The organism is Corallococcus sicarius, assembly GCF_003611735.1.
In the GTDB taxonomy this organism is placed as follows: domain Bacteria; phylum Myxococcota; class Myxococcia; order Myxococcales; family Myxococcaceae; genus Corallococcus; species Corallococcus sicarius.
Map to the genome: position 1 here is coordinate 1 of NZ_RAWG01000049.1, position 43,026 is coordinate 43,026.

The following is a 43,026-nucleotide window of genomic DNA, read 5'->3' on the forward strand; positions in this document are numbered from 1 at the left end:
ACCCAGACCGACAGCTAAGGCCCCCAAATCTAGTCTAAGTGAACACTAGAAAGGATGTGGCAGGTCATTGACAACCAGGAGGTTGGCTTAGAAGCAGCCATCCTTTAAAGAAAGCGTAATAGCTCACTGGTCAAGACAGGCCGCGCCGAAAATGTAACGGGGCTCAAGACTAGTGCCGAAGCTTCGGGTCATGTACGTCAAGCGTACGTGGCGGTAGGGGAGCGTCCCAGTTGCAGCGAAGGTAGACTGAAAAGGCTGCTGGAGCGACTGGGAGTGCTGATGCCGAAATGAGTAGCGATAAAGGGGGTGAGAAACCCCCTCGCCGTAAACCCAAGGTTTCCTGGGTCAAGTTAATCTTCCCAGGGTTAGCCGGGTCCTAAGCCGAGGCCGAAAGGCGTAGGTGATGGCAAGCAGGTTAATATTCCTGCGCCATCTTGCAGGCGTTGAACTGAGGGAGGACGGAGAAAGCTAGGCGAGCTGACCGGTGGTTGTGTCAGTCTAAAGACGTAGGGGTGTCGCGTACGATTAAAGGCGCGGCAGCTATCCCCGAGATCCCATGGCGCCCCGCAAGGGGTAAGTCGCTGATGCTCTGCTTCCAAGAAAAGTCCCGCAGGGAGTCTGCAGGGTGTCCGTACCGCAAACCGACACAGGTGGGTGAGGAGAAAATCCTAAGGCGCTTGAGAGAACTCTCCTCCAAGGAACTAGGCAAATTTCCACCGTAACTTCGGAAGAAGGTGGGCCTCTGGTAGGTGTAGGCGTACAGCCGAAGCCGAGAGAGGTTGCAGAGAAATGGCGGTAGCGACTGTTTACCAAAAACACAGGACTCTGCGAAGGCGACAAGCCGACGTATAGGGTCTGACTCCTGCCCGGTGCTGGAAGGTTAAGGGGATTCGTCAGCCGCAAGGCGAAGCGATGATCCGAAGCCCCAGTAAACGGCGGCCGTAACTATAACGGTCCTAAGGTAGCGAAATTCCTTGTCGGGTAAGTTCCGACCTGCACGAATGGAGTAACGACTTCCGCACTGTCTCGGAGAGGGACTCAGCGAAATTGAAATAGCTGTGCCGATGCAGTTTACCCGCAGCAAGACGGAAAGACCCCGTGAACCTTTACTACAACTTGACAGTGACACTAGGGATTGGCTGTGTAGGATAGGTGGGAGCCTTTGAAGCCGGGCCGCTAGGTTCGGTGGAGGCAACGGTGAAATACCACCCTGCTGATTTCTGGTGTCTAACCATGTCTCGTCAGCCGGGACTGGGACACTGTCTGGTGGGTAGTTTGACTGGGGCGGTCGCCTCCCAAAAAGTAACGGAGGCGCGCGATGGTTCCCTCAGCCCGATTGGAAACCGGGCGTCGAGTGCAATGGCATAAGGGAGCTTGACTGCGAGACCGACAGGTCGAGCAGGTGCGAAAGCAGGTCATAGTGATCCGGTGGTCCTGAATGGAAGGGCCATCGCTCAACGGATAAAAGGTACTCCGGGGATAACAGGCTTATCTCCCCCAAGAGTTCACATCGACGGGGAGGTTTGGCACCTCGATGTCGGCTCATCGCATCCTGGGGCTGGAGCAGGTCCCAAGGGTTTGGCTGTTCGCCAATTAAAGCGGTACGCGAGCTGGGTTCAAAACGTCGTGAGACAGTTTGGTCCCTATCTGCTGTGGGCGTAGGATACTTGAGAGGCTCTGACCTTAGTACGAGAGGACCGGGTTGGAGGCACCGCTGGTGTACCAGTTGTCTCGCCAGAGGCATCGCTGGGTAGCCATGTGCCGATTGGATAACCGCTGAAAGCATCTAAGCGGGAAACCGACCTCAAGACCAGGTATCCCGGGCGCAAGCCCCTGAAGACTCGTGGAAGACTACCACGTTGATAGGCTGGGTGTGTAAGCGCGGTAACGCGTTAAGCTAACCAGTACTAATAAGTCGAGCGGCTTACTTTCCCCCTTCTCTTGCATGCCCCCTAACCGGGGAGTAAGGGACTCGGGGCCAAGGCCGAGGCCACGACGCGAAGCATCGCGTCTGCCCGGAAGACAGCTGTTTCACTCTTCTTCAATGAAGAGGCTTCACTCAAGCAGAAGCTTGCAACTTACCCTTCGTATGCACCGTCAATCGCTTTTCCGGTGGCAATGTCGGAGGGGTCACACCCGTTCCCATCCCGAACACGGAAGTTAAGCCCTCCAGAGCCGATGGTACTCCGCGGGAAACCGCGTGGGAGAGTAGGTCGCTGCCGGATTCTTTTTGAGCAAAGCCCCTGGTGCCGCAAGGCGCCAGGGGTTTTTGCCTTTTGCGGGCTCAATGTCTTGCCTGGCTTTCGGTCCCAGGGAAGGCGTTCTTCCTCACGGATTGATCCGGCGTGGTGCGAACTTACGCGGCATGCCTTTGAGGCTGGCCTGGCCCTGTCTGCTTTGCTTGAGTGGCGCTCCTTCCCCCTCTTGCTGGACAGGAGCCTTTCGCATGCATCTGCTTCGAATCTACGCCGCTGGTCTGCTCGCGCTGGGTTTCCTGCTCGCGCCTGCCCGTTCTGATGCCGCAGCTGGCGTTCGCCTTGGCGTGGGTGCGGACTACTGGGTGGACACCAGCGCCGCGTTCAACTTCACGCTGGGCGTTGAAGGCCACGTCGCGGGGCCCATCTTCGTGGGCGCTCGCTTCGGCGCGGTGCTGGTGACGGACGGCAATGTGATTGGCGTTCCGTTGGACATCTCCCTGCGCGCGAACATCGGCCGGACCGTCTACATCGAGGGCCTGGCGGGTCCGTGGATCTTCTTCAAGGGAGACGCCTTCAAGGCCCACGCGGCTTTCGGCTTCGGGCTCCAGGGCAAGGCCGCGAGCATCGGTGTCGAGGTGGGCTACCTCGACCCGAACCCCATCATCGGACTGCGGCTCGGCTACAAGTTCTGAGGGCCAGGTCTCAGTAGTGCGGCGGGCGCTCCTGCTGGCGGGCGTCCACCAGCCCCGGCTCGGCCTCGAGCTTGAGCTTGAGCCGGTCCAGCTCCGAGCGGAGCGTGTCGATGACACGCCCCTGCTGGTAGAGCACCTCGCTCAGCTCCTGCAGCAGCTCCTGCTGCTGCGTGTAGCGGATTTCCAGCTCGACCAGGCGCTTGTCTTCCATTGCCGTCTTCTCCGCAGGGGAACCTGCCCCATGAATACCCTCGAATACCTGCAGCGCGCCCGTGAGTTGCTCGGGCGGGGGCAGCCTGAGCTCGCGGAGTCCGCGCTGAGTGACGCCATTGATGCCGCCGTGGCGGCGGAGGACCTGGTCCTCCTCACCCAGGCCCGGTTCGCCCTGGGAGAGCTGCTCTTCCAGCAGGGCCGCGATGAAGAGGCAATCCCCTTCCTCCAGGCCGTGGTCCGGACTGAACGGGCGGATGGCTCCGTGGATGCGCCGGTCATCGCGGCCGCGCGGATGCTGCGACAAATCCGAGGGCAGGAGCCGCGCTGACCGTCAGGGCAGCCGGCACAATTCGCGGATGGCATCCATCCGCTGTGGGAAGCGCCGCTCCAGGTCCGTGCGCGTCTGGCGGGCTCCTTCAATCTTCCCAGCCCTCACCTGGAGCGTGCACAGCGTCGCCAGGGGGCGCGTGTCGGAGACATCCAGGCGGTCTGCTCGGCGCAGGGCCTCCTCGGCGGCGTCCGCGTTCCCCAACTGGAACCAGGCGAGCCCGAGCTGGAGGTGGCCCTCCGTCAGCTTCGGGTCCGCTTGCACCGCCTGCTGCAGGAGCTTCACGGCTTCGCGGCTCCGGCCTTCCCGGGTCAGCACCTGACTGCGCTCCACCAGGAGCCTGGCCTGGGGCAGCCTGCCCTCCAGCGCATCGAAGACCTTCAGCGCTTCGTCGGGCTTGCCCAGCCGGCTGAGCATCCGGCCGTAGCGCACTCCGACCCTGGCATCGCCTGGGACCCGCTCGTGGGCGCGGGCCAGGGCCTGGGTGGCGCCTTCGAGGTCGCCCTTCTCCTCGCTCAGGTCCGCTCGGAGCAGCTCCGCCCGGGCGTCATGGGGGGCCAGCCTGGCGGCCTTGCTCAAGGACTGCTCCACGCAGCGGCCCATGTGCTCCAGGTCGCAGATGCGCGCGAGCAGGAGCTGGGTTTCCACCGAGGTGGGGTCCCTCCGCTCCGCCTCCAGGGCCAGGTCGTGGGCCTCGGCTGGTGCTCCTTCGCGCAGGAGTTCGGCCGCCGTGCGCAGGTCCTGCGCCGTGGCCTTGTCGTTGGTCTTCAGGGGCACCAGGAAGCGCAGGCGGCTTGGGGTGTCTTCCGTGGCCTGGGCGATGGCCAGCTCCTGCTCCGGCATGTTCCGGGGGAGGAAGAGGGGGATGACGTGGATGGCGAGCGCGATCGCGGACACCCAGAGCACGCCTCGCATGCCCTGGCTCCAACGCCGTTCGCGACGCTCCCCTGGAACGGTTGACGGCTCGCTCATGGCGGGTCCCTAGACGGCTCGCAGGTGGGGGCGCAGGCCCGAAGGCAGCTCCAGCCCGCAACTCCAGCAGAGCTCGAAGTTGGCTGGAATCTCCTCACTGCACCGGGGGCACGTCACCGAACGGTTCGCGGCCTCCTGGTTGGCCTGCAGCTCGGAGAGGACCTGTCGGCCGGTCTCCATCTCCTGGGGCCACAGCCAGAGCTCCACCCAGGCCTCGGTGCTGGGGATCTCCCCGCTCAGCGGTACCAGCGACTCGCCACGGATGTCGACCGAGAGACCGGCCGACTCCAGGGCTCCCGCCAGCATCCGCGCCTCTCCGACCGTGCGGTGCACGGAGAACTGCACGCGCTTCATGCTACGTGTCTGTCAGAAGCGGGCCGCCGGGGCAACCGCCCGCGGTCGCTCCCCTGCTGTCCCCGCTTATCGCTCCCGCTCCGGCTTGTTTCGCGGCAAGCACCGGCCGTCCCCTTCGGGGGCCCCGTGTGGGCCGCTGTCATTCGCTGTCGCTATTCATCATGGCGCAGCTGGTGTGGCAGGACGGCATGGGCGTGGCGGGGTGCGCGGGCGTGGAGCTCCGCGGTCAGCAGTGCGTCCAGCTCCGCGAGCAGGCGATCATACCCGCCCCCGGCGCCCTTCGCCGGCAGCCAGTCGGTGGCGAGCCGCACGCGCGGGGTCTCCTCGTCCTCGAAGGCGAGGGTCACCGCCAGCCCCTCGGGGCCTCCGGCCTGGGGCACCAGCGCCGCGGGCTCCGGCTCTCGCTGCACCCTCTCCAGCAGCGGGGTCAGCCGGTGGATCTCCTCCGGGGTCAGGTCCCGCTCCACCACGGCTTCGCCCTGCTCGAGGACGCGCAGGTGCTTCAAGCCCTCCACCCGCAGCGCCTGCGCGCCGGTGTTGGTCCGACCACTGCGCTCGTAGGTCACCGTCTTCACGCGCGTACCTCCCTCGGTTCAGGAGTAGGCATCCGCCTTCTCGTTCGCATCCAGGAAGGCAGATACCGGCCGCTCCTGCCGCTTGAACGTGGCTCCGAGCGACCGATGTCCGACAGTGCAGGGCGCCCCCCGGGTCCCTGCGTTTCCAGAGCGGGCCTCCCTACCCTGCTCCCTGTCCTGGCGCGCATGCCTGGACACACGGAGGCCTTCGAAACGATGAGCAAGAACAAGAACCCCACCCCCAATGACCAGCGCTCCAACACCAAGAACCCCGAGCGCCCGGAGCACAAGGCCGCCCAGGACAACCGCGCCAACCAGATGAACCCGCAGCGGCCCAACACTCCGACCCCCGCGACGCCGACCGGTGGCGGCATGCCGGGCGGCACCGACCCGATGAAGCGCTGAGGCACCCTCCGCGCAGCGTCCGTCGCTCGTGGTGAGGAGAGAGGCCGGCTTCCTGTCCGCCGGCCTCTCTTGCTTCCTGGCGACTAGCGAACGCGCGGCGAGCACTCGCCTTCGCCGCGGTAGTGGCCCACGGTGCGCACGAGCGCCGTCACGAAGTCGCGCAGGGTGCGCACGCTGCCCGCGCCCCCCGTGCCGTACTGGTTCGCGGGCAGCGACGTCAGGTCCACGGTACCCAACTCATCGAGGGTGACCTCGCCGTCCGGGCCCACCACTCCGATGCTGTCCGCGGCGGCGATGGCGTCGAAGCGCATCTTCGCTTCGGGCGACTGGAGGTCGTCGAAGAACAGGTGGTCGCCGTGAAGGGTGAGCTGCACCGTCTCCGTGCCGCCCTTGGGGACCGTCACGCCGGTGCCGATGTCCTCGTTCTGGCAGCGCTCGTAGAGCGTGTTGGTGGGGAAGCCCCAGCGGAAGCGCTTCGACACGGTGCCCTTCGTCGCGGTGCCTTCGACGTACACGGACCAGCCCTGGGTGTTCATCCGCGTCACGTCCTCCGCGTCCGCGTTGCCGGCGGTGGCGTCCGGGGCGGGGGCGATGGCGTAGCTCACCTCGTCCCATTCCTCGGAGGCCAGGTCGGTGAAGGCCGCGACGTTCACCGGCCCCGGGCGGTGTACGTCGTAGACCTTCGCGGGCGCCTGTTCGGCGGCGATTTCGCCCTCGCGGTTGGCGACCTTCAGCTCCCCCAGCTTCACGAGGAACTTGTCGTAACGCACGCTCCAGCCGTCCTCGAACGCGGAGGCGGGGATCTGCTTCTCGATGAAGTCCTCGCCGTACGCCGTGAACGTCACGTTGCCCTGGCCCGACGAGCAGGCCATGAGCCCCAGGCACGACACTCCCATCAACCACTGCTTCTTCATTGCGCTGCTCCTTCCACCCACGTCACGACGTAGGCGCTGGTGTCTTCCACGCCGCGCACCAGGGCGTTCTGCGCCTGGCTGTCAGCGGGGAAGGTGGAAATGCCAGCCGCGTCCGGTTGCGACGCGGTGGCGAAGTCGATGCGGCCCACCCACTTCCCCAGGTCCACCGCGATGCTCACGGAGCCGGGCTCCTGCTTCAGCTCCCGCTCGAAGCGCACGCCTTCAATGGCTGCCTTGGGCAGGTCCACCGCCGCGTCGAAGCGCACCGTCGCCCCCGTCGCGTGCGTGGCCGTTCCCCGCACGTGCACCTGATGGCCGCCCAGCAGGTTCTGGGTGTCGGTGGCCGCCGTGGGCGTCGCGAGCGTCAACTCCAACGACCCGTAGGAGCCCGTCACCGCGTTGGCGCTGCCCAGGTCGCTGCCCGCGAGCAGATCCACCGTCTGGACGTTCAGCACCTCTCCCAGCGCGTCTCCAGGGACGTAGTGGCCGGGGTGCGCGTGGGCGGTGCCTCCGATGAGCGAATACCAGTCGAAGCGGGGGGCTCGGGAGAGCAGCACGCGGCCCTCGAAGAAACGCACCGCGCCCACCGAGAGCTGGACTGCTTCCGGGGTGACGGTCCAGCCGTGCTCGTTGGGGCCGGTGGGCAAGGTGGCGCTCATCGCGACGCCGAACGTGCGCCGCTCCGCCTCGGTCTTGGCGCCGTCGCCGCAGCCCAGGCTCATCAGGGTCGCGGCCGCCGCGAGCGTGCGCAGCAGGGCAGGGGAGTGGGACATCACAGGTGGACCTCCAGGGTGAGCGCGGCCGTCCGAGGCGACCCCGCGGTGAAATGTCGGGCCGGCACGAGGCTCGGCGGGGTGGATGGGTCGAAGCGCGAGCTGTAGACGAACTCACCGTCGCGCCAGCGCGTGTTCAGCAGGTTCATCACGTCGAGCCGCAGCGCGAACGCGCCCCTGCGCAGCGCCACCTGGGCGTCCGCGAGGAACACCGTGTGGCTGAACTCGTCGTAGGGCAGCGGCCGGGGACCGATGAGGGTGAGGCCCGTGCCCAATGACAGCACGGCGCCCAGGCCCGACAGCGGGCGCTCCCAGCCAAGGTCCGCTCGTGCGACCAGCGGCGCGAAGTAGGGCAGCAGCGCGTCTGTCTTCGTCACCGTCGCGTGGGCCACCGTGGCGCTCAGCGCGGCGGTGAGGCCCGGGAGGGGGCGCGTCTGCAGCGCCGCGGAGACGCCAGTGCGCAGCGTCTCTCCCGTGAACACCGTGGTGCCCACGGTGTGGTCGAAGAAGAAGTCGTCCGCCACCTGCGAACCGAAGAGGCTGGCTTGAAAGGACAGACGCTCGCCCTCTCTGCGGGTGCCCAGCTCCGCGCCGTGCACGTTGACGAAGGGGGCTCGCTCTGCCTCCGAGAGGCTTCGGGCCTGGGGGGAGCGGAAGCCGTCGCCGTAGCTGGCGAAGAGGGCCCAGGTGTCCGTGAGCGCATATTCCACGCCGGCCTTCGCGCCCCAGTGCACCCCGAAGGCGCTGCGCGAGTAGCCCTGCCCGTCGTAGAAGCGCGGGTCGCGGAAGGCGAGCGCGTCGAAGACCTCCACGCCCAGCGCGTCGGCGCGGCCTCCCAGACGGAAGGCCCAGCGGCCCAGGGGGAGACGGGCCTCGGCGTAACCCCAGACATCCGTCTGGGTGATGTTCGCGTCCACTTCGTCCGCGAAGAAGGTGCCGTCCGTCTCCCGGTAACGGCGTTGCGTCTGCTGGATTCCGTCGCGCCTTGCTCCGAGCCCCAGCTCCAGCGAGACGGGGTGGCCCCAGAGGGAGACCTGCCGGCGGTGCTCGGCGCGCAGGCCCAGCGTGGAGCCTCCGTTCGTCTGTTCGAGCCCGTCACCCCGGTCGTCCACCCGGTAGCCGGTGAAGTTGTTGCGCAGCCGCAGGTCCGAGAGGATTCCGAAGGCCTCCAGCCGCGTGCGCGCCGTGCCCTCTCGCGGCAGCTCCACGCCGAGCAGGAGCTGGTGCCGGGACACCGTGCCGCCCTGACGCGGGAAGGAGCCGGAGTAGAACGTGCGCCGGCCTGCTTCCAGGTCGTCCTCGCGCACGACACCGGGCGAGTCGAAGCGCGTGACGTAGCTGCCCGCGAGCACTCGCGCGCTCAGGCCATTGCCGAGGTGGACGTTCGCCTGGGCGAGGAGGGACGCGCGGCCGTGGCCCCGCTGCGGGCCGAAGCCGTTGGACTCGCCGAACTCCGCCGCGGCGAAGGTGCCGGGGTCCTCACCCGGACGCACCGTCACGACGAGCCGGCGCTGGCCGAACTGGCCCAGGGTTCCCGCGAACTCCACGCCCGGGTCCCTCGCGCCCAGCTCCATCCGCACGGTTCCCGCGACCGCGAAGTCTCCCTGGAACGCGCGATAGGAGCCCTCCGTCACCTCCAGCGAGTGGACGAGCTCCGGGATGACGAAGTTCGTGTCCGCATAGCCGAGCGCGTGGATGTGGCTCACCTCGTTGACGGGCAGGCCTCCGACGTTCAGCTCCACGTCCTGGCCGTGCAGCGCATCGAAGCCTCGGAGGAAGAGCTGCTGTGCCTTGCCTTCGCCGCTGTGCTGCGAGGCCACGAGGCCCGGCACCACGCGGAGCACGTCCACCGCGTTCCTGCGCGGTGCCGTGTCGAGGATGTCCCGGCCGATGGTCACCTCCGAGGCGCTTTGCGCAGGACGCGTCCCTCGCACCACCGTGGCCCGCTGCTTCGGGCCTTCTTCCGGGAGCGGGGCTTCCGCCGCGGGCGGCTCGGAGGGGGCGGGTGCTGCCTGCTCCGTGGGCGGTGCTTCCGGGGCCGGCTGCGCTTCGGTTGGCAGCTGTGACGACGTCACCTCCGTCACCGCGGGGGGCGGCACGGGGCTCGGCATGGCTTGAAGGCACGTCGACAGCGTGGCGAGCGCGAAGGGCAACATGAGCACGGGAGACATCGGCACGAGGAAATGGCGACACGTCCCTGGCGCGCGTCTCGGCGCACACCTGGGACCTGGGAAGAAGACTGCCGGGACGACATGCGCTCACGGCCCACGCCTGGCCCGGATGGCCAGACGGGTCTCATGCTCGCGATGGGTCCTTCCGGAAGTGCGGAGGGGCCTGGTTTTTCTATGGGCCCTGCGGCATCGCCGGGGACCGCCACCGCTGACCCGGCCGCCACTGCGGCGCTCGCGCTGGCGCCACCGACCACGACACCCACCGCGACGCGGGTGGCAGGAACACCGTCCAGCTCGCCGCCATGGCCAGCAGGTGCTCCACGGAGCCCGTCAGGTGCTGGTGGCCGTGCCCGTGCTGGCCTTCGTCGTCAGCCCCGTCCGGAGACCCGGGGGCTTCACCTGGGGCGGATGGCTCGTGCTCCGCGCTCGGCTCCGAGCTCGCCTCCGAGCTGCCGGGGCGGTGGACGTGGCCTTTCGCCCCAGGCACGTGGGCGTGCCCCTCCAGCCCGCCGCCGTGGCCCACCACCGCATGCAACACGGGGGCGACCGCGAGCCCGTACACCAGGACCATCAGTCCCAGGCAGGCCAGGTCGCGTCGGTCTCGGGAGTCCCACACGGTCGTTTGTTCGCGAAAGGCGTCCAGGACTGCGAGGGAAAGACGGAGCCCGCCTGCCTAGCCGTCGGCCTCTGGACACGCAAGCGCCCCCTCCCGAGCGCTGTTCGACACTCCCCAGGCCTCCGTGCCCCCTTGCCCGTGGACCGCTTGACGCATTGCATTGGAATCCGCTGCGGCGGAAGACTTCCCGTCATACACTCTGGGGGTGCGTTCCGAATCCGCCGTGCTCCGTTCGCTTCCGTCCTCCACGGGTGAGACGCCCGCGCCACCGCCTTCGCGGGCCGAGCGCCTGCGCGCGCTGGGGACCGAGCCCTTCGACCTGCTCGTCATTGGCGGCGGGGTCACCGGCGCGGGCGCGGCCCGGGACGCGGCGCTGCGCGGGTTGAAGGTGGCGCTGGTGGAGCGCGAGGACTTCGCCAGCGGGACGTCCAGCCGCTCCTCCCGGCTCATCCACGGCGGGCTGCGCTACCTGGAGCACGGCCACCTGGGGCTCGTCTTCGAGTCGAGCATCGAGCGGCGGCGCCTGCTGCACCTGGCGCCCCACCTGGTGCGCCCGCTGGCCTTCGTGTGGCCCGTGTACGAAGGCGCCCGGGTGCCTCGCTGGAAGCTCAACGCGGGCCTCATGCTGTACGACGCCCTGTCGCTGTTCCGCAACGTGAAGGCCTATCAGCGGCTGTCGCTGAAGCAGCTGCTGGAGGCCGAGCCGGGCATCCGCTCCGAGGGGCTGAAGGGCGGCGCGCGCTACTACGACGCGGCCACCGACGATGCGCGCCTGACGCTGGCCAACGCGCTGAGCGCGAGCGAGGCGGGCGCGGTGGTGCTCAACCACGCGTCGGTGAAGCAGCTGGTGTTCGCGGACGGCAAGGCCACGGGTGCGCGCGTGGTGGATCACCTGACGGGCGAGGAGCTCACCGTGCAGGCTCGCGCCGTGGTCAACGCCACCGGGCCGTGGAGCGATGAGATCCGCCAGCTCGATTCGGGGACGACCCGCAGCGGGCCCACGGTGCGCGGCAGCAAGGGCGTGCACATCGCCGTGCCCCGCTCGCGTCTGGGCATCCAGGACGCGCTCACGCTGCTGTCCCCCGTGGATGGCCGCGTGATGTTCATCCTGCCCGCGGACGCGTTCACCATCATCGGCACCACCGAGACGGCCACCCGCGCCCACCCGGCCGAGGTGCGCGCGAGCGAGGCGGACGTGGCCTACCTGCTCACGTCCGCCAACGCGTTCTTCCCCGACGCGCACCTCACCCGCGATGACCTGGTGAGCGCCTGGGCCGGCATCCGGCCGCTCGCCGCCAGCGGCTACCACGGCAACACCGACGCGGGCAGCGCCAGCCGCGAGCACGCCATCGACGTGAGCCCTTCCGGCGTGCTGGCCATCAGCGGCGGCAAGCTCACCACCTTCCGCGTCATGGCCCGCGACGTGGTCAACGCCGTGGAGCGCCACCTCGCGCTGCCCCACCGCAAGTCCACCACCGACGTGCGTCCCCTGCCCGGCGGCGACATTGCCCGGATGGACGCGGAGCTCGCGGCGGCCCGCCAGGAGGTGGGCGACGCCGCCACGGGCGACCACCTGGTGCGGGCGTACGGCAGCCGCTGGCGCGCGGTGTGGGCGCTCACGCGCGAGACGCCGGCGCTGGCCGAGCCGCTCGTGGACGGGCTGCCCTACCGCTGCGCCGAGGCCGCGTGGGGCGTGTCCCACGAGATGGTCCAGACCCTGGCCGACCTGCTCATCCGCCGGCTCAAGGTCGCGTTCGAGACGCGCGACCAGGGCCGCGCCGCCGCCGCGCGGGCCGCGGTCGTGATGGCGCCGCTCCTGGGCTGGGACGCGGCGGAGACCGCGCGTCAGCTGGCGACCTACGACGTGGACGCCCAGCGCATCTTCGGCGTGGACCCCGCGGACGCCTGACACCCCGACGCGCCAGGTCGTGCGCCGGGATGTTGGATGGGAGCGGTTTCGCGCGCGGCAGCGTTGGTGGTTGCACTTTGACTGGTACCCGGCGCGCGTCGGGCGCACGACAGCCGCCCGAGCAGCCGGACTGCGTCCATGCTTAAATTGATTCCGGGAACGGGAGGCAGGGCTTGCCCGTTCCTCCCGGCCGCCAATTTCGAGGGCGTCGGGTCGCGGCGCGGTACCTCATGCTGGCCGGGCACGAAGGAGATGCACCCCATGAAGCGTTGGCTTTGGCTTGGGCTGTCCGGTCTGGTGGCTTGCGGTGGCGAGAAACCCGACCCCATCGACGTCCTGCCGCAGGCATGTCCCGGCACCACGGGCTCCAGGCTCCCCGGGCAGAGGTCTTCCGGCCTCGCGGCGGCGGAGGCCCCGGACGGGGTGCTCATCACCTTCAAGCCGAAGGTGTCCGCCAGCGCGGTGGCCGCCACGGCGGACTTCGCGGCGGTCGTGGAGCGCGAGGGCGGCACGGTGAAGCGGCGCTTCCCGAGCCTGAACATGGTGTCCGCGCGGCTGTCGCCCGAGGCCCTGGCGGCGCTCCAGAAGAACCCCGACGTGCTCTCCGTGGAGCCCAACCGCCGCGTCTACGCGATGGGGCTGCCGACGCGGCCGCCGCTGGTGTCGTGGCAGGGCGTGCTCAGCACGCAGGGCTCCGTGGGCGAGTACACGGAAGGCCTGAAGATGGTGCAGGCCCCGCAGGTGTGGGACGCGAACAACGATGGTGTCTTCGACACCGGCGCACCCACGGGCGCGGGCGTGAAGGTGTGCGTCATCGACAGCGGCTGGGACAGCAAGCACCCGGAGCTGAAGGAGGCGTTCGTGAAGGGCAAGGACTTCGTCGACGATGACTCCGACGCGTCCGACGTGAGCGAGGAGCTGGGCATCGTGACGGTGGGCGGCGGCCACGGCACCCACGTGGCGGCGACCATCCTGGCGCAGTTCGGCACGGGTTCGGGCGCACGCGTGTCGCCCGGAGAAGAGCCGAACGGCGTGGTGGGCGTGGCGCCCGGTGCGTCACTGCTCGTCGCGCGCGTGCTGGACGTGAAGGGCGGCGGCAGCACCGACGACGTCATCGCGGCGGTGGAGTGGTGCCGCGGGGAAGGGGCGCGGATCGCCTCGCTGTCGCTGGGCGCTCCGGAGCCCTCCGAGAAGGAGCGGGTCGCGTTCGAGCGGGTGTGGGACAGCGGCAACGGCATGCTGTCCGTGGCCGCCAGCGGCAACGACGGCAAGGAGCGCATCTCCTTTCCGGCCGCGTACAACACGTACGTGATGGCGGTGGGCGCGGTGGACCTGGCGGGCGACTACGCGAGCTTCTCGCAGTACGGCCCGGAGCTGTCCGTCGTGGCCCCGGGCGTGAACGTGCTGAGCGCCACGGTGCTGGGCGCCGCGGCGCTGTCCGATGTGCAGGCGGGCTCGAAGCCGTTCGTGTCCTCGCCGCTCTCGTACACCGCGGAGGGCTCCTACACGGGCCGGCTGGTGGACTGCGGCCTGGGCACGGACCGGGGGGCCTGCGGTGCGGCCGCCACGTGCGACGGCTTCGTCGCGTACGTGGACCGGGGTGACATCTTCTTCGAGGAGAAGGCGCACAACGTCATCGAAGCCGGCGCGCGCGCGATCATCATCGGCAACAACGTGGCGGATGACGGCGAGGGCACCTTCACGCTGGGCTCCGCCAACACGCACTGGGTGCCCACGGTGTCCGTGTCGATGGCGTCCGGAGTGGACCTGAAGGCGATGGTGGGCCAGGACGTCACGGTGAGCACCCGGGGGCTGGACTACCAGCGCGAGTCGGGGACCTCCATGTCGACCCCGCACGTGTCCGGTGTGGCGGCGCTGGTGATGAGCGCTCGGCCGGACCTCTCCGCCAGGCACGTCCGCGAGGTGCTGGAGAAGACGGCGCTGGACGACAAGACGACGCCGGGGTTCGACGTGAAGTACGGCCATGGGCTCGTGCAGGCGGCCAAGGCCGTGGAGCTGGCGCGCTCGCTGCCCATGGGGGGGGGACCGCTTCCGCTGCCGTGACGGCGGACGGCTTCGCGTGAAGGTCTTCGCCCCCGGGCCCCTCAGTGGGACCGGGGGCGTTCCATTTTCCGGGGGTGAGGCCGTTCCTCCCGGGGCTCCAGGCCGTGGTGGCAGGGGTTGCGTGCGTGCGAGCGCAGGGCCGCCCGGCCGGTGGTTCCCGGTGTCGGAGCGCGCACCTTCCCGGATGGGAGGAGCGCCACGCATGAAGCGAGACACCTTGAGGGGCTTGGGGATCGCGGGCGTGGCCTGCCTGCTGGTAGGCGCGGGCCCGGGGCCTGTGCTGGCACAGGCTGACGATGCGTCGTCCGGGGAGTCAGCGGGGACGGCGGCCGGTACGCCTCCTGCCACCTCGCAGCCGGCGACGAACGCGGGGACGGGGGGCTCGGGGACGGCGGCCCAGCAGGCGCCCTCCAGTGCGAGCCCAGCGGGCACGGATCAAGCCGCCGGGGGCTCGGGCAACGCGGGCTCGGCCCCGACTCCGACTCCGACACAGGGCACCGCTGGTTCGGGCAGCGCCGACGCCAACATGAATCCCGGTGGCACCAGTAACACGGGTGCGGATGACAACCCGGGTGCCGGTGGCGCGGGCAACACCGGCGGCACCGGTACCACGGGTGCGGATGACAACCCGGGTGCCGGTGGTGCGGGCACCACGGGCACGGGTGACACGGGTGCGGATGACAACCCGGGTACCGGTGGTGCGGGCACCACGGGCACGGGTGACATGGGTGCGAGTCCGGGCACCGGCAACACCGGCACGGGCGATATGAGTGCGAGCCCGGGCACGGGTGGCACGGAGAACACCGGCACCGGTGGCACTGGCAACACGGGCACGGGTGGCACGGGGGCCGGTGCGAGTCCCGGCATGGGTGGCACGGGCACGGGCACGAGTGCGCCCTCGGACACCGTGGGCACCGGCAATACCGCCGGCACCGGTGGCACAGGCAACACGGGCACGGGTGGCACGGGCACGAGTGCAACCCCGGACACGGGTGGCACGGGGGCCGGTACGAGTCCCGGCACGGGTGGCACTGGCACTACCGGCACCGGCAACACGGGGACGAGTGAAACCCCGGGCACGGGTGGCACTGGCACTACCGGCACCGGGGGCACGGGCAACACGGGGACGAGTGCAACCCCGGGCACGGGTGGCACTGGCACTACCGGCACCGGGGGCACGGGCAACACCGGCACCGGCACCGGCACCGGTGCCGCGGGCGCGGCGACTTCGGGACGGGAGGGCATCGCCGTGGTGGATGCCATCTACACGGGCACGGTGTACTCGGTGTCGTCGAAGGAGGTCGTCATCATCGACAAGGGCACGCGCCTGCCGCTGGAGATCGGCACCGGCACTCGCGTCCTGCGCGACGGTGAATCCATCCGCGCCACGCAGCTCAAGGAGGGCGAACAGGTGCGCGCCGTGGTCAACCTCGTGGGCAAGAGCCACACGCGGGAGATCGCCGTGCTCACCGGAGACGCTGCCCGCCGTGCCGCCAGGCTGAAGTGAAGTCCCGCCTCCGTCAGCCCCCCGCCTCCGCGCGCGTCTGGGGGACGGAGGTCTTCCACCATGACGGTCTTCGACCGATACCGCACCCTGCTGCACAAGTTGGCCCTCGTCCGCGCTCGCGCTCCAGGCGGTGAGTCGCCGGAGGTCGATGCGCTCCTCGACACGATGGATGAGGTCTGGGACGCCATGTCCGCGGGCGAGCGCGCCGCGATGGAGCGCGAACGCGAGCGGCTTCCCCACGCGCTCGCGCCGAACGCACACGCCCTGCCGGCATAGGCCCGTGGCGCGCTACTTCCGCGCGGAGTTCATCGGCGCGCCGGTCGGCCCGTGGGGAATCCGGGGGGCCGGCCGGGGCGGCGGCAGCTGCTGGCGCTGGCGCTTGCTCCACACCGCTCGCGTGTAGTCCACCACCGACGCGAGCGACAGCAGGGCGACGAGCGCCACGAGCGGACGCACCAGCGGTGCGTAGAGCAGCACGCACAACAACACCGCGAGCTGCAGCGCGGTGACCACCTTGCCCAGCATCCGCGCCTTGAGTTCGATGGCCCGCATGTCCGGCCGCAGCCTGGCGACGATGAACCCAATCGCCGTGCCGACGTCTCGCAGGAGCAGCAGCAACAGCTCCACCGGCCCGATGAGCCCGTCCAACAGGCACACGATGAAGGCCGTGACCATGAAGGCGCGGTCCGCCACCGGGTCGACGAGCGCCCCCCAGCGCGTGGCCAGCCCCCGGTGCCTTGCAATCCAGCCGTCCAGGAAGTCCGTCGCCGCCGCCACCACCACCAGGAGGGCCCGCAAGCGCAGGTCCGCCACCACGATGAAGACCGCGGCGAGCGGAAGACGCGACAGGGACAGTGCATTGAGCAGCACAAGGCTTGCCCGACGGTGCATGGCACTCAAAAGTTAGTGCTCGCTCCCCAGGGCGCACCTGTCCCGGACGGCGAGCGTCCAGCGAACGACTTCACGCAGGGCCTCGGGACCCGACCACCGTCCACCGGTGTCCCACCCGTCGGTCCGGGGCTCGTCCCGGCCCCTGTCTCCTGGAGCCTCCCCCGTGATTGCGATGGGACCCTTCCACCCCCTGCGCCGCTCGCTCATGAGCGCCCTCTTCGGGCTGTCCGTGCTGGGCACCGTCGCCTGCGACGCGGCCCCCCACTCCCAGCGAGCGGCGGTCCTGCCCCACTCCCCCACGGTCGAGGAGAGGACGCGCTATCCGTGGCTCTCCGCCGGCGTGAAGGTGCGTGCCCTGGAGGAGACCTTCGCGCCACCGGAGGGCTACACGCGGGTGCCCGTGGAGGCGGGCTCCTTCGGTGCGTGGCTGCGCGGTCTGCCCCTGCGCCCCGAAGGTGCGTCCGTGCGCGACTTCCAGGGGAACACCGTGCTGGCGGCGGACGATGCCCGGCTCGCGGCGGTGGGGGAGCTGGACGTGGGCTCCGTCAACCTCCAGCAGTGCGCGGACTCCATCCTCCGGCTCCATGCCGAATGGCGCTGGGCCTCCGGCCAGCAGGAGCGCATCGCCTACCGCTTCACCAGCGGCCACCTGGCGGCGTGGCCCCGGTACGCGGCGGGGGACCGGGCCCGCGTCGCCGGTTCGAAGGTGACGTGGGTGCCAGGGAGCGCGGCGAAGGACGACTCGCGGCGGGCCTTCCGGGGCTACCTGGACCTGCTCTTCACCTACGCGGGCACGCTGTCGCTCCAGGCGGAGGCCGCGCGCCCCTCCCGGGAGCAGCTGCGCCCCGGGGACTTCTTCGTCCTGGGCGGCAGTCCCGGCCACACCGTGCTGGTGCTGGACGTCGCCACCGACGCGAAGGGCGGGCGCGTGGCGCTGATGGGCCAGGGCTTCACGCCCGCGCAGGACTTCCACGTGCTCGCGACGAGGTCAGGGCCCTGGTTCTCCCTGGACGGGGACGCGGTGGCGACGCCCTTCTGGGTGCCGTTCCCGATGACGTCGCTGCGACGCCTGCCGTCGCCCTGAGGCACGGAGCGGGCACCGGACGCCTGTCGGGTGCGCCCCAGGGCAGACGGGGAGGCAGCGGCGGGCCTGGCCGCGGTGGGAGCCGTACTGGATGGGACAGAGGCCCAGGGGACCGGGTGTTAAGCTGAAGCGTTGTCCTGCCGTCAACGGGGCCACGCCGCGCCGGATCCGTCCTTCCCCTGTGTTCCCGCAAGCAGCCTAAAGGGAGGGGGTCCCGCTCCCCGAGCCTCCATCCATGTCCTTCGCCGCCGCGCCCCTGTCCTCGACCCCTCCCCGGGCCAGCCTCCTCCTCGTCGACGACACGCCGGGCCACCTGCTGGCGCTGGAGGCCATCCTGGCGCCGCTGGGACAGCGCCTGGTGCGTGCCTCGTCCGGGCGCGAGGCGCTGCGGCGGGTGTTGGACGAGGACTTCGCCGCCGTCCTGCTGGACATGAACCTGGGCGACATGACGGGCGTGGACGTGCTGAACCTGATGCGCGAGCGCGAGCGCAACCGGCGCACGCCCGTGCTGCTGATGACCGCGGGCGACGGGGACGAGAAGGAGTGGCTGGCCGCGTACTCGCACGGCGCGGTGGACTACCTGCGCAAGCCGCTGCGGCCGGAGATCCTCCTGGCCAAGGTGACGATGTTCGTGGAGCTGTTCCTGGCGCGCGAAGCCGTGCAGCGCCGCGAGGAGGCGCTGCGCGAGCGTGAGCGGGCCGCGCTGGAGATTACCCACCGCGAGCGACTGCACTCGTTCTTCATGCAGGTGCCGGTGGGCATCGCCATCCTCCGGGGGCCGCAGCTGGTCTTCGAGTTCGCCAACCCGTCCTACGGGGTGCTGGTGGGCCGCAACGTCACGCTGGGCAAGCCGATGATGGAGGCGCTCCCGGAGCTGCGCTCCCAGCCGGAGGTGGTGGCCGTCCTGCGGCGCGTGGTGGAGACGCGCGAGCCCTTCATCGACTCGGAGTTCCGCATCGAGCTGGAGCGCGGCGGACAGCGCGAGGAGGCCTTCTTCAACGTCATCTACCACCCGCTGGTGGAGGCGGACCGGGCGTCGGGCATCATCGCCCTGGCCGTGGACGTCACCAACTGGGTCCAGGCGCGCCGCAAGACGGACATGCTCACCCAGGATCTGCGCCAGCAGCAGGCGGCGCTGCGGGACAGCGAGCAGCGGCTGCGCCTGGCGCTGACGGCCACCGCGCTGGGCACCTTCGACATGAACATGGCGACGGGCACGCTGGACTGGGATGCGCGCTGCAAGGCCCTCTTCGGCCTGCCGCCGGAGGCCACGGCGTCCTATGCGCTGTTCCTGGAGGGACTGCACCCGGAGGACCGCGAGGCCGTGGAGCAGGCGGTGGCGCTCAGCTGGGACCCCACCGGCACCGGCGACTACGACATCGCCTACCGCACCGTGGGGCTGAAGGACCGCGTGGAGCGCTGGGTGCGCGCCACGGGCCGGACGTACTTCGAGGACGGCCGGGCGGTGCGCTTCGTGGGCACCGTGCAGGACATCACCGCGCGCAAGCGCGCCGACGCGGAGCGGGCCCGGTTGCTGGCGGGGGAGCTGCGCCGCACCGAACAGCTGCGCGGCCTGTCGCGCGCGAGCCTGGCGCTCAACGCGGCCGGCAGCGTGCAGGCCATCCTGGAGCTGGTCACCCTCAAGGCGCGCAAGCTCATTGGCGCGAACCAGTCCGCCGTGCAGGTGCTGGAGTGGCGTGACGCCGCGCAGCCGCTCACCGCGACGTCGGTGGCGGACCCGGACCCGCTCGCGCCCGGCGCGACGGTGGACGAGCGGGGCCTCTTCGCCCAGGTGTGCCAGGAGAACCGGCCGCTGCGCCTGACGCGCGAGGAGCTGCTCGCGCACCCGGCGTGGAGGGACGCGCCCCCCGCCGAGGGTCCGGCGCTGCCGCTCAAGGGCTTCCTCGCGGTGCCCATGGTGGGGCACGACGGCCGCAACCTGGGGCTCATGCAGGTGTCCGACAAGGTGGAGGGCGACTTCGACGCGGAGGACGAGACCATCGCCGTGCAGCTGGCGCAGATGGCCAGCGTGGCGCTGGAGAACGCCCGCCTCTACGAGCGGGCCCAGGCCGAGCGGCGCAACCTCTTCGCGGTGCTCAAGCAGCTGCCCGCGGCCATCACCGTGCTGCGCGGTCCTGAGCTGATCTTCGAGATGGCCAACGACCTGCGCCTGAAGCTCACCGGCTCACGGCCGCTGTTGGGCCTGCCGCTGCGCCAGGCCCTGCCGGAGCTGGAGGGGCAGGGGCAGATTGATCAGATTGAAACCGTCTACCGCACCGGGGTGACGTACCAGGGGCGCGAGGTGCCCATGCGGCTGCGCCGCGACGTGGACCAGGAGGCGCCCGAGGGCTACTTCAACCTCACCTTCCAGCCGCTGCTCGACGCCAAGGGGCGCGTGGACGGCATCGTGTCCGTGTCGTGGGAGGTCACCGAGCAGGTGCTCGCGCGCAAGCGCATCGAGGCGCTGGCGCTGGAGCTGAAGGAGCGCGAGCAGCAGTTCCGCACGCTCGCGGACTCCATCCCCCAGCTGGCGTGGATGGCGGAGCCGGACGGCCACCTCTTCTGGTTCAACCAGCGCTGGTTCGACTACACCGGCACGACGGCCGACCCGGTGAAGAAGACGGACTGGAGCACGCTCGTGGAGCCCGAGGACGCGGAGCGCGTGGTGAACCGCTTCAACGAGGCGCTGCGCGAGGGCGCGCCGTGGGAGGACCAGTTCCGCATGCGCCGCGCGGACGGCGGCTCCCGCTGGTTCCTGTCGCGCGCGATGCCGGTGCGCGACGCGGAGGGGCGCATCGCGCGCTGGTTCGGCACGCACACGGACATCGACGACGAGCGCAGGACGCTGGAGAGCCTGAAGCAGGCGGAGGAGGAGATCCGCCACCTCAACGCGGGCCTGGAGAAGCGCGTGCGCGAGCGCACCGCCCAGCTCCAGGAGGCGAACAAGGAGCTGGAGTCCTTCAGCTACTCCGTGTCGCACGACCTGCGCGCCCCCTTGCGCCATATCACCGGGTTCGCGCAGCTGTTGGAGCGGCGGGCGGCGGCGAAGCTGGACGACGTGGCGCGGGGCTACCTCACCACCATCGCGGGCGCGGCGAAGCAGGGCGGCACGCTGGTGGACGACCTGCTCGCGTTCAGCCGCATGGGCCGGGCGGAGATGCGGCAGACGCGCGTGGACCTGGACCAGCTGGTGGCCGAGGCGCGCAAGGACCTGCTGCCGGAGGCGAACGGGCGCCAGGTCGAGTGGCAGGTCGGCGAGCTGCCGACCGTGGAGGGTGACCCCTCTCTGCTGCGACAGGTGATCCACAACCTGCTCGCCAATGCACTGAAGTACACGCGACCGAAGCCGGAGGCCCGCATCGAGGTGGGCACGCGCGAGGAAGAGGGGGAAGTGGTGGTGTGGGTGCGCGACAACGGCGTGGGCTTCGAGATGCAGTATGTGGACAAGTTGTTTGGCGTCTTCCAGCGGCTGCACACGGCCGAGGAGTTCGAGGGCACCGGCATCGGGCTCGCGAACGTGCGGCGCATCGTTTCGCGCCATGGTGGACGGACCTGGGCGGAGGGCGCCGTGGGGCAGGGCGCGACCTTCACCTTCACCCTGCCCCGGACTTCTCCCCTGGAGAAGAAGGAAGAAGAGCGCACGCGTGCTTGAGCTCAAGAGGATCCTCCTGGTCGAAGACAGCGCCAACGACGTCGCGCTCACGATGGCGGCGCTGGAGGAGGTGCACCTGGCCAACGAGGTGGTGGTGGTGCGCGACGGGCAGCAGGCGCTGGACTACCTCTTCCGCAAGGGGGAGTACGCGAACCGCAAGGACGGGCACCCGGCCGTGGTGCTGCTGGACCTGAAGCTGCCGAAGGTGGACGGGTTGGAGGTGCTGGAGAAGGTGAAGGGCGCGCCGGAGCTGAAGTCCGTGCCGGTGGTGATGCTCACCTCGTCGCGCGAGGAGCAGGACCTGGCGCGCAGCTACGGGTTGGGCGTGAACGCCTACGTGGTGAAGCCGGTGGCGTTCCCGGACTTCGTCTCCGCGCTGCGGGAGCTGGGGTTGTTCTGGGCGGTGGTGAACCAGCCGCCGCCGGGCGCACCGCCCCTGTCGGGAGCCTCGAAGTGAGCACACGCGGCAATGCCGCGCTGGAGTTGAACCCTGCCACCGCGACCGGAAGGCCCCTGTCCATCCTGCTGCTGGAGGACAGCCCGCTGGACGCGCAGCTGGTGACCGCGCAGCTGGAGGAGGGCGGACTGCCCGCGACGCTGGAGTGCGTGGCGGGGCGGACGGCCTTCACCTCCGCGCTGGCGAAGGGGAAGTTCGACCTCATCCTGTCCGACTACAACGTGCCGGGCTTCGACGGCTTGAGCGCGCTGGACGTGGCGCAGACGGCGTGTCCGGAGACGCCCTTCCTCTTCGTGTCCGGGGCGCTGGGCGAGGACCGCGCCATCGAGCTGCTCAAGCGCGGCGCCACCGACTACGTGCTCAAGGACCGGCTGGAGCGGCTGGGGCCCAGCGTGCGGCGGGCGCTGCGAGAGGCCGAAGGCGTGCGCCTGCGCAAGCGCACGGAGGAGGCGCTGCGCCGCTCCGAGGAGCGCTACCAGATGGTGGCGCACGCGAGCTTCGACGCCATCTGGGACTGGGACCTGCAGACGGACGCGATGCACTGGATGGGCGACGCGACGGAGGAGGTCTTCGGCTTCCAGCTGGAAGAGGTGGGCGTGGACGCGTCGTGGTGGCGGCGGCACATCCACGTGGATGACCGCGAGCGGGTGATGGCGGGCCTGCAGCGCGCGTTCGACTCCGATGACGACCGGTGGCAGGACGAGTACCGGGTGCTGCGCAAGGACTCGGCCGATGCCTACGTGGCGGCGCAGGGCTACATCGTGCGCGCGCCGAACGGGAAGGTGCGGCGCATCGTGGGCGCCATGCGCGACATCACCGAGCGCAGGCGGGCGGAGGAGGAGAAGCAGCAGCTGGTACACGAGGCGCAGCGGCGGGTGGAGTTCGAGCAGCAGCTCATTGGCATCGTGAGCCACGACCTGCGCAACCCCCTGAGCGCCATCCTCACCGGCGCGTCGCTGATGTTGCGGCGCGACGACATCCAGCCGTGGAACGCGAAGGCGGCGGCGCGCATCCTGTCCGCGGCGGAGCGGGCGACGCGGATGATCCGCGACCTGCTGGACTTCACCCAGGCGCGCATGGGTGGCGGCATCCCGGTGCAGGCGGCGCCGTGCGACTTCCACGCGCTGATGCTGGCGGTGGTGGAGGAGGCGCGCACGGCGCACCCGGAGCGCACCCTGCTGCTGGAGCAGGAGGGGGACGGGCAGGGGACGTGGGATGCGGACCGGATGGCGCAGGTGCTGTCCAACATCCTGGGCAACGCGCTGAAGTACAGCCCGGAGGACACGCCCGTGCGGGTGGAGAGCCGGGGCGAGCCCACGGGGGTGGTGGTGCGCGTGCACAACGGGGGCACGCCCATCCACCCGGACCTGTTGCCGCGCATCTTCGAGCCGCTCCAGCGCGGCACGACGGTGGGGCGCTCCGAGCGCAGCATCGGGCTGGGGTTGTACATCGTGCGGCAGCTGGTGCTGGCGCACGGCGGGACGGTGGACGCGCAGTCCTCCGAGGCAGAGGGGACGGTGTTCACCGTGCGCCTGCCCCGGCTGCGTGCGAGTGAGATGCCCTCCTCTTCCATGGAGTAGGGCGCGTCACGGCTTGCCGCCGTCCCCTATCTCCATGTCGAGAACGGCTCTACACTGCGGGTGAATCCAAGCACGCACGGCCGGATGCTGCCCAGCACTGGAGCTTCTCGATGATGTGTCTTTCGCGCCCGATGCGAGCGCTGCTGCTCGCCTGCTCCGTGCTGCTGATGGCTTGCTCCGGCGACAAGGGGACACCGGATGCCGGTACGCCCCCTGTCGTGGCATGGGATGGCACCTCCACCCCCATCGAAGAGAAGGGCGACTGGATTGACCGCGGCGTCTTCGCTCCTTGCGCGTTCACCCCGCCACTCGGAACCGAGATCGACTGCGACACCCCGGCCCTCTTCGACCTGTCGCAATGCAACCCGGGCGCGCTCCGCACGGCGTCACGGCACGGCATCTACCAGGCCGAGCTGCGCTCGGAGTCCGGCGAGTACCCCTGGGTGGGCGCCGGCATCCTGCTCCCGGAGGGGGGCGGCGCTGGAACCCTGAACTTCGATCGCTTCACCCGGCAGCAGTTCGATGATCAGGGGATGCTCCTCACGAGCATCTTCACCACGACCCGGGGCGTGGCCATCAAGACCGCGCTGGCCGGCTGTGACGCGCCTGAACCCCACCACATCACCGGCTGCTATGCGGTCTGCACCAACAACGTGCTCACGGAGAAGGGGACGTTCAATGCGGAGCGCGTGAACTCGGGCCGCGGTGAGCCCGAGTCCTCCGGGGGCATCCAACGGGTCTCCGAAGCCTTGGTCGGGATTGGCTTCCCGGTGGATGTCTACGTCACGAAGAACCATGCCTACGTGGTGTCCATCCAGCTCAAGCCGGACATGCCCGCGGGAGGCTTGACGGTCTTCGACGTCAGCGACCGCAGCCACCCTGTGTTGAAGAAGGTCATCTCCCTGCCGGGCGACGGGTACTGGAACGCCGCGTGGGCCAAGGACGACGTCCTCTACATCGCCACCAAGGCTTCCGGCGTCATCCTGTATGACATTTCAAACCCGGGGGATCCGACCTACATCCGCAGCGTGCCCAACGGCCCGCCCCCGAATGTGCACACCCTGTTCGTGGATGGCAACCGGCTCTACGCCATGGCGTTGCGGCCCGGGCAGACGCTCATCTTCGACATCACGTCCCCGCGAGATCCCGTCCTGCTCAACCGCGTCGTCTTCACGTCCGAGGAGTTCGTCACCAGCTATCCGCACGACGCCTTCGCCTACGAAGGCCGCCTCTACATCAACCACACGGACATCGGCTTCCTGGTCACCGACCCGACCGACCCGATGCAGGTCAAGGAGCTGGGCAAGTACCACTACAACCGGCAATACAGCCATGCCAGCGCGGTGGGGACCTTCGCGGGCCGCACCATCGCGTTCGAGGGCAGTGAGCAGGAGGGCGCCCACCTTCGCGTGCTGGATGTCACCGACCCGGCCCACATCCAGCTCATTGGCGAGCACCGGCTGCGCCCCACCACCTCCATCCACAACATGATCCTGAAGGGCACCCTGCTGTACGTCGCCTGGTACCAGGAGGGCGTGCGCGTGTTCGACGTGGCGAACCCCACGCTCCCGAAGCAGGTTGCCCACTTCGACACCTACCGGGAGAACGACCCGAACCGGCTGGGCTTCGTCTACGAGGGCGCCATGGGCATGCGCGTCCCGGGCGACGGGTATGTCTACGTGGTGGATACCTCGCGCGGGCTGCTCATCTTCAACGAGCTCTGAGTCCGCGACGGGGGGAGCCGAGCGACCGGGCAGGCTCTGTCCGGTCCTCTTTCTCCCTGCCGGGGCCCGCTCTAGGCTCAAGGCGGAAGGTGGGACGCATGTCGAAGCCGCTGGAAGTCGTGAACGCCCTCTTGGACGCGGGGTTCAATGGGCTGGGCCCGCTGTGCAGCGCGACGGGGCTGGCGGACGAGTACCTGCGGGACACGCGCTACGCGAATCACGAGGCGCGCATCGACTCGCTCGTGCATTGGGAGACGGGGAAGCTGTTCACCACGGGCTTCCTGTCCGGACTGGGCGGCCTGCTGACGCTGCCGGTGGCGCTGCCCGCGGGGCTGGGCGTGTCGTGGGCGGTGCAGGCGCGGCTGGTGGGCGCCATCGCTCGCATCCACGGGCACGCCGTGGAGGAGGACCGCGTGCGCACGCTCACGCTGTTGGCCATCGTGGGCGACATTGGCAAGGAAGTGGTGAAGCAGGCCGGCATCGAAGTGGGCCAGCAGCTGGGCATGCGCGCGCTGGAGGCGGTGCCGATGCACGCGCTCAGCGGCATCAACCGCGCGGTGGGCTTCCAGCTGCTCAGCAAGGCGGGACAGAAGGGCGTCGTGAACCTGTCGAAGGTGGTGCCCTTCGCGGGGGGACTCGTGGGCGGCGCGGTGGATGCGCTCGCGTGCCGCGCGGTGGGCGCCACGGCGCGGCGGCTGTTCGCCCCGGGGCCGCTTCCTGTCGCGGGCATGTCGGCTGGATGACCCGGGCGCGGAGCTTGCGTTGACGGTGGGCGCTCGCGCTGGACTCATCCGGACGCATGGGCCGCCTCCTCGTTCTGCTCGTCGCGCTGGGCCTCGCACTGGGGGGCTGCCGCCGTTCGTCCGAGGAGCAGGCGACGCCCGGGCGCACGCGCATCGTCTTCAAGTTCCAGCCGCTGTGGGGTGATCCGAAGCCGTTCCGGGAGCTGCTGGCGAAGTACGAGCGCGACAACCCGGACGTGGAGCTGGTGACGGAGGCGCTGCCAAACTCATCGGACCTGGCGCACCAGTTCTTCCTCACGTCGTTGCAGGGCAAGGCCACGGACTTCGACGTGCTGGTGGCGGACGTCGTCTGGGTGCCGGAGTTCGCTCGCGCGGGGTGGGTGGCGGACCTGTCCGAGGACTTCCCTCCGGCGAAGCTGCGCGAGGAGTTCCTCCCCGGGCCGGTGGACTCCGTCGTGGTGGACGGCCGCACGTACGCGGTGCCCTGGTACGTGGACGTGGGCGTCCTCTACTACCGCACGGACCTGGTGCCGCGCGCGCCGCGCACCTACGAGGAGCTGCGCCGCTTCACCCGTGAGGCGATGGCGAAGGCGCCCGGCATCCAGGGCTACGTGTGGCAGGGCCGGCAGTACGAGGGCCTGACGTGCAACGTGTACGAGGCCCTGTGGGGCCACGGCGGGAAGTCGCTGGGGGAGGGCGGGCGCGTGCTGCTGGAGACGGAGGCCGCGCGCGAGGCGCTGGCGTACCTGCACGGGTTGGTCGCGGACGGGCTGTCTCCGCAGACGGTGACGGGCTTCGGCGAGGAGGAGGCACGGCGCGTGTTCCAGGAGGGCCGGGCGGTGTTCATGCGCAACTGGCCCTATGCGTGGAGCGAGGCGCAGAAGGAGGGCTCTCCCATCCGGGGCAAGGTGGGCATCGCGCCGCTGCCCACGAAGGATGGACAGCCGGGATGGGGGACGCTGGGTGGATGGCAGCTCGCGGTGAACGCGCACGTGTCGCCCGCGCGCAAGAAGGCCGCCGCGCGCCTCATCGCGCACCTGACGTCCCCCGAGGCCAACCGCGTGCTCGCGCTGCACTACGCGCGCAACCCGCCGAGGCTGGCGCTGTACGACGATGAGGAGCTGCGCCGGGCGGAGCCGTTCATCGCCAGCTTGAAGGAGGCGCTGGTGCGGGCGCGGCCCCGGCCGGTGACGCCGTACTACCTGCTCATCGCGGACGTGCTCCAGAGCGAGTTCTCCGCCGCCGTGGCCGGCATCCGGACCCCCGAGGCGTCGCTCACTCGCGCGCAGAAGCAGGTGGATCACCTGACCGGGCAGAAGACGCCGGAGCTGGAGGAGGAGCAGTGAGCGGCGCGGAGCGGGGTTCGCAGGCGCGCGAGCGGCGACAGGCCTACCTGCTGGTGATGCCCGCGGTGCTGGTGCTGGCCGTGGTGGCGCTGTACCCCGTGCTGGCGGCCCTCTGGCTGAGCCTGCACCGCTTCATCCTCGTCTTCGGGGAGCGGCGCTTCACCGGGCTGGAGAACTACGTCTATCTCGTGGGCGACGCGCGCTTCTGGTCCGCGCTGGGCAACACGGCGTACTTCACGGCGGTGGCGGTGACGGTGGAGTTGCTGCTGGCGGTGCCGCTGGCGCTGCTGCTCAACCGCGCGTTCCCGGGGCGGGGCCTGCTGCGCGCGTCCGTGCTGGTGCCGTGGGCCATTCCCACCGTGGTGAGCGCGCGTCTGTGGGCGTGGATGTTCAACCCGGACTACGGGCTCATCAACCGGCTGCTGGGGGGGACGGACATCAACTGGCTGGGCGCGCCGGGGTACGCGCTGCACGCCGCCATCCTGGTGGACGTGTGGAAGACGACGCCCTTCGTGGCGCTGCTGGTGCTCGCGGGGTTGCAGGGCATTCCGGAGGACCTCTACAAGGCGGCGCGCGTGGACGGGGCTTCGACGTGGCGGCAGTTCCGCGCCATCACGGTGCCGCTGCTGAGGCCCGCGCTGCTCTTGGCGGTGCTGTTCCGGTCGCTGGATGCGTTCCGCGTGTTCGACGCCATCTATGTGCTGACGGAGGGTGGGCCGGCGAACACGACGGAGACGCTGAGCATCTACGCGTACAAGACGCTGATGCGCTCCGGGGACTTCGGCTACGGCAGCGCGCTGTCGGTGGCGACGTTCCTGTGCGTGGTGTTGCTGGCCACGGTGTGGCTGCGGTGGTTGGGGCGCGAGGAGGCGCGGCGATGAAGAAGCGGCCCGGGCCAGGCACGGCGCTGGCCGTGGTGGCGTTCCTCACGTTCTTCCTGGGACCGTTCCTGTGGCAGGTGCTGACGAGCCTGTGGCCGGACGGGGAGCTGACGCGGCCGTGGCCTTCGCACTTCACGGGCGCGAACTACGAGAGCGTGCTGTTCGGGCGACCGTTCCTGTGGGCGGTGTTGAACTCGCTGGTGGTGGCGACGCTGACGACGGGGTTCTGCCTGACGGTGGGCGCGTCCGCGGCGTTCGCGCTGGCGAAGCTGGAGTTCCGCGGGCGGGGCCTGCTGCTGTCCGCGGCGCTGGGCGTGTCGATGTTCCCGCCCATCGCCACGGTGAGCCCGCTGTACCTCATCCTCAACGCGGTGGGGCTGCGCGACAGCCTGGTGGGGCTGGCGCTGCCGTACACGACGTTCGCGCTGCCGCTGACGCTGTGGGTGCTGACGTCGTTCTTCCGGCAGCTCCCGGACGAGCTGTACCGGGCGGCGCGGGTGGACGGGTGCACGCCGTTCGGCGCGTTCCGCCGGGTGCTGCTGCCGCTGGCGGCGCCGGGGCTGGCGACGACGGCGATTCTCGTCTTCATCTTCGCGTGGAACGAGTTCCTCTACGCGCTGACGTTCCTGTCCACGCCGGAGAAGCGCACGGTGCCGGTGGCCATCAGCCTCTTCGCCAGCGAGTACAAGGAGCCGTGGGGGGAGATCGCCGCAGCGTCGGTGGTGGCGACGCTGCCGCTCGTGGTGCTGACGGTGCTGTTCCAGCGGCGCATCGTGTCCGGGCTCACGGCCGGGGCGGTGAAGGAGTAGCGGAAGCGGGGCTTCAGCGCCCCGCGGCTTCCACTTCCGCCCAGAGGCTCTTGCCTTCGAGGACGGCATTGAGCGGCGCGCGGCGCTCGGACACGCGCAGCAGCACGGCGGCCAGTTGGTCCAGGTGCATGGGCTTGAGGTTGTGCAAGAGCGGCAGCTTCGCCACCGTGTGCAGGAAGCCGGGCGGGCGGTGGTACTCGCCCTCCAGCGCGGGCGGGCGCACCATCGTGTACGCAAGGCCGCTGTCCCGCACGATGCGCTCCGCTTCCGCCTTGGCCTTCAGGTACGCGCCCACCGGACTGCCCGCGCCCACGGACGTGAGCAACACGAAGTGGTCCACGCCCGCCGCCTTCGCCGCGTCCACCAACTGCCGCGTGGTGCCGATGTCGCTCGTCTCGTAGGTGTCCCCCGCGGCGAAGCGCTTGCGCATCGTTCCGATGAGCTGGAGCACCGTGGTGCTGCCTCGCATGGCCTCCGCCAGCGCGGGCGCGTCCGCCAGCTCCAGCACCGCCTTCTTCGGCCAGGTGCTCGCGGGGTCGGTGCCCGTGCTCTTGGGCCGCACGTGCGGGAGGACGGACACGCCGCGCGCCAGGGCCTGGCGCATCAGCGTGCGGCCGGTCGCGCCCGTGGCGCCCGCGACGAAGAGGTGACGAGGGGAGGTCGTGCTCATGGTCACGCCTCTTGAGCACACGACCGCGCTGCTTGCCCAGCGCTTCCCGCGCCCTCGCTTGGAAACCGGACAGCGCCCGGTTCAGCGCTCCGCGCGCTCGGCGTGGATCTCCCGTGCCTTCGTCACGTCCTCCAGGAAGATGGCCTCCAGCTCGCGGGCCGCTTTGACGTCCTCCAACACCAGCGAGCCCTCTTCCAACAGGTTGAACGACAGCGCGTCGTAGTTGATGGACCCCACCAGCACCAGCCGGTCATCCACCAGCATCGTCTTGGCGTGCATCATGGCCGGCTGGAACTCCCAGACGCGCACGCCCGCCGCCAGCAGCGTGTCGTAGGTGTTGCGCTGCAGCAGCGTGATGGCCCGCTGGTCGTTCTTGTCTCCCGGGGCCAGCACCCGCACGTCCACGCCCGCCTTGGCCCGCTCCACCAGCAGCTTCATCAGCGCGTCGTTGGGCGTGAAGTACGCCTGCGAAATCCACAGCCGCTTCTTCGCGGCCTTCACCATCAGCTGCGTGAGGCGCTCCGCGCGCGTCACCTCCGGGTTCGCCGTGCTGCTGACGAAGCCCGCCCAGCCCTTGCCCGCCTCGTCCAGGCCGGGCAGCCCCTGCTCCAACGTGGGGAAGTCCGACGCGGGCAGCAGCTTGCCCGTCGTCTCCTGCCAGTTCTCCGCGAAGGCCTGTTGCAGCTGCGCCACCACCGGGCCCTGGACGCGCACGTTGGTGTCCCGCCACTCCTTCTCGTTGCGCACCTCGCCCAGCCACTCGTCCTGGATGGCGAGCCCGCCGGTGATGGCGACCTTCCCGTCCACGACGACAATCTTGCGGTGGTTGCGCGCCAGGTTCTCGTCCGCCGGCAGCGGGCGGAACATGCGCGCCTCACAGCCCATCGCCTCCAGCCGCGGCTTCACCTCCTTTTCGAAGGGGCCGCTGCCCAGGGGGTCCACCAGCACGCGGCAGGTGACGCCCGCGCGGGCGCGCTCCTCCAGGGCTTCCAGCATCCGCTCCGACGCACGTCCCGGCCGCCAGATGAACATCACGATGTTGACGGAGGCACGGGCCCGGCCGATCTCTTCCACCATCACGTCGAACACGGCGCCGTTGTTCGCCCACCGGATGCGGTTGCGCGGCTCCATCCGCACCCCCGTCGTCTGGTACAGCGCCGTTGCGAAGTCCGCTCCGTGCGACCCCACCTGTCCCGTGAGATGGAATGGACGTGACGATTCCTGCGTGGTGCACGCGGACGGACATCCCGCGAGCATCAGCGCCCCCAACACCCCCACCCATCGCCAGTCCTTGTCCACGTCGGTGCCCGTTGCCTCCTGCATCCATGGGTGGGCACGCGCCGCGTTCTTGTCATCCGCGAGTACAAGAAGATTGTTCTCTGGCTGCCTGGGTGTCTGTGCGCAGGAGGTGGCGAGGTAGGTTTCGAAGCGATGTCGATATTTTCCGACCCGGGCCGTCTTTTCGGATGAACGCTTCGCCCACGAGGTCCACCCCATGTCGCGCTACCTGATGCTGCTGCACGAGAACCCCGCCCACTTCGCCACGATGTCGCCCGCCGAGCTGCAGGCCATCGTGGAGGAGTACATGCAGTGGAGTGACCGGCTGCGGAAGGAGGGCCGCCTCCTGCAGGGAGAGAAGCTGCGTGACGAGGGTGGCAAGCACCTGAAGACGCAGGGCACCCAGCTGCTGGTGTCGGACGGCCCGTACGCGGAGGTGAAGGACGTGGTGGGCGGCTTCTTCATCCTGTCCGCGGATTCGTATGACGCCGCGGTGGCGCTGGCCCGGACCTGCCCGCACCTGCGCCACGGTGAAGTCGAGCTGCGCGCCATCGACGATGCCTGAGACGCCGCCGCCCGCCGTTGTCGCGAACGGGGCCCGGGCCGTCCTGGACCTGGCCTTCCGCCAGTGGTCCGCGGGCCTCGTCGCGGCGCTGGCGCGGCGGGTGGGGCTGGGGCGGCTGGACCTGGCCGAGGACGCGGTCCAGTTCGCCATGCTCCAGGCGGCCCGCACGTGGGGCTTCCGCGGCCTCCCGGAGCAGCCGCGCGCGTGGTTGCTGCGCGTGGCCGCGAACCGGCTGACGGACCTCGTGCGCCTGCGCGCGCCCGAGGTCGCGGACGTGCCGGAGGAGGTCGCGGACGCGTTAGAGGAGGTGCCCCCGCGCTACGCGGCCGAGCTTCCGGACGACGCGCTGCGGTTGCTCTTCGCGTGCTGTCACCCGGCGCTCTCACGCGAGGTGCAGGTGACGCTCACGTTGAAGGTGGCGTGTGGCTTCTCCGTGCGCGAGGTCGCCGCCGCGCTGCTCGCCGACGAGCCCACCGTGGCGCAGCGACTGGTGCGCGCGAAGCGCACCCTGCGGGCCTGTCGCGCCACGCTGGAGGTGCCGTCGCCGGAGGCGCTGCCGGAGCGGCTGGGCGCGGTACACCCCGCGCTCTACCTGCTCTTCAACGAAGGTTACGAGGCCTCCGAGGGCCACGACCTGTCGCGCGCGGAGCTGTGCGCGGAGGCGCTGCGCCTGGCGGAGGTGTTGCTCGCGCACCCAGGTACCGCGACCCCGGAGGGCCATGCCCTGGCCGCGCTGTTCTGCTTCCGTGCCGCGCGGCTCCCGGGCCGCGTGGATGCGAAGGGCGCGTTCGTGCCGCAGGAGGCGCGCGAGGGGACGGAGGCGTCGCCGCTGCTGATGGGGAGGGGGCTGCGCCACCTGCATGCCTCCATGGGGCCGGTGCTGACGCCGCTGCACCTGGAGGCGGAGCTCGCCCTGGTGCATGCGAGCACCGCCGTGCCGGGCCCGGAGGACAGCGCGCGGTTGTTGGCGTTGTACGACGCGCTCCTGTCGCTCAAGCCCTCGCCCATCGTCGCGCTGGGGCGCGTGGTGGCGCTGGGACGGGTGCGGGGGCCGGCGGCGGCGCTGGAGGCGTTGGGGCCGCTGCGCTCGGAGGGCGTGCTCCAGCGCTACCCGTACCGGTTCGCCGTGGAGGGGATGCTGCTGGAGCAGTTGGGGGAGCGGGGCCGGGCGGCGGACTGCTTCCGGCAGGCCGCGGCGCTGGCGAGGACCCCGCCGCAGCGCGAGTACCTGCTCACGCGGGCCCGGGCCTGTGGGTGAGCGGGGAGGGACTTGATTCTGGTTTGATGGCGGCATGTACCCCATCCGAATCCATGCGCCGTTGCGACTGCTGGGGCTGATGGTCTGCGGCCTCCTCGCATGCACCGCGAGCTGTGCACTGCTTCGCGAGTCCGGGTCCGATTCGGAGGACGTGGGCAGCACCGCCGCCGCGGTCACCGGCGGCAACATCCTCTTCGTGGGCAACAGCTTCACCCACGGCTACGAAGCGCCGGCCTATTTGTACGACAAGGCCTCCGTCACCGACACGAATGGCTCCGGCATCGGAGGCATCCCGGGCATCTTCAAGAAGCTGACCGTGCAGGCGGGGCTCGCGTTCAACGTGAGCCTGGAGACGGCCAGTGGGCAGTCGCTCACGTGGCATCTGGCCCACCGGCCGGCGATCATCGGGCAGGCCACCTGGAACACCGTCGTGTTGCAGGAGCAGAGCACCACGCCGCTGCCCACCGTGCGCGGGGGCTCGCCCACGAGCTTCACGACCGCGGCCCGTGAGCTGCGCGCCCTGGTGCTCTCCCAGAATCCTTCCGCGAACCTGTTCCTGTATGAGACGTGGGCCTCGCCCACCACCGCCACCGCGCAGGGCTACCCGGCGGGCACTCCGGGCCTCCAGGCGATGCAGGCCGACCTGCGCGACGCCTACTTCAAGGCCTCCCGGGAGCTGGGCTTCACGGGCGTGGTGCGCGTCGGTGATGGTTTCCTGCGCGCCGTCGACCAGGGCCTGGCGGACCCGGACCCCGCCGATGGAATCGCCTCCGGGATGTTCAACCTGTGGAGCTCCCAGGACAGCCGCCACTCGAGCCGGTACGGCAGCTACCTGTCGGCGGTGGTGCTGTTCGCGAAGCTCACGCAGTTGGATCCCCGCGGTCTGGCGACGGGCCCCGGCAGCGCGGCGACCAGCCTGAGCATCAGCGCGACCGATGCCAGCAACCTCCACCGCATCGCCTACGAAATCGCCACGCTGGACGACCCGGGCGTGTGACGGCCCATGGCATCACGGGCACCCCCACGGGCTCGGCGAAGTCGAAGCTGGGGGGCGTCTCGTTCTCGCTCGCGGACCTGGGCGTCACGGAGGTCGCGAGCGTCAGCAGCGCCACCGGCCTGCGGATCTCCAGCTCCACGTTGGATCCGAACGTCGTCGGGCTCTACACCGTGCCCTGACGTGTCATCCCGCAGGGGGAGCGTTCCGGACCTTCTGGAACAACTCGCGATAGCGCTGCTCTTGAAAGGCCTGGAGCAGTTCAGGATGGCGGCCCTCGCGCAATTCACGCAGGTAGCGGTACTTGGCCGCGTGGTAGCCCGCCACGACCCAGGCAAGCTTCAAGGCCCTGAGTCCTCCGCGCCAGAGCGCTCCATGCAGCAGGCAGTCACGGAGGACATGCGCGGGGCGTTGAATCCACGCGGGCTTGAGCTTCCGCTCCGCTGAGAAGGCCATGACCGCCCACAGCACCGCGTAACGCTCCTCCTTGGCCGCGCGCCAGGACAGGGACGTCGTGAAGCGGTGTCCGATGGGCGCGTGGAGGCGCTCTGAGCGCATCCGGGGCAGTGCTTCGTGCACGATCATGTCAGGACGCCAGACTGCGGCATCCCGCTGGATGAGTCGTGCCCGCCATTCGGTGCGGTACAGGAAACGATGGCCATCGACCTCCGCCCAGTCGTGCCTGGGCAGGCGGTAGACGGGCATGTGTGGCTTTGAGGCCTTCCAATCCAGGATGGCCTTGATGGCTTCCGGTTCCAGGTACTCGTCCGAGTCGAGAAAGAAGACGTAGTCTGGATTGTTCAGGGCGGTGACAGCCGCCGCCCGAGCGGCGCCATAACCCGCCCAGGGCATCGATACCGAACGAGCGCCCATCCTCCTGGCGATTTCAGTGGAGCCGTCCGTGGACATGGAGTCCAGCGCGACGACTTCATCGCAGACAGACAACAGTCCCTCCAGGCACCGTGGAAGGGTGTCCTGGTTGTTTCCATGAATCACGAAACCGGAGAGTTTCACTCCTCCACTGCCCTTCCTCGAACGGGTGCAAGGCCAACGGCCCGACCCTGGCACGGCGAACGCCTTCCAGCCAGGGTCGCAAGAGAAACAAGCGCTGCCGGGCTCAGGTGCCCTGCTTGCGCATCCCCCCCGGCGGCGGCGGCACCACTTCCCGGCCCAGCTCCCGCACGGCGCCGCTCTCCGACGGGTCGGGCCGCTTGTCGCGCATCGTGACGAACTCCTCCGCCGCCGTGGGGTGGATGCCCACCGTCGCGTCGAGCTGCTTCTTCGTCACGCCGCACTTCAGCGCCACCGCGAGCCCCTGGATGATCTCCGGCGCGTCCGCGCCCACCATGTGGAAGCCCAGCACGCGCTCGGTGCCGCGCTCCACCACCACCTTCATCATCGCGCGCTCGTCGCGGCCGGACAGCGTGTGCTTCATGGGCCGGAAGCTGGAGACGTAGACGTCCACCGCGCCGTGCCGCTCGATGGCCTCTCGCTCCGTGAGCCCCACCGTGCCCACCGGCGGCTGGCTGAACACCGCGGACGGGACGTTCTCATGGTCCATTGTCACCGGGTTGTTCCGGTACAGCGTCTCCACCATCGCCCGGCCCTCCGCGATGGCCACCGGCGTGAGGTTGATGCGGTCCGTGACGTCCCCCACCGCGTAGATGCTCTCCACCGACGAGCGCGACTGCGCGTCCACCACCACCGCCCCGCGCGCGTCCAGCTTCACGCCCGCCTCCTCCAGCCCCAGCCCCTGCGTGTTGGCCACGCGGCCGGTGGAGTACAGCACCGCGTCCACCTCCAGCGTCTCCCCCACGCGCGTCATCAGGCTGAGCGTGCCGTCGCCGCGCTTCTCGATGTCCTCGACGAAGGTCTCCGGCCGGATGTCCACGCCCTTCTTGCGCATCTCCTGCGTCAGCGCCGCGCGCACGTCGTTGTCGAAGCCCCGCAGCACCGTGTCGCCGCGAATCAGCATCGTCACCTTCACGCCCAGCGCCGCGAAGATGCCCGCGAACTCCACGCCGATGTAGCCGCCCCCCACCACCGCCACCCGCTTCGGCAGCGCGGGCAGCTCCAGCGCCTGGTCCGACGTGAGCGCGTGTTCAATGCCCCGCACCTCCGGCAGCCAGGGCCTGCCGCCCGTGGCCACGAGGATGCGCTCCGCCGTGTAGCGCTTGCCCGCCACCTCCACCGTGTGCGCGTCCACCACGCGCCCCCGGCCCTCCACCAGCGTCACGCCCGCATCGCGCAGGAGCCGCCCGTAGATGTTCGTCAGCCGCTCCAGCTCCTTCGCCTTCGCCGCCTGGAGCCGCTTCCACTCCAGCGCGGGCCCGCTCACCGTCCAGCCGTAGCCCGCCGCATCCTCCATGTCGTAGCGGTAGTGCGCGGCGTACACGAGCAGCTTCTTGGGCACGCACCCGCGCAGCACGCACGTGCCGCCCACCCGCCCCTCCTCGCAGATGGCCACCCGCGCTCCGGAGGCCCCCGCGCGGCGGCTCGCCGCCACGCCGCCCGAGCCCGCGCCCAACGTGAACAAATCGAAGTCGTAGCCCGCCATCGACATCCTCCCTGTGTTCCGAGCCCAGGACATGGTGCGCCGTGACCCCTGGGGAAGACAGCCAGCCGGGCGCTGCCCGCCGGGTTGCTCCCCAGGGTCCCAGGCACCCCCGCCCCTCGCCGCATTCAATCCCCTCCCGCACGGGAAGGGGGGATATCCTCGCGACAGGGCGGCCTCCCCTCATGTCTCACCCCACCAGCCAGTCATCCATCCGGACGGAGCTTCCGGAGCCCGAGTCATCTCCCGGAGTGGATCCGGAGGTGGTGGGCCGTCGCTACCGCATCCTGGATCTGCTGGGCCGGGGCGGCGCGGGCACGGTGTGGCGCGCGCAGGACGGGCTGTCCGGGCCGGTGGCCCTCAAGCGGCTGCACAAGACGGTGGCGGACCTGGCGCGCTACCCCGGGCGGGGCACGCCCTCCGCGTTCGCCACCCAGGGCATGGCGCTGTCGCTGGCGCACGAGTTCCAGACGCTGGTGTCGCTGCGCCACCCGCACGTCATCCGCGTGCTGGACTACGGCTTCGACGACGAGGGCCGGCCCTACCTGGCCATGGACCTGCTGGAGGACGCGCGCACGCTGGTGGAGGCCGGCACGGACGCGCCGCTGACGACCCAGGTGTCGCTGCTGGTGCAGACGCTCCAGGCGCTCGCGTACCTGCACCGGCGCGGCATCATCCACCGCGACCTCAAGCCCGGGAACGTGCTGGTGGTGCGCGGGCAGGTGAAGGTGTTGGACTTCGGCCTCGCGGTGGGGCGCGACCAGCGTCGGCGCGCGCAGCCGGCGGGCACCCCGGGCTACCTCGCCCCGGAGCTCTTCGAGGACCAGCCCCCGTCGGAGCAGACCGACCTGTTCGGCTTCGGCGCCATGGCGTGCCAGATGTTCTTCGGACGGCTGCCCCACGGCGGCCAGGTGTTCGCGACGCCGGGCTTCCCGCCCGCGCTCAAGGCCCTGCTGGAGCAGCTGGTGGCGCCGGAGGCCCACCGCCGTCCGCGCGACGCGCAGGCCGCCATCGCGGCGCTGTGCGCCGCCACCGGCCAGCCCCTGCCCGCCGAGTCCGCCGCCACGCGCGACAGCTTCCTGCAGTCCGCGCGCTTCGTGGGCCGCGTGCGCGAGCGCGAGCACCTGATGGACGTGCTCGACCGGGCGCTGACGGGCCAGGGCAGCGCGTGGCTCATCAGCGGGGAGAGCGGCGTGGGCAAGTCGCGCCTGCTGGAGGAGATGCGCGCGCACGCCCTCGTGCGCGGCGCGGTGGTGGTGCGCGGGCAGGCGGTGGACACCGGCGGCCTGCCGTACCAGGAGTGGCGCGCGGTGCTGCGCTGGCTGCCCATGCTCACGGAGCTGTCCGACCGCGAGGCGCGCGTCCTCAAGCCGCTGGTGCCGGACATGGACGCGCTGCTGGGCCACGCGGTGCCCCCCGCCCCGGAGCTGGACGCGGAGATGGCGCAGCTGCGGCTGCACCAGACGGTGGAGGACGTCTTCGGCCGGCTGCCCCAGTCCACCGTCGTCATCCTGGAGGACCTGCACCAGGCGCACAGCGAATCACTCCAGCTGCTCGCCCGGCTCGCGGCGCGGGCCTCCGGGCTGCCGCTGCTCCTGCTCGCGAGCTTCCGCGACGACGAGGCCCCGCTTTTGCCCGAGCGCGTGCCCGGCACCCGGACGCTGCGGCTGCCCCGGCTGGATGCGCAGGAGATCGCCCTCCTGGGCGAGTCCATGCTGGGCGCCGTGGGCCGGCGGCCCGACGTGCTGGAGCTGCTGCGCCGCGAGACGGAGGGCAACCCGTTCTTCCTCGTGGAGGTGGTGCGCGCGCTGGCGGAGGACGCGGGCGGCCTGGACCAGCTCGGTGACCAGCTCGGTGACCGGCTCGGTGACCGGCTCGGTGACCGGCTCGGTGATCAGCTCGGCCACCGGCTGGGTGACAGGCTGGGCGGCCGCGCGCTGCCGGAGCGCGTGTGGCCGGGCGGCATGCGGGCCCTGGTGCAGCGCCGGCTGGAGAAGGTGCCCCCGGACGCGCGGGGACTGTTGGACGTGGCGGCGCTGCTCGGCCGGGAGCTGGACCTGGCGGTGCTCCAGCGGGCGGCGCCGGGCGTGGACGTGGAGGCGTGGCTCACCGACTGCGCGGCGGCGGCGGTGCTGAACGTGGTGGACGGGCGCTGGCGCTTCGCGCACGACAAGCTGCGGGAGCGGCTGCTGGAGGACCTGCCCCCCGCGTCGCGCCCCGCGCTGCACCGGCGCGCGGCGGAGGCGCTGGAGGCGGCCCACCCGCGGGGCCACGCCGCGGCGCTGTCGTACCATTGGGGACAGGCCGAGGACGCGGCCCGCGAGGCGCTCCACGCGCGGCGCGCGGGCGAGGAGGCGCTGGAGGTGGGCGCGTGCCGCGAGGCGCTGCCCCTGCTCACGCGGGCGCTGACGTGCGCCCCGGACGCGACGGCGCTGGAGCAGGGCCACATGGAGGCGCTGCTCGCGGAGGCGCGCTTCCAGTTGGGAGACCTGGAGGCCTTCCGCGCGCACGCCGAGGCGGCGCTCACGCACTTCGGCTGGCCCCTGCCGACGACGCGCCCCGCGTGGGGGCTGGGCACGCTCTGGCAGGCGGCGTCGCGGCTGGCGCAGAGCGCGCGGCCGGACGCGTACGTGGACGACTCGGCCCGGCGCCGCGAGGTGCGGCGGGTGGCGGGCCGGCTGCTCATGCGGCTCACGGACGCGTTCATCTACGCGCAGGAGGCGCTGCCGGTGCTCTGGAGCGGCCTGCGCATGCTCAACCTGTGCGAGCCCGCGGGGCCCTCGCCGGAGCTGGCGCGGGGCTACGCGGTGATGGCGGTGGTGGCGGGCACGGTGCCGATGCACCGGGTGTCGGACGCGTGGGTGAAGCGGGCGCAGGAGGTGGCGGAGCGCGTGGGCCGGCCGGCGGACCTGGCCTACGTGCTCAACCGCAACGCGGTGTGCGCGGTGTACCAGGCCCACTGGCAGGACGTGGAGGCGTGGCTCGCGCGCGCGACGTCCATCGTGGACTCGGTGGGCGACCTGCGACTGGCGGAGGAGTGCCGCGCGCTGCTCACCGTGGCGCGCTGCTACCAGGGCCAGTTCGCGCGGGGGCTGCCGCTGATGGACTGGCTGGAGGCGTCCGCGGTGCGCCGGGGCGCGGTGCAGACGCAGCACTGGGCCATGCACTACCGCGCGCACATCCTGCTGCGGCTGGGCGAGCACGCGCGGGCCCGCGTCGCGCTGGAACCGGCGCTGGCGTGGACGGAGGCGCACGGCGGGGCCACCGACCGCATCATCGTGGACGGCACGCTGGCGCTGTTGTGCCTGCGCGAAGGCGATGCGGCGGGCGCGCGCGCGGCGGCGGAGAAGGCGCTGGTGCGGCTGTCGGCCGGCAAGCCGGTGGCGCACTTCGTCTACTTCGGGGCCACGGCGGTCGCGGAGGTGCTGCTCACGCTGTTGGGGCGCGAGACGCCGGGGCCGGGGTTGCAGGCGCTGTCGCACAGCGCCCGCGTCGCGCTGGGGGCGGTGGAGGACTTCGCGAAGGTGTTCCCCTTCGGCGAGCCCTCGGCGTGGCTGTGGCGCGGCTGCGAGGCGTGGCTGACGGGTCAGCACCGCAAGGCGTTTCGCGCATGGCAGCGGTGCATCACCGAAGCGACGAAGCTGCGGATGCCCTACGAGGCGGCGCGCGCGCGGCTGGAGTGGGCGCGGCGCCTGCCCGGGGACGCCCCCGAGCGCGCGGAGCTGCTGCGGCGGGCGGTGGAGGACTTCACCCGGCTGGACGCGCGCGAGGACCTGGCGCGCGCCGTGGCCGAGCAGGGCCTGGGCATGACGGCGGAAGGCATGACGGTGGAGGGCATGGCGGTGACGACGCGATGATGCGAGTGGGCGACATGGCGGTCCTGGCGTGTCCGGACTGCCGGGGCCGGTTGGTGTGGCACGGGCTGAACGAGGACGACCGCCTCACCGAGGGCCGCCTGCGCTGCGGCGGCTGCGGCGAGACGTGGGACGTGGACGCGGGCATCGCGCGGCTGTACCGCGAGGACCGCGTGCAGGGCACGGACCGGCTGATGCGCCACCTCTATGACGGGCTGCCCTCGCTGCACGACCCGCTGACGGCGGTGCTGACGCCGCTGTTCCAGTCCGTCTCCGAGTCGCGGATGCGCGACGGGTACATGAAGCGGCTGGAGCTGGGCGCCCTCAGGCCACGCGAGGACGGGCAGCCGGTGCGCGTGCTGGAGGTGGGCGTGGGCGCGGGCGCGAACCTGCCGCGCATCCGGGGCGCGCTGCCGCCCGGCCTGGCCGTGGAGGTGTGGGGCCTGGACCTGAGCACCGGCATGCTGGCGCACTGCGAGAAGCGGCTGCGCAAGGGCCTGGACAAGGGGCTGCGGGACACGCGGCTGCTCCTGGCGGACGCGCACGCGCTGCCCTTTCGCGACGCGACGTTCGACCGCGTGTTCCACGTGGGCGGCATCGGCGGCTACCGCCAGCCCGCGGTGGCGCTGCTGGAGATGGCGCGCGTGGCCCGCCCCGGCACGCCGCTGGTGGTGGTGGACGAGCAGCTGGATGCGAGCGTCCGTCCGTCGCTGTTCCAGCGCGCGGCCTTCCGCGCCCTGACGTTCTACACGCGCGATGCCCGCAGCCCGCGCGCGCTGCTGCCCCGCAACGCCGAAGGCATCATCGAGGAGCAGGTGTCCCCGTTCTATTACTGCCTCACGTTCCGCGTTTCCGACCCGGAGCCGGCCGTCAGGGGTTGAGCACCAGGTCCATCAGCCGGAGCGTCATGCCGCCGGTGAAGTCGATGGTGGCGCCGTTGAACCAGCCCGCGTCGTCGCCGGTGAGCACGGTGACGAAGCGCGCCACCTCCTCCACCGTGCACATGCGCCCCGCGGGGTTCATGGCCGCGTGGCGCTGCTCCAACAGGGCCAGGGCCTCCGGCGAGTAGACGTGGCTCAGCGCGGGCGTCATCACCGTGCCGAACTTGAGCAGGTTGACCCGGTGGCCCCGGGGGCCCAGCTCCACCGCCAGGTGACGCACGTACATCTCCAGCGCGGCCTTGGAGGCGCTGATGAGGCCGGTGTTGCCCAGGTGGGTTTCGTCCAGCGGGTTCTGCAGGCCCAACAGCCGCGCGTCCGGGGCCAGCAGGTCGCGCCGCACCAGCGCCTGCGTCCAGTACACGAACGAGTGGGCCATGCAGTCGAAGGTGCGCTGCACGCGGCGGGGGTGCAGCCTGTCTTCCCCCTCGGACAGGAAGCGCCCCACGGCCGCGCCCGCGATGGCGTGGACGAACAGCTTCACGCTCCGGGGGCCCGCGCGCGCGAGCAGGGCGTCCGCGCCCGCGTCGGCGGACTCGGGGGTGGAGGCGTCCGCCTGTCGCAGCAGCACCTCCCGGCCCGCCTCGCGCACGCTCGCCTCCATCCGGTCCGCGGCCTCCGCGTAGCGGCCCCGGTGCACGCCAAAGACATTCAACCCTGGCGTGCGCGCGACGGCCTCCGCGATGGCCGCGCCCGTGCCGGATGAGGCGCCGAGGATGAGGGCCCACTGGGGGACGGTGGTTTCCGGGGGCTGCGGTTGGGGTGTCGTTCGAGCTGGCGCGCGCATGGTGCGTCCATCATAGGAACCCGGTGCCGGTGGGGCCCGGGTGACGGTGGGGGTCCTCGACCGGGCCGGTGCCGGATGGAAGAATTGGTCAATGCCCTCAGTGAAATCCCTCTTCGCGTGGCTGGCGTTGCCAGCCCTCGCAATGCTCGTGGCGTGTGCCCATTCGTCCTCCGGGGAGGTGGCGAAGTCGGAGGCCGAGGAGCAGCTCTCCACGCTGTACCTGCGGACGTGCGGCGGGACCCGGGTGGAGGCGTGCTTCAACCGCGCCGGGCGCCACCTGAAAGGGGACGGCCTCCCGAAGGACGAGGCGAGGGCGGCGACGCTGTACGAGCTGGGCTGCAACGGCGGAGACGCGAGGAGCTGCGCGGGGCTGGGGCTGCTGAAGGAGGAGGGCCGGGGCGTCGCGAAGGATGAAGCGGGCGCGGCGAAGCTGTACCAGCAGGCGTGTGACCGGAACGTCGGGGAGGGCTGCGGACGGCTCGCGCTGCTGTACGGCGAGGGGCGCGGGGTGGAGAAGCGCCAGGACCAGGCGGCGCTGTTCTTCCAGCGCGGGTGCGTCCACGACGACGGCCTGTCGTGCAACAACCTGGGCGTGTTGAAGCTGATGGGAGCCTTCGGGCTCGCGCAGGACGTGGCCGGCGGGATGGACCTGTTGGTGAAGGCCTGCAACGCGGAGGTGGTGAGCGCGTGCCTCACGCTGGCCACCGAGTTCCAGGACGGCGCGCGCGTGCGCAAGGCTCCGGAGCTCGCGGTGAGCTACTTCCGTCAGGCGTGCGACCTGGGCTCGAAGACGGCGTGCGAGCGCGCCACGCTTCCCGGGAGCGCGGCGGTGGCCGCGACGCCGGAGCCGGCTCCCTCGGCCGAGGACGGCGCGAAGCTCGCGGAGTTCCGCGCGATATGTGACGCCCCCGGGACGGGCGTGGGGAAGGGGATGGGGTGCTACCTGATGGGGGTGGCGTACGAGAAGGGCGCCTCCGTGAAGGCGAACCCCGGCCGCGCGACGGTGTTCTACAAGCGCGCGTGCGACAACGAGGTCCCCGAGGGCTGCGAGGCGATGCGGCGCATGTTGGGGCTCACGCCCGAAGGGGCACCCCGGCCGGAGCCGAAGCAGTCGGTGCTGGAGTCGCTGCGGTTGGACCCGGCGCGGGTGACGCCGGCGCGGCGGGTGGTCCCGATGGCGCCCGCCACCGTGCTGGACTCCGTGGCACGGTTGGGCGCCGCGTGCGCGGCCGGGCGGGCCCGTGCGTGCACCCGCCTGGGATGGCTCCGC

General features: G+C 70.6%; 37 protein-coding genes and 2 rRNA genes. 25 read left to right on the top strand and 14 right to left on the bottom strand.

The genetic code is table 11. The features are described from left to right. From D7X12_RS10405 to D7X12_RS10415, 3 genes are all read left to right on the top strand, one after another. Nucleotides 1-1,932, top strand: a 23S ribosomal RNA gene (locus D7X12_RS10405); the annotation flags it as partial. A gap of 176 nt (nucleotides 1,933-2,108) precedes the next feature. Then, a 5S ribosomal RNA gene (gene rrf, locus D7X12_RS10410) occupies nucleotides 2,109-2,225 on the top strand. 221 nt (nucleotides 2,226-2,446) lie between these two features. Continuing rightward, nucleotides 2,447-2,890, top strand: coding sequence for a hypothetical protein (locus D7X12_RS10415; RefSeq protein ID WP_193345998.1), 444 nt, complete (start codon nucleotides 2,447-2,449; stop codon nucleotides 2,888-2,890). 10 nt (nucleotides 2,891-2,900) lie between these two features. Here the strand turns inward: D7X12_RS10415 and D7X12_RS10420 are convergent, their stop codons facing one another. Next, a complete protein-coding gene (locus D7X12_RS10420; protein ID WP_120625115.1) occupies nucleotides 2,901-3,101 on the bottom strand; it encodes a SlyX family protein in 201 nt (66 codons plus the stop codon). A 30-nt stretch (nucleotides 3,102-3,131) separates the two neighbouring features. Between D7X12_RS10420 and D7X12_RS10425 the strand changes: the two genes are divergently transcribed. Then, entirely contained in the window at nucleotides 3,132-3,431 is a 300-nt protein-coding gene (locus D7X12_RS10425; protein ID WP_120625116.1) for a tetratricopeptide repeat protein, read from the top strand. Nucleotides 3,432-3,434: 3 nt separating this feature from the next. Here D7X12_RS10425 and D7X12_RS10430 read toward each other — a convergent pair whose 3' ends face one another. The 3 genes from D7X12_RS10430 to D7X12_RS10440 all read right to left on the bottom strand — a co-directional run bounded on the left by D7X12_RS10430 (nucleotide 3,435) and on the right by D7X12_RS10440 (nucleotide 5,332). After that, nucleotides 3,435-4,346, bottom strand: coding sequence for a tetratricopeptide repeat protein (locus D7X12_RS10430; RefSeq protein WP_120625117.1), 912 nt, complete (start codon nucleotides 4,344-4,346; stop codon nucleotides 3,435-3,437). Nucleotides 4,347-4,412: 66 nt separating this feature from the next. Beyond that, on the bottom strand, nucleotides 4,413-4,757 hold the full coding sequence (locus D7X12_RS10435; RefSeq protein ID WP_120625118.1) for a DUF7577 domain-containing protein: 345 nt from the start codon (nucleotides 4,755-4,757) through the stop codon (nucleotides 4,413-4,415). A gap of 152 nt (nucleotides 4,758-4,909) precedes the next feature. Then, nucleotides 4,910-5,332: a hypothetical protein gene (locus D7X12_RS10440; protein ID WP_120625119.1), complete on the bottom strand. Its 423-nt coding sequence runs from the start codon at nucleotides 5,330-5,332 to the stop codon at nucleotides 4,910-4,912. Between the two features lie 216 nt (nucleotides 5,333-5,548). Between D7X12_RS10440 and D7X12_RS10445 the strand changes: the two genes are divergently transcribed. Beyond that, entirely contained in the window at nucleotides 5,549-5,737 is a 189-nt protein-coding gene (locus tag D7X12_RS10445; protein ID WP_120625120.1) for a hypothetical protein, read from the top strand. Nucleotides 5,738-5,820: 83 nt separating this feature from the next. Here the strand turns inward: D7X12_RS10445 and D7X12_RS10450 are convergent, their stop codons facing one another. The 4 genes from D7X12_RS10450 to D7X12_RS10465 all read right to left on the bottom strand — a co-directional run bounded on the left by D7X12_RS10450 (nucleotide 5,821) and on the right by D7X12_RS10465 (nucleotide 10,211). Beyond that, nucleotides 5,821-6,651 (bottom strand): hypothetical protein, encoded by an 831-nt coding sequence (locus D7X12_RS10450; protein WP_120625121.1) that lies wholly within the window; start codon nucleotides 6,649-6,651, stop codon nucleotides 5,821-5,823. After that, nucleotides 6,648-7,424 (bottom strand): hypothetical protein, encoded by a 777-nt coding sequence (locus D7X12_RS10455; protein WP_120625122.1) that lies wholly within the window; start codon nucleotides 7,422-7,424, stop codon nucleotides 6,648-6,650. Before D7X12_RS10455 ends, D7X12_RS10450 begins: the two co-directional genes overlap by 4 nt. Then, nucleotides 7,424-9,580, bottom strand: a complete 2,157-nt coding sequence (locus D7X12_RS10460) for a TonB-dependent receptor (RefSeq protein WP_244224477.1) — start codon at nucleotides 9,578-9,580, stop codon at nucleotides 7,424-7,426. The genes D7X12_RS10455 and D7X12_RS10460 overlap by 1 nt, the downstream gene beginning before the upstream one ends. Nucleotides 9,581-9,767: 187 nt before the next feature. Further along, nucleotides 9,768-10,211, bottom strand: a complete 444-nt coding sequence (locus D7X12_RS10465; protein WP_120625123.1) for a hypothetical protein — start codon at nucleotides 10,209-10,211, stop codon at nucleotides 9,768-9,770. A 205-nt stretch (nucleotides 10,212-10,416) separates the two neighbouring features. Here D7X12_RS10465 and glpD point away from each other — a divergent pair, with 205 nt between their 5' ends. The 4 genes from glpD (at nucleotide 10,417) to D7X12_RS10485 (ending at nucleotide 15,967) form a co-directional block, all read left to right on the top strand. After that, nucleotides 10,417-12,120 carry a glycerol-3-phosphate dehydrogenase gene (glpD, locus tag D7X12_RS10470; RefSeq protein WP_120625124.1) on the top strand — a complete coding sequence of 568 codons (1,704 nt, stop codon included), beginning with the start codon at nucleotides 10,417-10,419 and terminating at the stop codon, nucleotides 12,118-12,120. 261 nt (nucleotides 12,121-12,381) lie between these two features. Beyond that, entirely contained in the window at nucleotides 12,382-14,184 is a 1,803-nt protein-coding gene (locus tag D7X12_RS10475) for a S8 family serine peptidase (protein ID WP_120625125.1), read from the top strand. A gap of 202 nt (nucleotides 14,185-14,386) precedes the next feature. Further along, nucleotides 14,387-15,691 (top strand): hypothetical protein, encoded by a 1,305-nt coding sequence (locus D7X12_RS42335; RefSeq protein WP_147443601.1) that lies wholly within the window; start codon nucleotides 14,387-14,389, stop codon nucleotides 15,689-15,691. Between the two features lie 60 nt (nucleotides 15,692-15,751). Further along, nucleotides 15,752-15,967, top strand: a complete 216-nt coding sequence (locus D7X12_RS10485) for a hypothetical protein (RefSeq protein WP_120625127.1) — start codon at nucleotides 15,752-15,754, stop codon at nucleotides 15,965-15,967. A gap of 12 nt (nucleotides 15,968-15,979) precedes the next feature. On the opposite strand, the gene D7X12_RS10490 is transcribed toward D7X12_RS10485, so the two are convergent. Beyond that, on the bottom strand, nucleotides 15,980-16,582 hold the full coding sequence (locus D7X12_RS10490; protein ID WP_120625128.1) for a CDP-alcohol phosphatidyltransferase family protein: 603 nt from the start codon (nucleotides 16,580-16,582) through the stop codon (nucleotides 15,980-15,982). 172 nt (nucleotides 16,583-16,754) lie between these two features. Here D7X12_RS10490 and D7X12_RS10495 point away from each other — a divergent pair, with 172 nt between their 5' ends. From D7X12_RS10495 to D7X12_RS10535, 9 genes are all read left to right on the top strand, one after another. Further along, on the top strand, nucleotides 16,755-17,666 hold the full coding sequence (locus D7X12_RS10495) for a DUF4846 domain-containing protein (RefSeq protein WP_244224478.1): 912 nt from the start codon (nucleotides 16,755-16,757) through the stop codon (nucleotides 17,664-17,666). A gap of 235 nt (nucleotides 17,667-17,901) precedes the next feature. Then, nucleotides 17,902-21,318: a PAS domain-containing protein gene (locus D7X12_RS10500; RefSeq protein WP_120625129.1), complete on the top strand. Its 3,417-nt coding sequence runs from the start codon at nucleotides 17,902-17,904 to the stop codon at nucleotides 21,316-21,318. Next, nucleotides 21,311-21,775, top strand: coding sequence for a response regulator (locus tag D7X12_RS10505; RefSeq protein WP_120625130.1), 465 nt, complete (start codon nucleotides 21,311-21,313; stop codon nucleotides 21,773-21,775). Before D7X12_RS10500 ends, D7X12_RS10505 begins: the two co-directional genes overlap by 8 nt. After that, complete coding sequence (locus D7X12_RS10510; RefSeq protein WP_120625131.1) at nucleotides 21,772-23,355, top strand: sensor histidine kinase; 1,584 nt, start codon at nucleotides 21,772-21,774, stop codon at nucleotides 23,353-23,355. The genes D7X12_RS10505 and D7X12_RS10510 overlap by 4 nt, the downstream gene beginning before the upstream one ends. A gap of 110 nt (nucleotides 23,356-23,465) precedes the next feature. Next, a complete protein-coding gene (locus D7X12_RS10515; protein WP_120625132.1) occupies nucleotides 23,466-25,079 on the top strand; it encodes an LVIVD repeat-containing protein in 1,614 nt (537 codons plus the stop codon). A gap of 98 nt (nucleotides 25,080-25,177) precedes the next feature. Then, a complete protein-coding gene (locus D7X12_RS10520) occupies nucleotides 25,178-25,822 on the top strand; it encodes an EcsC family protein (protein WP_120625133.1) in 645 nt (214 codons plus the stop codon). A 56-nt stretch (nucleotides 25,823-25,878) separates the two neighbouring features. Further along, nucleotides 25,879-27,168, top strand: a complete 1,290-nt coding sequence (locus tag D7X12_RS10525; RefSeq protein ID WP_120625134.1) for an ABC transporter substrate-binding protein — start codon at nucleotides 25,879-25,881, stop codon at nucleotides 27,166-27,168. A 56-nt stretch (nucleotides 27,169-27,224) separates the two neighbouring features. After that, complete coding sequence (locus D7X12_RS10530; protein ID WP_120625147.1) at nucleotides 27,225-28,049, top strand: carbohydrate ABC transporter permease; 825 nt, start codon at nucleotides 27,225-27,227, stop codon at nucleotides 28,047-28,049. Further along, nucleotides 28,046-28,858 (top strand): carbohydrate ABC transporter permease, encoded by an 813-nt coding sequence (locus tag D7X12_RS10535; RefSeq protein ID WP_120625135.1) that lies wholly within the window; start codon nucleotides 28,046-28,048, stop codon nucleotides 28,856-28,858. The genes D7X12_RS10530 and D7X12_RS10535 overlap by 4 nt, the downstream gene beginning before the upstream one ends. Before the next feature lie 13 nt (nucleotides 28,859-28,871). Here D7X12_RS10535 and D7X12_RS10540 read toward each other — a convergent pair whose 3' ends face one another. Next, on the bottom strand, nucleotides 28,872-29,528 hold the full coding sequence (locus D7X12_RS10540) for an SDR family oxidoreductase (RefSeq protein ID WP_120625136.1): 657 nt from the start codon (nucleotides 29,526-29,528) through the stop codon (nucleotides 28,872-28,874). Between the two features lie 81 nt (nucleotides 29,529-29,609). After that, nucleotides 29,610-30,851 carry a phospholipase D-like domain-containing protein gene (locus D7X12_RS10545; RefSeq protein WP_244224474.1) on the bottom strand — a complete coding sequence of 414 codons (1,242 nt, stop codon included), beginning with the start codon at nucleotides 30,849-30,851 and terminating at the stop codon, nucleotides 29,610-29,612. Between the two features lie 172 nt (nucleotides 30,852-31,023). Between D7X12_RS10545 and D7X12_RS10550 the strand changes: the two genes are divergently transcribed. From D7X12_RS10550 to D7X12_RS44195, 4 genes are read left to right on the top strand one after another with little or no spacing between them, the layout of a single operon-like run. Further along, entirely contained in the window at nucleotides 31,024-31,371 is a 348-nt protein-coding gene (locus tag D7X12_RS10550) for a YciI family protein (RefSeq protein ID WP_120625137.1), read from the top strand. Further along, nucleotides 31,364-32,629, top strand: a complete 1,266-nt coding sequence (locus D7X12_RS10555) for an RNA polymerase sigma factor (protein WP_158620023.1) — start codon at nucleotides 31,364-31,366, stop codon at nucleotides 32,627-32,629. Before D7X12_RS10550 ends, D7X12_RS10555 begins: the two co-directional genes overlap by 8 nt. A gap of 34 nt (nucleotides 32,630-32,663) precedes the next feature. Further along, nucleotides 32,664-33,626: a hypothetical protein gene (locus tag D7X12_RS10560; RefSeq protein WP_244224475.1), complete on the top strand. Its 963-nt coding sequence runs from the start codon at nucleotides 32,664-32,666 to the stop codon at nucleotides 33,624-33,626. Continuing rightward, nucleotides 33,623-33,805: a hypothetical protein gene (locus D7X12_RS44195; protein WP_244224476.1), complete on the top strand. Its 183-nt coding sequence runs from the start codon at nucleotides 33,623-33,625 to the stop codon at nucleotides 33,803-33,805. The genes D7X12_RS10560 and D7X12_RS44195 overlap by 4 nt, the downstream gene beginning before the upstream one ends. Nucleotides 33,806-33,809: 4 nt before the next feature. On the opposite strand, the gene D7X12_RS10565 is transcribed toward D7X12_RS44195, so the two are convergent. After that, nucleotides 33,810-34,691 (bottom strand): glycosyltransferase, encoded by an 882-nt coding sequence (locus D7X12_RS10565; protein WP_341868212.1) that lies wholly within the window; start codon nucleotides 34,689-34,691, stop codon nucleotides 33,810-33,812. Between the two features lie 49 nt (nucleotides 34,692-34,740). After that, a complete protein-coding gene (gene gor, locus D7X12_RS10570) occupies nucleotides 34,741-36,180 on the bottom strand; it encodes a glutathione-disulfide reductase (RefSeq protein ID WP_120625140.1) in 1,440 nt (479 codons plus the stop codon). Between the two features lie 182 nt (nucleotides 36,181-36,362). On the opposite strand from gor, the gene D7X12_RS44970 reads away from it, so the two are divergent. Both D7X12_RS44970 and D7X12_RS10580 read left to right on the top strand, forming a co-directional pair. After that, entirely contained in the window at nucleotides 36,363-40,034 is a 3,672-nt protein-coding gene (locus tag D7X12_RS44970; RefSeq protein WP_120625141.1) for a serine/threonine-protein kinase, read from the top strand. Nucleotides 40,035-40,048: 14 nt separating this feature from the next. Then, entirely contained in the window at nucleotides 40,049-40,912 is an 864-nt protein-coding gene (locus D7X12_RS10580; RefSeq protein WP_439329357.1) for a methyltransferase domain-containing protein, read from the top strand. Here D7X12_RS10580 and D7X12_RS10585 read toward each other — a convergent pair. Next, on the bottom strand, nucleotides 40,902-41,756 hold the full coding sequence (locus D7X12_RS10585) for an SDR family NAD(P)-dependent oxidoreductase (protein WP_120625143.1): 855 nt from the start codon (nucleotides 41,754-41,756) through the stop codon (nucleotides 40,902-40,904). The genes D7X12_RS10580 and D7X12_RS10585 overlap by 11 nt on opposite strands. Nucleotides 41,757-41,847: 91 nt before the next feature. On the opposite strand from D7X12_RS10585, the gene D7X12_RS10590 reads away from it, so the two are divergent. Then, the coding region (locus D7X12_RS10590) for an SEL1-like repeat protein (RefSeq protein ID WP_120625144.1) at nucleotides 41,848-43,026 on the top strand (1,179 nt) is incomplete at its 3' end.

Excerpts from the sequence above, each read along its gene's own strand:
- D7X12_RS10415 (WP_193345998.1), top strand. The coding sequence starts at position 2,447 with ATGCATCTGCTTCGAATCTACGCCGCTGGTCTGCTCGCGCTGGGTTTC.
- D7X12_RS10545 (WP_244224474.1), bottom strand. The coding sequence starts at position 30,851 with ATGCAGGAGGCAACGGGCACCGACGTGGACAAGGACTGGCGATGGGTG.
- D7X12_RS10425 (WP_120625116.1), top strand. The coding sequence starts at position 3,132 with ATGAATACCCTCGAATACCTGCAGCGCGCCCGTGAGTTGCTCGGGCGG.
- D7X12_RS10560 (WP_244224475.1), top strand. The coding sequence starts at position 32,664 with ATGTACCCCATCCGAATCCATGCGCCGTTGCGACTGCTGGGGCTGATG.
- D7X12_RS10435 (WP_120625118.1), bottom strand. The coding sequence starts at position 4,757 with ATGAAGCGCGTGCAGTTCTCCGTGCACCGCACGGTCGGAGAGGCGCGG.
- D7X12_RS44970 (WP_120625141.1), top strand. The coding sequence starts at position 36,363 with ATGTCTCACCCCACCAGCCAGTCATCCATCCGGACGGAGCTTCCGGAG.
- D7X12_RS10500 (WP_120625129.1), top strand. The coding sequence starts at position 17,902 with ATGTCCTTCGCCGCCGCGCCCCTGTCCTCGACCCCTCCCCGGGCCAGC.
- D7X12_RS10540 (WP_120625136.1), bottom strand. The coding sequence starts at position 29,528 with ATGAGCACGACCTCCCCTCGTCACCTCTTCGTCGCGGGCGCCACGGGC.
- D7X12_RS10455 (WP_120625122.1), bottom strand. The coding sequence starts at position 7,424 with ATGTCCCACTCCCCTGCCCTGCTGCGCACGCTCGCGGCGGCCGCGACC.
- D7X12_RS10550 (WP_120625137.1), top strand. The coding sequence starts at position 31,024 with ATGTCGCGCTACCTGATGCTGCTGCACGAGAACCCCGCCCACTTCGCC.
- D7X12_RS10585 (WP_120625143.1), bottom strand. The coding sequence starts at position 41,756 with ATGCGCGCGCCAGCTCGAACGACACCCCAACCGCAGCCCCCGGAAACC.
- D7X12_RS10520 (WP_120625133.1), top strand. The coding sequence starts at position 25,178 with ATGTCGAAGCCGCTGGAAGTCGTGAACGCCCTCTTGGACGCGGGGTTC.
- D7X12_RS10535 (WP_120625135.1), top strand. The coding sequence starts at position 28,046 with ATGAAGAAGCGGCCCGGGCCAGGCACGGCGCTGGCCGTGGTGGCGTTC.
- D7X12_RS42335 (WP_147443601.1), top strand. The coding sequence starts at position 14,387 with ATGAAGCGAGACACCTTGAGGGGCTTGGGGATCGCGGGCGTGGCCTGC.
- D7X12_RS10530 (WP_120625147.1), top strand. The coding sequence starts at position 27,225 with ATGCCCGCGGTGCTGGTGCTGGCCGTGGTGGCGCTGTACCCCGTGCTG.
- D7X12_RS10490 (WP_120625128.1), bottom strand. The coding sequence starts at position 16,582 with ATGCACCGTCGGGCAAGCCTTGTGCTGCTCAATGCACTGTCCCTGTCG.
- D7X12_RS10525 (WP_120625134.1), top strand. The coding sequence starts at position 25,879 with ATGGGCCGCCTCCTCGTTCTGCTCGTCGCGCTGGGCCTCGCACTGGGG.
- gor (WP_120625140.1), bottom strand. The coding sequence starts at position 36,180 with ATGGCGGGCTACGACTTCGATTTGTTCACGTTGGGCGCGGGCTCGGGC.
- D7X12_RS10495 (WP_244224478.1), top strand. The coding sequence starts at position 16,755 with ATGGGACCCTTCCACCCCCTGCGCCGCTCGCTCATGAGCGCCCTCTTC.
- D7X12_RS10420 (WP_120625115.1), bottom strand. The coding sequence starts at position 3,101 with ATGGAAGACAAGCGCCTGGTCGAGCTGGAAATCCGCTACACGCAGCAG.
- D7X12_RS10460 (WP_244224477.1), bottom strand. The coding sequence starts at position 9,580 with ATGTTGCCCTTCGCGCTCGCCACGCTGTCGACGTGCCTTCAAGCCATG.
- D7X12_RS10475 (WP_120625125.1), top strand. The coding sequence starts at position 12,382 with ATGAAGCGTTGGCTTTGGCTTGGGCTGTCCGGTCTGGTGGCTTGCGGT.
- D7X12_RS10485 (WP_120625127.1), top strand. The coding sequence starts at position 15,752 with ATGACGGTCTTCGACCGATACCGCACCCTGCTGCACAAGTTGGCCCTC.
- D7X12_RS10555 (WP_158620023.1), top strand. The coding sequence starts at position 31,364 with ATGCCTGAGACGCCGCCGCCCGCCGTTGTCGCGAACGGGGCCCGGGCC.
- D7X12_RS10445 (WP_120625120.1), top strand. The coding sequence starts at position 5,549 with ATGAGCAAGAACAAGAACCCCACCCCCAATGACCAGCGCTCCAACACC.
- D7X12_RS10580 (WP_439329357.1), top strand. The coding sequence starts at position 40,049 with ATGGCGGTCCTGGCGTGTCCGGACTGCCGGGGCCGGTTGGTGTGGCAC.
- D7X12_RS10515 (WP_120625132.1), top strand. The coding sequence starts at position 23,466 with ATGATGTGTCTTTCGCGCCCGATGCGAGCGCTGCTGCTCGCCTGCTCC.
- D7X12_RS10430 (WP_120625117.1), bottom strand. The coding sequence starts at position 4,346 with ATGCGAGGCGTGCTCTGGGTGTCCGCGATCGCGCTCGCCATCCACGTC.
- D7X12_RS10450 (WP_120625121.1), bottom strand. The coding sequence starts at position 6,651 with ATGAAGAAGCAGTGGTTGATGGGAGTGTCGTGCCTGGGGCTCATGGCC.